Below are 50,435 nucleotides of genomic sequence, written 5' to 3'. Positions count from 1 at the left end.
GAAAGGCGCTTCACAACGAGAGTGATTGAAAATGTTGCTGTAAATCCTTGTTGCTTGTCATCCTGTGACCGACTAAGCTTGAGAGAAGCTATTCTCTTTCGCCGCCGTGGCAACTTGGATAACTTAGCACATCCGCAGGCCGTGTCAAATCCGGCTTCTTCGCCATGTCTTAGCGCCGAGAGGCGCTCCGAAGCGTCCCGATCCGGACCGAAGTCCTTCGCGGGCGGCGAAGCTGCTGGACCCGAGGATCCTGCGGAGGCTTTACATCCTCTGCATGGAGCCTGTTCCGAGGAGCAGCTGTCTGAGTGGATGGTCCCGATTGAGGCCGGGACGTAGGAGAGGCTCTTGCGAGCCGGTCTCTTCCGTTTCCCTGCGGCCTATGTGGCGACTCGGAATAAGTTACGCAGCGATCGGGAGCGTGTCAAACGGCGGGGTGGAATCGATCATCCCGGGCGTGTCGAGGGCACCGCCCTCCCCAGGGCGGCGGCCGGCGGAAGCCTCCCCAGCCGGGCGGCCTCGCCCCCCTCTCGACTGCTCGCGTCACGAGAATGGGCGCATGCCTCCTGTCGACGGTCCCCCCTCGTCCCGCACCGGCCCTCCGGTGCTCACCTCGCTGCCCGAGGCGCTTCGGCTCGTCGCGTCGGCGCGGGTCGGCCGAGCGCTGCTGCTCGTCGGGCTCTCGGGCTCCCCCGGGTCGGGCAAGTCCACCCTCGCCGAGCAACTGCGTGCGCAGGTCCCCGGTGCAGCGGTGCTCCCCCTCGACGGCTACCACCTCTCGCAGGAGCGTCTCCGCGAGCTCGGTCGCCGGGAGCGGATGGGTGCTCCCGACACCTTCGACACGAGCGCCTTCGTCGACGCGCTCCACCGGCTGCGCGACGCGGCGCCCGGGTCCGTCGTGCGCGTCTCGTCGTTCGATCGCTCGATCGAGGAGCCGGTGCCCGACTCGCTCCCCCTTCCCGTCGAGGAGGGGACGGTCGTGTTCGTCGAAGGCAACCATCTGCTGCTCGAGCAGGACGGCTGGGCGGACGTCGCTCCGCTCCTCGACCTGCGTCTGCACCTCGCACTCGCGCCCCGGATCCGGCGCAGTCGCCTCGCGGCCCGGCACCTCCGCTACGGGAAGACGCTCGAGGAGGCTCTCGCCTGGACCGACGGTCCGGACGAGGCGAACGCGCGACTGATCGAGGAGGCCGCCTCCCGGGCGGACGCGATCCTCGAGATCGCGGCACCCCGGCCGCTCCGACTCCTGCACCTCTCGGACACCCACCTGCTCGCCGACCCGGACGCGCGGTACAACCGGGTCGTGGACACGAGGGCGAGCCTCGACGCGGTGCTCGAGGCGCACGAGGCGGTCGAGGGGATCGACGCCGTGGTGGTCTCGGGGGATCTGGCCGACGACGGCGACCCGGCGTCGTACTCCGCGCTCCGGGAGCGCCTCTCGGCCTGGTGCTCTGCCCGGGCCGCCGAGCTCGTGCTCGCGCTCGGCAACCACGACGATCGGGAGGGCTTCGGATCCACCGGCCCCGGCAACGCCGCGACCGAGGTGCGGGGAGTCCGGATCCTGACGCTGGACTCCTCCGTGCCGGGCGGCGCCTCGTGGGGACTGCTGACCGAGCCGACCCTCGCGTGGCTCCGGGAGCGGATCGCCGAGGACCCCGGCGCCCCGGTGGTCCTCGTCCTGCACCATCCGCCGATCGCCGCGGTGGCGCCGCTGCACACGGTGATGGGACTCGTGAATCCGCACGACCTCTGGGAGGCGGTCTCGGGCGCCACCGTCCTGGCCGTGCTCTCCGGGCACTGGCACCACGCGTTCGTCGACACGAGCGGGCCGGCTCCTGTCGTCGTCGCCCCGGGTGCCGCCAATCGGACGGACGTCCTCGCGGGGCCGTCGCACGAGAGGTCGGTCGCGGCGTCGGGAGCGGCGATCGTCGACGTCCTGCCGAGCGGGGTCCGGGTGACGAGCACCGAGATCGAGGCGCCGCACCGCGGAACGGAGCTCTTCGATGTGAGCGGGGAGGTCCTCGACGAGTGGAAGCGCCGGCTCGGGTTCCCGGGGTTTTTGGATAGCTAGTTCTCCTACTAGTCAGTAGGCTGACTAATTCCTCGATCCCGCCGGAAGTGAACCATGACACCGCTCGTCCTCCTCGTCCGCACCCGCCGCCGCGCGTGGCTGACCCTGCTCGCCGCGCTCCTCGCGGTCGGCGCGCTGTTCGCCCTCCTGCCGCAGAGCTCGGAGTCGGGGTTCCCGCAGTCCGGGCTGCCGGACTCGGCGCAGTCCTCCGAGGTCGCCGCGCTGCTCGACGAGTTCCCCTCGGCCGACACGACGGCCGGCATCCTGCTCTGGAACCGGACGGACGGGCTCACCGAGGAGGACCGGGCCGCGATCGCCGAACGGGCCGTCGCCCTCGCGGATCTGTCCACCGCTCCGGAGGCGGTGCGACCGCAGTTCAGCGACGACGGCGCGGCGGCACTGGTCGCGGTGCCGCTCGCGCAGTCCTCGGTGGTGGACGACGTCGAGTCGGTCGCGACGGAGCTGCGCGCCGCCGGATCCGACGGGCTGCCGGCGGGCCTGGACAGCTACCTCACCGGAGCGGTGGGATTCCAGGCCGACATCTCGAACGCCTTCGCGGGAGCGGACTTCCGGCTGCTGCTGATCACGGTGCTGGTCGTGGCGGTCCTGCTGATCGCGACCTATCGGAGTCCCGTGCTGTGGATCGTGCCCCTCGTGGTGGTCGGCATCGCCGACGGCCTCGCGCGGGTCGTCGTCGCGGCCCTCGCCGACGCGGCCGGGGTGCCGCTGGACGCCTCCATCAGCGGGATCCTCTCGGTCCTCGTCTTCGGTGCCGGCACGAACTACGCACTGCTGCTCGTGGCGCGCTACCGGGAGGAGCTGCTCCACGAGCCGGACCGGCACCGGGCGATGTCGACCGCCGTCCGCAGCGCCGGCCCCGCGATCGCGGCCAGTGGCGGCACCGTCGCGCTGAGTCTGCTGACCCTGCTGCTCGCCGAACTCGCCGGCAACCGCGCCCTCGGCTTCGCCTGCGCGATCGGCGTCGCGATCGCGATCCTGTTCGCCCTGGCGGTGCTCCCCTCCGCTCTCGTGCTCTGCGGCCGAGGCCTGTTCTGGCCGTTCGTCCCCCGCCCCGACGCCGAGCGCGACGAGAAGCACGTGCACCGCGAGCGGACTCCGGGGCTCTGGACCCGGCTCGGCCGCGGGGTCGCGCGCCGACCGGACCGCATCGCCGTCGTCGCGACCCTGGGCGTGGCCCTCCTCTCGCTCGGCCTGATCGGCGCGAAGGTCGGGCTGTCGCAGACGGACCAGCTGCTCGGCGATCCGGAGTCGGTGCGGGCGCAGGTCGTGATCGACGAGTCCTTCGGCGCGGGGCTCACCGCGCAGACGACGGTCCTCGCTCCGGACGACGCCGTGGGCGACGCGGTCGCGATCGCCGAGGCGACCGACGGCGTCGACTCCGTGCGCCCCGGCGAGAGCGCGAACGGGAGGACCGCCCTCAGCCTCACCCTGGCCGGCGAGCCCGAGAGCGCCGAGGCGTTCGAGACGATCACCGCGCTCCGCGACGCCTACGCGGACGCGGACGGCGACGCCTCCGAGAGCCTCGTCGGCGGGAGCGACGCGACCGCGCTCGACACGCAGACCGCCTCGGAGCGGGACCAGGCGCTGATCATCCCGATCATCCTCGCGATCGTGTTCCTGATCCTCGCGCTGCTGCTGCGCTCGCTCGTCGCTCCGGTGCTGCTGATCGCGAGCGTGCTCGCGACCTTCTTCGCCAGCCTCGGCGCCGCGAACCTGCTGTTCCGCGGGGTGCTCGGCTTCCCGGCCTTCGACGCGAACGTGGTGCTCTTCGCGTTCCTGTTCCTCGTGGCGCTGGGCGTCGACTACAACATCTTCCTCGTCACACGGGCCAGGGAGGAGCGGGCGGCCCACGGCACGCGCGAGGGCATGGTGCGCGCGCTCGCCTCGACCGGCGGCGTCATCACCAGCGCCGGGATCCTCCTCGCCGCGGTGTTCGCGGTGCTCGGAGTGCTGCCGGTGGTCGCGCTGACCCAGATCGGCGTGATCGTCTGCATCGGAGTGCTGCTGGACACCCTGGTGGTGCGCACGGTGCTGGTGCCGGCGCTCGTGTTCCTCACCGGGGACGCGTTCTGGTGGCCGGGAGTGCGCCGCGGGAGCACGGGCGCTCGCGAGGCCGCCCTCCAGCACTGAGCGGAAGGCCGCCCAGCGGGAGGCCGCCGCACAGGGAAGCGGACGGTGCGGGGCCGCACGCGACAGCCCGCACCGTCCGCTGATCGTGGTCCGCGGAGGCGGAGGTCAGGTCGACGGCAGCGCGACGGCGCCGGTCACAGCGGCCGCGTACTCCCTCGACCGGCGGGGCCGGGCGGGCTCGACATCGGTGTACCGGCCGACGAACGCGGCGTTCGCCGATCCGCTCGACACGTAGGAGCCCCACAGGGGCGCGGGCACGTACTCTGAAGATCGTTCGGTGGTCATCTCTCGTCTTTCACGGTCGGGGATCTCATCGGACTCGCGCGGTGCCGGGGTCCAGCCCGGCACCGCGCACTCGTTCGGGCGGCGGGGTCAGGCCCCGATGCCCACTTCCTCCGGGGCCACATCGGCACCCGGCGCGGACGGCTCGAGCGCCTCGGCGACGCGCTGCGACAGCGAGCTGTCGACGTTCGCCCAGTACTGCAGCACCCGCTGGCGGAGCTCGGGGCGCGTGACCTTCGACACGTGCCCGGCGATGTTCGCGACGAGACGCGCACGGGCGGCGTCGTCGAGGACCTCGCGGTAGAGCGTGCCCGCCTGGCCGAAGTCGTCGTCCTCCGGGTGCAGGGTCGCCGCCGCGCGCGTCAGCTCGCCGTCGCTCTCCCAGCCGGTGGACTCCGCCGCACGAGCGGGGTCGGCGTGCGCGCCGCCCATCGTGTTGGGCGCGTAGACCGGGACCTCGGACTTCTGGAAGTCGAAGCGCATGGCCCCGTCCTTCGAGTACGAGTGCACCGGCGACTTCGGAGCGTTGACCGGGAGCTGCGCGTGGTTCGCTCCCACGCGGTACCGGTGCGCGTCGGCATAGCTGAAGATGCGCGCGAGCAGCATCTTGTCGGGGCTCGCCGCGATGCCGGGCACGAAGTTCGACGGGGCGAACGCGGCCTGCTCGATCTGCGCGAAGTAGTTCTCGGGGTTGCGGTCGAGGATCATCGTGCCGACCTCGATCAGCGGGTAGTCCGCGTGCGGCCAGACCTTGGTGAGGTCGAACGGGTTGAACCGGTACGACTTCGCGTCCTCGTAGGGCATGACCTGCACGGACAGGGTCCAGGTCGGGAAGTCGCCGCTGTCGATCGCGGTGGACAGGTCGCGGATGTGGAAGTCGGCGTCTTCTCCGGCGATCTGGTCGGCCTGCTCCTGGCTGAGGATCTCGACGCCCTGGTCGGTCTTGAAGTGGTACTTCACCCAGAAGCGCTCGCCGGCCGCGTTGATCCACTGGTAGGTGTGCGATCCGAAGCCGTCCATGTGGCGCCACGAGCTCGGCAGACCGCGGTCGCCCATGAGCCACGTGACCTGGTGGGCCGACTCCGGGGACAGCGTCCAGAAGTCCCACTGCATGTCGTGATCGCGCAGGTGCGTGCCGGGGAGGCGCTTCTGCGAGCGGATGAAGTCGGGGAACTTGATGCCGTCGCGGAGGAAGAACACCGGGGTGTTGTTGCCCACGAGGTCGTAGTTGCCCTCGCTCGTGTAGAACTTCAGCGCGAAGCCGCGCGGGTCGCGCCACGTGTCGGGCGAGCCCTGCTCACCGGCGACGGCGGAGAAGCGCGCGAGCATCTCGGTCTCGACGCCGGGCTGGAAGAGCGCGGCACGGGTGTAGGCGCTCACGTCGCCGGTCGTGACGAAGCGGCCGAACGCTCCGCCGCCCTTGGCGTGGACGACGCGCTCCGGGATGCGCTCGCGGTTGAACTGCGCGAGCTTCTCGAGGAGGTAGTGGTCGTGGAGCGCGAGGGGGCCGTCGGCCCCGACGCTCAGCGAGTGCTGGTCGCTGGCGACCGGCGCCCCGGAGTTCGTGGTCGTGAATCGTTCCTCGGTCATGTTCCTCCTGTCGGCGGCGTGCCTTCCGGCCCGCCGCTGCGGTGATGGTGTCGGGTCAGTTCGCTGATGCCCGGAGGCAGTCGGGGCAGGTGCCCCAGAACGTGACCTCGGCCGTGTCGACGGTGAAGCCGCTCGACGTGGACGGGTGCAGGCACGGGGCCGCTCCGACGACGCAGTCCACGTCGGCGACGGCTCCGCACGCGCGGCAGACGACGTGGTGGTGGTTGTCGCCGACGCGCAGCTCGAAGCGGCGCGGATGCCCCTCGGGCTCGATGCGGCGGGTGAGGCCGGCGTCGGTGAAGGCCGACAGCACTCCGTAGACCGCCTGCGCGGACGTGTCGGGGAGCTCGGCACGCACTCGCGCCAGCACCTCGTCGACCCCGGAGTGCGGATGCTCCTCGAGTGCGTGCAGGACGGCCCGCCGCGTGGCGGTGGCCTTGAGCCCGGAGGCTCGGAGGCGGTCGTCCGGTGTCGTCATGCCGGTGACACTACCGGAGTTGTGTTGAGTGAGTCAAAACAACGCGGCGGGTCGAGCGGGGCGGATGTGCGATCTGCAGGTGATCCGGCCGGGAATGCCCCTTCCGCCGCAAGCTCGGATCGCGTGCGGGCCGGATCCCCTGCAGATCGCACAAGTGCCTGCAGATCGTGCGGATGCACGAGCGTGCCGGAAGGACGGACGGCCTCCCGCGGAGGTCAGGCGACGGGGCCCTCGGTGAGGATGACGGGGGCGGAGTGGGCGGTGCCGGAGGCGTCGGTCCAGGAGAGGGTGACGGACTCGCCGGGCTCGCGTTCGGCCAGCGCCGCCGAGAGCGCGTCGGCCGAGGCGATCGGAGTGCCGTCGACGGCCGTGACCACGTCGCCGGCGGCGAGGCCGGCCGACGCGGCCGGGGTGCCCTCGATCACTCCGCCGATCACGGCGCCCGCGGCATCGGACGCGTACGGGCTCGCGCCCGACGAGAGCGAGACTCCGAGGAACGCCGGGTAGCCGATCTCGATGGTGGCGGTGTCGGCTCCGGCCTCGATCTGCGCGACGATGTCGAGCGCGGTGGCGATCGGGATCGCGAAGCCGGTGATGTCCGCCGATCCGCTCGACGCCGCGGTGTCGATCCCGACGACCGCGCCGGAGGCGTCCACCAGGGGTCCGCCGGAGTCGCCCGAGACGATGTCGGCGTCGACCTGGATCAGCCCTGCGAGGGTCTCCCCCGCGATGCCGGTCTCGGACTGCGTCGTGATGCTCTGGCCGAGAGCGGTCACGGTGCCGGCGGCGGCGACGAGGTCGCCGGTCCCCTCCGCGTTGCCGACCGCGGTCACGGCGTCGCCGATCGCGACGCCGTCGGTGTCGAGGGTCGCGGGAGTGAGGCCGGAGGCGTCCTCCAGCTGCAGCACGGCGACGTCGTTCGCCGCGTCGGTGCCCACCACCCGGGCGGTGTAGGTCTCGCCGGTCGACTCGACGGTGACGGCGATGCTCGTCGAGCCCTCGACGACGTGGTTGTTGGTCAGGATCATGCCGTCCGAGGTGAGGATCACGCCGGTACCGGCCGAGCGCGCTCCCTCGTAGGTCAGGTCGGACACGATCGTGACGACTCCCGCCGTCTGCGCGGTCGAGGCGGGGACGGCGTCGGTCGAGGTGGCCGCGCCGGCGCTCGACGAGGACCCGGACCCGTAGCCCGACCCGCTGCCGTACGGGGAGATCGAGGAGCCGCCGCCGAAGGACCCGCGCGAGCCGCCCGGGTAGACGATCGTCGCCGTGCTCGAGGAGGACGACGACGCGGCCTCGGCGGTGCCGGCGTACGAGACCCCGCCCGCCGCGACTGCGATCAGCACGGCGAGCCCGGCGCCGCCGGCGATCAGCGCGCGACGGCGGCGGCGCCGGTCGTCGAGGCGGAGCGCGGTGCGGTCCTCGACCGGCTCCGGTGCCGGCGCCGTCTCGGGCCCGTGCTCTGCTCCATCGGGTGCGTGCGTCTCGTTCATGGTTCGTCCTCCAGCCGGTGCCGCCCTTCTCGGCGGCAGGACCCAGTGGACGCCCGCGCGTTCGGGGCGGGCTGGACGGATCCGATGAGCCGCCTATGAGACAGACGTCGCGTCGGGGAAATAGTTGTGGCTACAACTGAGTTGGGTCTAGCGTGAACACGATGGACACCGTCTCCCCCGACCTGCTCGCTCCCGACACCACGATGGGCGCGGTCACGCTGCGCGTCGCCGACCTCGACGGCATGGTCGCGTACTACCGCGACGCCGTGACCCTCGACGTCCTCTCGCAGGACGGCTCCGTCGCCGTGCTCGGCCGCGGAGGCACCGCCGCCGTGATCCTGCAGCACGCCCCGGAGCTGCGCCACGCGGGCCCCCGAACCGCCGGGCTCTTCCACACCGCGATCCTCTTCGAGTCGGAGGCGGCACTCGCGGCCGCGGTCTACAGCGTCGCCACCCGCCACCCCGGCTCGTTCACCGGCAGCTCCGACCACCTGGTCAGCAAGGCCTTCTACTTCGACGACCCCGAGCACAACGGCGTCGAGCTCTACTGGGACCGCGACCGCACCCAGTGGTCGTGGATGCACGGACGGATCGAGATGGGCACCGTGTTCCTCGACCCGAACACGTTCCTCCAGGAGCACCTCACCGAGCAGTCGATCGCGCAGCCGCGCCTGGGCGGCGCCTCGGTGGGCCACGTGCACCTCAGCGTCGGCGACGTGGCGACGGCGAAGGAGTTCTACGTCGACCGGCTCGGCTTCGAGACGACGATCGCGTACGGCGGTCAGGCGCTCTTCGTCTCGGCCGGCGGCTACCACCACCACATGGCCATGAACACGTGGAACTCGCTCGGCGCGGGCCGGCGGCAGCTCGCGCTCGGACTCGGGCAGGTCGAGATCGTGGTGCCGGGAGCCGACGACGTCGGAGCGCTCGAGGAGCGGCTCCGTCACGCGCGCATCGCGACGCAGGACGACGGGCGGACGCTGGGGTTCGAGGACCCGTGGGCGAACGCGATCCGGGTGACGGCCGCTGGTCGCTGACGGCACCGCCTCCGGGATTCGACGGGCGGTACCATGGGCGCGCGGACTCCCGCACACTCCCCCGACACTCCGGAGAGACACGATGCCCACGATCGTCGTTGAGGTCATGCCCAAGGCAGAGCTGCTCGACCCCCAGGGGAAGGCCGTCGCCGGCGCCCTCTCGCGCCTCGGCCACTCGTCGGTGAGCGGCGTCCGCGTCGGCAAGCGCTTCGAGATCACGGTCGACGAGGTCACCGACGAGGTGCGCACCTCGATCGCCCGCATCGCCGACGAGATGCTCTCGAACTCGGTCATCGAGGACGTCGTCGGCATCCACTACCCGGAGGTCTGACCGACATGCGGATCGGCGTCATCACGTTCCCCGGCTCCCTCGACGACCGCGACGCGCAGCGCGCGATCCGGTTCGCCGATGCCGAGCCCGTCGCGCTCTGGCACGGCGACCACGACCTGCAGGGCGTCGACGCGATCGTGCTGCCCGGCGGGTTCTCGTACGGCGACTACCTGCGCTGCGGAGCGATCGCCTCGCACTCGCCGATCATGCGCGAGGTCATCGATGCGGCGAACGCCGGCACCCCGGTGCTCGGCATCTGCAACGGCTTCCAGATGCTGACCGAGGCGCACCTGCTGCCCGGCGGCCTCATCCGCAACGACGCCGGATCCTTCGTCTGCCGCGACCAGCGCCTGATGGTCGCGAGCACCGCGACCGCCTGGACCAACGGTTTCGAGCCCGGTCAGGAGATCACGATCCCGCTGAAGAACGGCGAGGGCGGCTACATCGCCTCGGCCGACACGCTGCTGCGGCTCGAGGCGGAGGGGCGCGTCGTCGTCCGCTACCTCGGCGAGAACCCGAACGGCTCGATGAACAACATCGCCGGCATCAGCAACGCCCGCGGCAACGTCGTCGGCCTGATGCCGCACCCCGAGCACGCGGTCGAGGCGGGCTTCGGTCCGGACACCCGCGCCGCGATGCGCTCGGGCGTGGACGGGTTGACGTTCTTCACGTCGGCGGTCCGCGCGCTGGTCGCGGCGGCGTAGCGCTCGACGCTCCACCGGAACGGCCGGGATCCTTCGGGGTCCCGGCCGTTCGTCGTTCCCCGGGGGCGCTGCTGGCCGACGGGGATCTCGATACGCCCGCTGCGCGGGCTACTCGATCAGCAGGAAGGAGCCCTCTCCGAGGGCTGCTCGATCAGCGGAGGCCTACGGGCCGGTCAGGACCTCGGGCTCCGGGGTCATCGAGATGGTGGGGATGGACGCCGTGATGACCGTGCCGTCCGAGCGGCGGGTGCCCTCGATGTCGGACGTGGTCGGCGCTCCCGTGAGGCGCGGGCCCTGGTGCCCCAGGGCGACGCGGACGGGGTTGCCGGCCTCGACGTGCACGCGCTCGTCGCGGACGGTGATCGCCGCGGCGTCGCCCTCCTCGACCGTGAGCAGCACCGCGTCCTGCGTGACCTCGACCCGCACGCGCGTGCCGTGCAGCGTGATGCGGAAGGTCAGCCGCTCCCAGTCGCCGGGCAGTCGCGGGTCGAACGTGATCCGTCCGCCGTGGTCGCGCATGCCGCCGAAGCCGTAGACGAGGGCGCTCCAGACGCCGCCGGTCGAGGCGACGTGGATGCCGTCGGCGGTGTTGCGGTGCAGATCGGCCAGGTCGACGAACAGGGCCGACAGGAAGTAGTGCTTCGAGAGCTCGTGGTAGCCGACCTCGGCCGCGATGATCGACTGCACGACCGCCGACAGCGTCGAGTCGCCCGTGGTGAGCGCGTCGTAGTACTCGAAGTCGGCGCGCTTCTGCTCGGCGGTGAACTCGTTGCCCTGCAGGAGGAGCGCCAGCACGACGTCGGCCTGCTTGAGGACCTGGAAGCGGTAGATCACCAGCGGGTGGAAGTGCAGCAGCAGCGGCCGCTTGCTCGCCGGCGTGTTCTCGAGGTCCCACAGCTCCTTCTCGAGGAACGCGGCGTCCTGCGGGTGGATCCCGGCGCGCTGGTCGAACGGGATGTGCATCTTGTCGGCCGCGCGGGCCCACTCGAGGACCTCGTCCTCGTCGAGGGCGAGACGCGACGCCATCCGCTCGAACGCGGCGGGCTCGACCGCCTTGAGCAGCTCCACCGCACGGGCCGCGGCACGCAGGTTCGAGCGCGCCATGACGTTCGTGTAGAGGTTGTCGTTGACGACCGTCGTGTACTCGTCCGGCCCCGTCACTCCGTGGATGTGGAAGTGGTCGTCGCCGTTGCTGCGCCAGAAGCCGAGATCGGCCCACATGCGCGCGGTCTCGACGAGGATGTCGATGGCCCCCCGGGCGAGGAAGTCGTCGTCGCCCGTCGCGGCCACGTACTGCATCAGGGCGTACGAGATGTCGGCGTCGATGTGGTACTGCGCGGTCCCGGCGGCGTAGTACGCCGACGACTCCTGCCCGTTGATGGTGCGCCACGGGAAGAGCGCACCGCGCTGGTTGAGCTCGGCCGCGCGGGAGCGGGCCGCCTCGAGCATGTTCTGCCGGAAGCGCAGGGCGTTCCGCGCCACCAGCGGGGCGGTGTAGCTGAGGAACGGGAGGACGTAGACCTCGGTGTCCCAGAAGTAGTGGCCGCCGTAGCCCGACCCCGAGACGCCCTTGGCCGCGACTCCGCCGCCGTCGGTGCGCGCGGTGGACTGCGCGAGCTGGAAGAGGTTCCAGCGGGTGGCCTGCTGGATCGCGGCCTGACCGTCGATCTGCACGTCGGAGCGGGCCCAGTAGTCGTCGAGCCACTCGCGCTGCTTGACGAACTGCTCCTCGACCGGGGTCTCGCGGGCGCGGTCGAGCGTGCGGTCGCAGCGGTCGGCGAGCTCGCGCACCGGCACGCCGCGGGACGTGTGATAGGTCAGGGTCTTGACCAGGCGGATCGGACGGCCGGCCTTCGCCTTGACGCGGTAGACGTGCTTGGCCAGGTCGTCGTCGATCTGGGAGGTCTGGTCCCACTCGTTCTCGGTCTCGAGGACGTGCTCGGCGCCGCACGCGACCGTCATCTGCGAGTTGGTGGTGCGGTAGCCCAGCAGGTAGCGGGTGCCGTTCACGCGCTTGAGGCGCGGCTGGAGCACGCGGTCCTCGAAGGACTCGGCCTTGCGCGGGTCGAAGCCGGCCGCCTCGCTGCCGGAGGGCGCGTGGTACTCGTCCACGCCGTCCTGACGGTTGAGGATCTGGCTCGAGATGAGCACGGACGCGTCGCCGTCGAGCAGCTCGACCTCGTAGTCGAGGATCGCGAGGTGGCGGTCGGTGAACGACACGAGCCGACGCGAGCGGATGAGCACTCGCTTGCCCGAGGGCGTGCGCCACTCGAGTTCGCGGTGCAGCACGCCGTTCGCGAAGTCGAGGCGCCGCGAGTACGAGAGGATGTCGGCCTCGCTGAGCACGAACGGCTCGTCGTCGACGTAGAGGCGGATGATCTTGGCGTCCGGCACGTTGACGATCGTCTGGCCGACGCGGGCGAAGCCGAACGCCTCCTCGGCGTGGCGGATCGGCCAGGTCTCGTGGAAGCCGTTGATGAAGGAGCCGTAGGCGTAGCCGTCGCGGCCCTCCTCGACGTTCCCGCGGAGGCCGAGGTAGCCGTTGCCGGTCGCGAAGAGCGTCTCGGTGCGGCCCTGCAGCTCGCTCGCGAACTCGGTCTCGACGAGGGCCCACTCGTCGACCGGGAAGCGGTTGCGGTCGAGCGGGTCGGAGGTGATGGGGTTCATGCGGCGTCCTCGGGGGTGGAGACGGGGAGGAAGGGGAGGAGCTCGGCGAGGTCGTCGACGACGATGTCGGCTCCGTGCTCGAGGAGGGTCTCGGCGCCGACTCCGCGGTCGACGCCCACGACCAGGCCGAAGGCGCCCGCGCGGCCGGCGGCGACTCCGGAGTGGGCGTCCTCGACGACGGCGCACTCGGCCGCGGTGAGGCCCAGCAGCTCGGCCGCGTAGAGGTAGGTGTCGGGGGCGGGCTTGCCGGCGATGGAGCGCTCGGCGGCGAGGAGTCCGTCGACGACGATCTCGAAGCGGTCGCGGATGCCGGCCGCGACGAGCACGGGCACGCCGTTGCGCGAGGAGGTCACGACGGCGACCTCGACGCCCGCCGCGATGGCGGCGTCGAGGAACGCGAGCGAGCCCGGGTACGGTGCCACTCCGTCGGCCGCGAGCACGGCGTTGAAGGCGTCGTTCTTGCGGTTGCCGAGACCGCACACGGTCTCGAGCGCGGGATCGTCGCTCGGATCGCCGTCGGGCAGGACGATGCCGCGCGACGCCAGCAGCGCCCGGACGCCGTCGTAGCGCGGGCGGCCGTCGATGTAGCGGAAGTAGTCGGCGTCGGTGTAGCCCTCGGTGATGCCCTTCGACTCCAGGTACGGAGTGAAGAGCCGCGCCCAGGCGTGCATGTGCACGTCGGCGGTCGGCGTCAGCACGCCGTCGAGGTCGAACAGGAGCGCACGGAGCCCGCGGAGAGCTGAGGCGTCGGGGCGCGCGGAGGGAGCAGACACGGCGGGGGACCTCTGGTCGGGGGCAGGCTGGCGGGGGCGTCGACCGACGACGGCCATCCGACGCGGACTGGAAAGAATCGTATACGCCGCCCGGGCGCCGTGTGGAACCGTTTACACGTCCGTCATGTGCGCGCCGTCCGGAACGGCGTTCTGCACCGGGACCGGCGCGAATCGCCGAGCTCGCGTCACGCGATCCGTCGTCATCGCACCCGGCACCCGTCCGCCGTCCCGAGGCGCACCGCAGGAGAAAGGCCGGATCGCTCCCCGAGGCGGTTCTCGGCGCTTCGGGCCGACGGGCCTTACTTCTGCGGGACCGAGGCGTCCTCCCCGTGCGGAGCGAGCCGGTGCCGCCCGAGCGGCAGCATCAGCGGCGTGCCGGAGGTGGGGTCGGTGATGATGCGGCTGTCGAGGCCGAACACGGCGCGCACCGTGTCCTCGGTGAGCACGTCCACCGGGGCGCCCGAGGCGTGCACCGTGCCGCCGGCCAGGGCGACCAGGTGGTCGGCGTAGCGCGCGGCGAGGTTGAGGTCGTGCAGCACCATGACGACGGTCGTGCCGCGCGTGCGGTTGAGGTCGACGAGGAGGTCGAGCACCTCGACCTGGTGGCTGACGTCGAGGAACGTGGTCGGCTCGTCCAGCAGCAGCAGGTCGGTCTCCTGCGCGAGGGCCATCGCGATCCAGACCCGCTGGCGCTGCCCGCCCGAGAGCTCGTCGACGGCGCGGTCGGCGAGGGCGGCGGTGTCGGTCGCGTCCAGCGCCGTCGCGACGGCCTCGTCGTCGTGCGCGTTCCAGCGGCTCAGGATGCCCTGGTGCGGATGGCGTCCACGGCCGACGAGATCGGCGACGGTGATCCCCTCCGGTGCGATCGGCGACTGCGGGAGGAGGCCGAGCGTGCGCGCGAGCTGCTTCGCGGGCATCCGGTGCACGGCCTTGCCGTCGAGCAGCACGGTGCCGGCGCGCGGGGCGAGCAGGCGCGACATCGAGCGCAGGAGCGTCGACTTGCCGCAGGCGTTCGCGCCGACGATCGCGGTGATGCGGCCGGGCGGGACGACGAGGTCGAGGCCGTCGACGACGGTGCGGTCGCCGTAGCCGAGCGTCAGGTGCTCGACGGTCAGGGTGTGCTCGGCGCTCACAGGGAGCCTCCCGATCGGTTGCTGCGGACGATGAGGTAGATCAGGTACGGGGCGCCGAGGACCCCGGTCACGACTCCGACCGGGTAGCGCAGCCCCAGCGCGTACTGGCCGACCAGATCGGCGACGAGCACGAGCAGGGCTCCGACCAGGGCCGACGGCACCAGGAGGGAGGCGCCCGGGCCGATCAGGCGCGCGGCGATGGGTCCGGAGAGGAACGCGACGAAGGCGATCGGCCCGGCGGCCGCGGTGGCGAAGGCGATGAGACCGACGGCCGCCACGATCACCACGAGGCGCGTTCGGTTCACCCGGATGCCCAGGGCCGAGGCGGTGTCGTCGCCGAGCTGCGTGCCGGCGAGGTCGCGGGAGCTGAGCAGCAGCACCGGGGTCAGCACGACCACGGCGACGAGGACCGGGACGACCTCCTCCCAGCGGGCGCCGTTGAGGCTGCCGGTGAGCCAGCGGCTCGCCTCCTGGAAGTCGAAGGCGGCGGCGCGGGACAGGACGTAGGCGGTGACGCTGTCGAGCATGGCGGCGACGCCGATGCCGATGAGGATGAGCCGGGTGCCCGCGACTCCGCTGCGGTACGCGAGCGCGTAGACGACCAGGGCGACCGCGAGGCCGGCGGTGATCGCGAGGACGGACACCTGTGTGGATCCCAGCGACAGCGTCACGATGGCGAACGCCGCGGCGGCCGAGGCGCCCGCGCTGATGCCGATGATGTCGGGGCTCGCGAGGGGGTTCCGCAGCATGGTCTGGAAGCTGACGCCGCCGAGGCCGAAGCAGAGGCCGACGAGCACGGCGAGCACCGCGCGCGGGAGGCGGAGGCGCCCGACGGTGAAGGAGGCGCCGGGCACCTGCTCCCCGAGGATCACGCGCAGCACCTCGTCGGGGGTGTAGACGGTCTGGCCGAAGACGAGCGAGAGCGCGAAGGCGAGGACGACCGAGACGGCGAGCACGGCGACGACCGTGCGGCGGCGGGCCCCGCGGCGACGGCGGCCGGACGCGACGGCGGCGGCGGTGGCGGAGTGGCTCCGCTCGAGCACGGCGGTCACAGCTCGCGCACCTTCTGGCGGCGGACGATCGCGATGAAGACGGGAGCGCCGATCAGCGCGGTGATGATGCCGACGTCGATCTCGCTCGGGCGGGCGACGATGCGGCCCACGACATCGGCGCCGGTGAGCAGGATCGCGCCGGTGACCGCGGAGAAGGGGAGCAGCCAGCGGTGGTCGACGCCGACGATCAGGCGGCAGGCGTGCGGGACGACCAGGCCGACGAAGCCGATCGGTCCGGTGATCGCGGTGGTCGCTCCGCAGAGGATCACGGCGCCCAGGGCGGCCGCACCGCGCGCCACCGCCACGCGCTCGCCGAGGCCCGCGGCCAGCTCGTCGCCGAGCGCGAGGGTGTTGAGGCTCTTCGCCGACAGCACGCAGATCGCGAGTCCCGCGGCGAGGAACGGCAGCACCTGGCCCAGGCTCGCGAAGGTGGCGCCGCCCACTCCGCCGATCTGCCACGAGCGGATGCCGCCCGACAGGTCGGCGCGCGGCAGGACGATCGCGCTGATCACCGAGACGAGGGCGGCCGACGTCGCGGCCCCGGCGAGCGCGAGTTTGAGCGGAGTCGCTCCCCCGCGGCCGAGGGATCCGACGACGTAGACGAAGACGGCCGCGACGGCGGCGCCTCCGATCGCGACCCAGATGAAGCCGGTGGCGGTGCTCAGGCCGAAGAAGACGATGCCGGTGACGACGGCGAGCGAGGCGCCGGTGTTGACGCCGAGGATGCCCGGGTCGGCGAGCGGATTGCGGGTGACGCCCTGCATGAGCACGCCGGCGACGCCCAGGGCGGCCCCGGCGATCATCGCGAGCACGGTGCGCGGGAGGCGCTTGGCCACCGCGGCCTGCTCGAAGCCGTCGGTCGATCCTCCGAACGCCGCGACCACGTCGCTCCAGGCCACGTCGCGCGAGCCGATCATGACCGAGAGCACGCCCGCGCCGACGAGCGCCGCGATCGCGACGAGCAGCCAGAGCGCGCGAAGACGCCTCGGACGTCGCACGGCGGCGACGCCCGAGGCGGCAGGAGGGGCGGTGAGGGTCACTTCGCCTTGTCGGCGGCCTCGGCCAGGAGGCCCAGGTAGTCGTCGAGGACGTACGAGATCGACAGCGGGGTCGGGTTCGCGGCGGTGCCCAGCGGGGTGGAGGGGAGGCGGACGATGGCGTCGTTCGCGACGGCCGGGATCTGCGAGAGCAGCGGGTCGGCCTTGAGGGTGTTCACGAGCTCGTCGTCGCCGTAGGTCACGATGACGTCGACGTCGTCGAACGCATCGGCCTGCTCGGCGCTCTGCGTGAGCGAGAACGCGTCGGTGGTCGCCGAGGCGGTCTCGATGCTGCCGGGAGTGGTGAGGCCGAGGTCCGCGAAGAACGCGGGACGGGTGTCATGGGTCGTGTAGAAGCTGACCTGGCTGAGATCGGTCGGGTCGACGTGCGTGAGGAACATCGCCGAGGTGCCCTCCAGCTGCGGGTAGGCGGCGGCGGCCTCCTCGATCTCGCCCTCGAGCTCGGTGACGAGCTCCTCGCCCTCGGCGGCCATGCCCATGGCCTCGCTGTTGAAGGTGATGGTGTCGCGCCAGGAGGTGCCCCACGCGGTCTCGGGGTAGGCGACGACGGGAGCGATCTCGCTCAGGGTGTCGTAGTCCTCCTGCGTGAGGCCGGAGTAGGCGGCGAGGATCACGTCGGGCTGCGTGTCGGCCACGGCCTCGAAGTCGATGCCGTCGGTCTCGTCGAAGAGGACGGGGGTCTCGCCGCCGAGCTCCTCGAGCTTCTCGGAGACCCACGGGAGCAGCCCGTCGCCGTCGTCGTCGCCGAAGTTCGCGGCGGCCATGCCCACGGGGACGACGCCCAGCGCGAGCGGGACCTCGTGGTTGGCCCAGTTGACCGTGGCGACGCGCTCGGGCTGCGACTCGATGGTCGTCGTGCCGAGGGCGTGCTCGATGGTGATGGGCGTGAAGTCGCTGTCAGCGCCCTCGGACCCGGTCGCGGCCGACGAGCAGCCGGCGAGGCCGACGGTGAGCAGTGCGGTCGCGAGCAGGGCGATCGGCTGGGTGACGCGGGGCATTGTTCCCTTTCGGAAGACGGATCCTGGAGTGTCGGTCGGAAGGACCGAGAGTAAGGATAGCCTAACCAATATGTGAGGGATTCTTCAGGCGGAGGCGAGCTTCTCGACGGTGCGCAGATTCCGGGTGGTCGTGGTGGAGCGGTAGGCGGCGCGGGCCAGGATCCTCGCGGCGGGGGTATCGGTCGACGAGCCGCGCGGGCAGCGCCAGTAGAGGACTCCGGCGCCGCGCTGCAGGAGGTCGACGGGGCTCTCGCCGACCGCCTCGAGCACGGCGTCGAGGGCGGCGTCGCTCGAGCCGAAGACGACGTACGGATGCGCGACCGCGTCGATCCGCTCGAACGGGTACGCGCGGGCCACCGCGGCGAGCGCCTCCTGCTCGACCAGCACGATCCATGCGTCGTAGCCGAAGCGCCCGCCGAGGGCGGCCTCGAGCGCCGGCTTCAGCTCGGCGGGGGCGCGATCGGAGTCGAAGGCGGCGTTGCCGCTCGCGAGCACGGTCCGGACCCGGGCGCCCCCGACGCTCTCGACGACCGCGGCGAGATCCGCGCTGCGGACGGTGCGGCCGTTGACGTTCACTCCGCGCAGCAGCGCCAGGTAGCGGGACATGCCGCGACGGTAGCGTGACGGCATGGTGCTGGGAAGCGGACGACGACGCGCGGAGCCGACTCTCGAGGACGCGATCCTGCAGGCGAGCACGCGCGGGCCGGGAGCGCGCACCCGCGCGGGGCTCACTCCTCCCTCGGGTCGCCATCTCGTGATGCCGCCCGAGGTCTCGGGAACGGTGCTCGCGATCGACGTCGACGCGCTCGTCGCGCTCGCGGCGCGGGAGGACCTGTTCGTCGCGCTGGAGCGGCGGGCGGGCGAGTTCGCCGTGGCCGCGACTCCGCTGCTCTCGTGGTGGTCGGCCGTCGGGACGGTGCCCGACGAGGCACAGGAGCGGCGGATCGACGCGGCGGCGCTCGCCGCGGTCGCGCTCGGACCGGGGCCCGGTCCGGACATCGACACCCGGTTGAGGGCGCTCGCTGCGGCCGGGGATCTCGACGCGCTGGCCTCGGCCCTCGCGCTGCTCGCGCGGGTGCCGGATCCGCCGGCGGCGTTCCAGGATCCGGAGGGGTTCCTCCGGGTGATCGCGCCGGAGTCGCCGTTCGAGCGGCGCCTGTCGGTGCTCTCGCGCGTCGCGGCGCCGGCGGAGGAGCTGCTGCTGGTGCTGCGGGACTGCGCGTTCACGGCGACGCTTCCCCGGCGGCGCACGGCGATCGCGGCGGCGGCGGAGCGGATCCGGGCGGCGGACGGATCGGCGCGCGTGGAGGAGCTGGCCGCCGCGGTGGACGCGGCGCTGGAGAAGCGGTGGGGCGTGCTCTGAGGCGTGGTCGTCGCGCGCCCGCCGAGCGGACCCGCAGGCCGGGTGAATAGGCTGGACGGATGTCCCTCCCCGGTCTCGAGTTCCGCCACTTCCCCGCCGCCCTGACCGCCGAGGGCGGCCCCGACGCCGCCACGGCCGCCTGGGGCGCCGCGATCAACGCGGGGTTCCACGAGAAGGAGTACACGCCCGCTCAGTGGCGCGACTGGGCCGAGCACATGGTCGCCGATCAGCGCTTCCTGACGGCGGTGCACGACTCCTCCTCCCCCGAGGGCCTCGACGGAGCGGCGGTGCCCGTCGCCACGTACGCCGCGTTCCCCGGCACCCTGCAGGTCGGCCGCGGGCGAACGCTCGACGCTCACCTCGTCTCGCAGGTCACCGTGCGGGCGACCCACCGGCGCCGCGGGATCCTGCGCGCCATGATCACCGACGACCTCGATCGCGCCCGCGAGTCGGGAGCCGCCGTCGCGCTGCTCACCGCGAGCGAGGCCTCGATCTACCGCCGCTTCGGCTTCGGCCGCTCGGCGTTCACGCGCTCGATCCGCGTCGACACCGGGCCGCGCTTCGCCCTGCAGGCCGAGCCGTCCGGTCGCGTCGAGGTCGTCACGACCTCGTGGCTGCAGTCCCACGCGGAGGAGGTCTTCGCGGCCTTCCACGCGCGCACCCCCGGCTCGATCACGCGGCAGTCGCGCGCGGCGGGCAACGCCGTGGGCAGGGAGACGGGCGAGACCGAGCCCGGACGCTCCGTCCGCTCGGCGGTGCACCTCGACTCCGACGGCGTGCTCGACGGCTACGTCACCTACCGCGCGACCGGTCCGGACGACGACGACCGCACGCTCGCGGTCGTCGACCTCGTCGCCGCGACCGAGGACGCGTACCTCGGGCTCTGGGGCTTCCTCGGCGCCGTCGACCTCGCCTCGACCGTGACGTGGGACATGGCTCCGCTGGACGACCCGCTGACCTGGGCGCTGCGCGACGCGCGCGTGGTGCAGGTCACCACCGTCGGCGACCTCATCTGGACCCGCGTGCTGGACGTGGCCGCGGCGTTCGGCGCTCGGCCGTGGACGAGCGACGGCGAGCTGGTGATCGCGGTCCGCGATGCGCTCGGACTCGTCGACGGCGGCTACCGCATCACGGTCGAGGGCGGGGAGGGGCGCGTCGAGCGCACCGAGGACGCCCCGGTGCTCGAGCTCGACGTGGCCGATCTCGGCACCCTGCTGCTCGGCTCGGCCCGCCCGTCGACGCTCGCCCGCGCGGGCGCCGTCGTCCTGGCTCCCGAGGACCGCGAGCGGGTCGACCGCTTCTTCGCGCCGGTCGCGGAGCCGTACTGCATCTCGTTCTTCTGATCCGGAGAGTCGTTCCACCGGAGAGTCGTCTCTCCGGAGGGCGCCTCCGCGCCAGGAGGATCGCCTCCGCGCCCGCAGAAGTGCGGCTGACAGCCCGAACGGGTCGCGATCCGCTCGATCCGCTCGCTGAGCCTTCGTTCCGCGGGCCTCGCGACTCGCAGGCTCCTCCGGGCGTCCGCGCATGCGGCGTCGGTCATGCTGGAGGACCCCCAACCTGGAGGTCCGTGTGGGCGCATCCGTGATCGTCGACGTCATCGTCGTGCTGAGCCTGATCGGCGCGCTCGTCGACGGGCTGCGCCGCGGGTTCCTCCGCACCGCAGGAGGGCTCGCGGGCATCGTCGCCGGCGCGATCGGCGCCTCCTTCGCCGTGCCCGCCGTCTCGAGCTGGGCTGCGGGGAGCGAGTGGCGCCTGCTGGCCGTCATCGGCACCGCGGTGCTGTGCCTGGGCCTCGGCTACGCGATCGGCGCGTCGATCGGCGCCGCGTTCAGCCGCGGAGCCGACAAGGTGAAGCTCGGCCTGCTCGACCGCCTGGCCGGAGGAGTCGCCGGAGTGGCGATCTCGGCCCTCGTCTGGATCGCGATCACCTCGGCCGTCTCGCTGCTGGGCGTGCCGCTCGTGACCACCTCCGTCGCGGGCTCCACCGTCATCCGCACCATCGACGACCTGACCCCCAGCCCGGTCCGCGGGTTCCTCGCGCAGCTGCAGTCGACCGTGGTCGACGAGGGCACGTCGTGGATCGTCGAGGCCATCGACGGGCCGACGCAGGCGCCGAGCATCCCGGACGTGGCGACCGACGACCCCGAGGTCGCGACGGCGTCCGACTCCGTCGTGCGGGTCTCGGGCACGGCCTGGGCCTGCGATGTGGGAGTGACCGGCAGCGGCTTCGTCGTCGCGGACGACCGCGTGATCACCAACGCGCACGTGGTCGCGGGAGTGACGGAGCCGGTCGTCGAGGCTCCCGGAGAGCCCCCGCGCACCGGCCGGGTCGTCTACGTCGACGCCGCCGCCGATCTGGCGGTCGTCGCGGTCGACGGGCTCTCGGCCGCTCCGCTCCCGCTCGACGACGCGGTCGCCGCGGGCGACGCCGCGGTGGTCGCCGGCTACCCCTTCGGCGGGCCGCTGACTCTGGGATCCGCGCAGGTCTCCTCCGACTCCACCGTCTCGCTGATGGTCGACGGCGCGCCGACCTCGCGCGAGGTGCTCACGCTCGCCGCCGTCGTCAACCAGGGCAACTCGGGCGGCCCGCTGCTGTCGCTCGAGGGCTCGGTCTCGGGAGTGGTGTTCGGCAAGGCGGCCTCGGTCGACAACGTCGGCTACGCGATCCCGCTCTCGGTGCTGTCTCCGGTCGCGGCGCAGGCGCCGTCCCTGACCGCGGCGGTCGACCCGGGGGCCTGCGTCTCGCGCTGAGGTCGGCGAGTCCCGGAGCGCGGGCAGGATCGAGGCACGGCCTCCCGCCCGATCGGAGCGACCTCTCGAGGCGCCGCCTCCCGGCCGGAGCCCGGCGGGCGGCGGCCGGTAGGATCGTCGCGCATCCCCCGCCCCCTCTCCAGGAGCCTCGAGCACATGGCACAGAGCCGCATCGCCGTCCCCGACACCACCGCGAACGCGGAGGCGACTCCCGAGAAGGAGCAGCCGTACGCGGCCCTCGGCCTCAAGCCCGACGAGTACGCGAGCATCCGCGAGATCCTCGGCCGGCGCCCCACGAGCGGCGAGCTGGCGATGTACTCGGTGATGTGGAGCGAGCACTGCTCGTACAAGTCGTCGAAGATGTACCTCCGCCAGTTCGGGCAGAAGGTCTCCCCCGCCATGAAGAAGAACCTCATGGTCGGCATGGGCGAGAACGCCGGAGTGGTCGACGTCGGCGAGGGCTGGGCCGTCACCTTCAAGATCGAGAGCCACAACCACCCGAGCTACATCGAGCCGTTCCAGGGCGCGGCGACCGGAGTGGGCGGCATCGTCCGCGACATCATCTCGATGGGCGCGCGGCCCGTCGCGGTCATGGACGCGCTGCGCTTCGGAGCGATCGACGACCCCGACACCGCCCGCGTCGTGCACGGCGTGGTCGCCGGCATCTCCTTCTACGGCAACTGCCTCGGCCTGCCGAACATCGGCGGCGAGACCTACTTCGACTCCGTCTACCAGGGCAACCCGCTCGTGAACGCCCTCGCGGTCGGAGTGCTGCGCCACGAGGACCTGCACCTCGCGAACGCCCGCGGAGTCGGCAACAAGGTCGTGCTCTTCGGGGCACGCACGGGCGGCGACGGCATCGGCGGCGCGTCGATCCTCGCCTCCGACACCTTCGCCGACGGCGGCCCGACCAAGCGCCCGGCCGTCCAGGTCGGCGACCCGTTCGCCGAGAAGGTGCTCATCGAGTGCTGCCTCGAGCTGTTCCGCGGCGACCTCGTCGAGGGCATCCAGGACCTCGGCGCGGCCGGCATCTCGTGCGCGACCTCCGAGCTCGCGTCCAACGGCGACGGCGGCATGTTCATCGAGCTCGACTCCGTGCTGCTGCGCGACCCCTCGCTCACAGCCGAGGAGATCCTCATGTCGGAGTCGCAGGAGCGCATGATGGCGGTCGTGAAGCCCGAGAAGCTCGACGCGTTCCTCGAGGTCGTCGGCAAATGGGACGTCGAGACCAGCGTGCTCGGCGAGGTCACCGACTCCGGCCGCCTGATCATCAACTGGCACGGCGAGGAGATCGTCAACGTCGACCCGCGCACCGTCGCGGTCGACGGACCGGTCTACGAGCGGCCCCTCGAGTACCCCGCGTGGCTCGACGCCCTGCAGGCCGACTCCTCCTCGCGCCTGCCGCGCAAGTCGTCCGGAGACGGGCTGCGCGCCGAGACGCTCGCGCTGCTGGGCTCGGCCAACCTCGCCGACAAGAGCTGGATCACCTCCCAGTACGACCGCTACGTGCTCGGCAACACGGCCCTCAGCTACCCCGACGACGGCGGAATGGTCCGCGTCGACGAGGAGTCGGGCCTCGGCTTCGCCGTCGCGACCGACGCCAACGGCCGCTGGTGCCAGCTCGACCCGGCGCAGGGCGCCCGTCTCGCGCTGGCGGAGGCGTACCGCAACGTCGCCGTCACCGGCGCCTCCCCCGTCGCCGTCTCCGACTGCCTCAACTTCGGCAGCCCCGAGAACCCCGAGGTCATGTGGCAGTTCCGCGAGGCGGTCACCGCCCTCGCCGACGCGTGCCTCGAGCTCGAGATCCCCGTCACGGGCGGCAACGTCTCGTTCTACAACCAGACCGGCGACGTGCCGATCTTCCCGACTCCGGTCGTCGGCGTGCTCGGCGTGATCGACGACGTCGCGCGCCGCATCCCGTCGGGCTGGCAGGACGAGGGCGACAACGTCTACCTCCTCGGCACGACCCGCGACGAGCTCGACGGCTCGGCCTGGGCCGGCACCGTGCACGACCACCTCGGCGGCCTTCCGCCCGAGCTGAACCTCGGCCAGGAGAAGGCTCTCGCCGAGTTGATCGCGGCGGGCGCTCGGGAGTCGCTCATCGCCTCCGCCCACGACCTCGCCGACGGCGGACTCGTGGTCGCCGTCGCCGAGTCGGCGCTGCGCTTCGGCGTGGGCGTGCGGATCTGGCTCGACGAGCTGATGGAGCGCGACGGGGTCGACGCGACCGCGGCGCTCTTCTCGGAGTCGACCGGCCGCGTGCTGGTGTCGGTGCCCCGCGAGGACGACGTGAAGTTCCGCGGTCTGTGCGAGGGGCGCGGCTACCCCGTGCTGCGCATCGGCGTGACGGATGCGGCGACTCCGGCCGTCGAGGTGCAGGGCCTGTTCTCGCTGCCGCTCGAGGAGCTGCGCGCGGTGAACGGCGCGGTGCTGCCGAAGCACTTCGGCTGAGGCCGCGCGCTTGCGCAGAAGTCGCGGTAACGGCGCGCGCTTCCCGCAACTTCTGGAGAGTGGCTTGCCGCCAGGGCCGCCGCGCCCGTCGACCGACCAGAAGTCGAGGGTCGCCGCCCGGCAAGCGGGTTTCAGCGCGCACGCTGTACCAGAAGTTGCGGTAACGGCTCGCGCTTCCCGCAGCTTGTGGCGAATGGATCCGCCCACATGGCCGTCGCGCCCGTCGACTGTTCAGAAGTTGTCGTACTGGGGCTCGAGTACGACGAATCATGCGGACTAGGGGTCGCCGCCCGGCAAGCGGGTTTCAGCGCGCACGCTGTGCCAGAAGTTGCGGCAACGGCTCGCGCTTCCCGCAGCTTGTGGAGAGTGCAGCCGCCGACGGCGCCGTCGCGCCCGTCGAGTGTCCAGAAGTTGTCGTGCTCGGGCTCGAGTACGACGACTTCTGCGGACTCGAGGCGCGCGGCGCGAGTGGGAGCGTGCAGGCTCGCGCGGTTCACCGGAAGCTGCGGGAAGGGCTCGCGGTCACCGCGCTTTCCGGAGGAGGGAGGGGCGGAGGCGGCGAGACCGGGTTTCGTCATTACGGAATTCTTGCAATAGTGGAGGCATGACTTCCCGCGATCTCGCCGCCGAGCTCGACGAGCTCCGCGCTCGCCTCGATCTGCTCGAAGCGAGCGGAGCCGTCGCGGCTGATCCGGAAGCGGCCCGCGACGACCCCTTCTGGGCCCTCACCGCACTCCGCGAGCGGCTCTCCCCACCGGGCGGAGTCGTCTTCGCCGGCTCCGTCGGCACCCCCGCCGGCCCGGTGGAATGGCAGTACGGCCTCACCACCGACGCGTTCTTCGAGCGCGACTGGGGCGCGAGCCCCGGCCCCACCGCCCTGGCCGCGCTCGGCAGCCCGGTGCGCCTGCGCTTCCTCCAGGCGATCGCCGGCGGAGTCGAGACCGTCGCGCAGCTCGCCGAGAGCGAGGGCGCCGGGACGACCGGGCAGGTCTACCACCACGTCAACCAGCTCGTCGCGGCGGGCTGGCTCGAGGCCCGCGGGCGAGGCCGCTACGGCATCCCGCCCGAGCGCCTCGTCCCCCTGCTCGTGATCCTGCTCGCCTCCGGAGGCCCCCGATGACCCGTACGAGCACCGCACGCACCCGTACCCGCACTCGCACCCGGACTCGCACCCTCGTCGTCGCCGCCTCCGCGGCCGTCGCCGTCCTCACCGCCGGCGTGCTCCTGCGCCCGCCGACGCCGTCCCTCTCACCCCAGACCACGGGAGACGCCGAGCTCACGACCTGGATCGCCGATCACCTCGGCGACGGCGCCCGCGACCAGCTCGTCGCCGCGGTCGTCACTCCCGACGACGTGCGCTTCGCCGGCTTCGGGGCCGACGAGAGCACCGAGGTCGAGATCGGCTCCGTCACCAAGACCATGACCGCGCTGCTGCTCGCGCAGAGCGCCGCCTCCGGCACCGTCTCCCTCGAGGACCGCGCCGCCGATCATGCCGATGTCGGCGGCCTCCCCGCGACGCTCGAGGAGCTCGCGACCCACCGCTCGGGCCTGCCGCGGCTGCCGGGAGACGCCGGCGTGCTCGTGCGGTCGGTGCTGTCGCAGCTGCGCGGCACCGATCCGTACGCGGGCTACTCCGCTGACGACGTCCTGCGCCACGCGGCCGATGCCACGCGCGGAGACGGCACCGTCCTCTACTCCAACCTCGGGCCGGCCGTGCTCGGGCAGGTGCTCGCCCGGGCCGAGGGCGCCGCGTACGCCGATCTCGTGCAGGAGCGGATCCTCGCCCCGCTCGGCATGACCGCCAGCCGCGTCCCCACGACTGCGGACGGCCTCGGACCCGACGCTCCCACCGGATACTCCGCGACCGGCCGCGCGGTCGACGCGTGGGCGATGGAGGGCTACGCGCCGGCGGGAGGCGTCCGCTCGACCGCCGCCGACATGGCCCGCTACGCGCAGGCGCTGCTCACCGACGATCCGGCGCTCGGAGTCCCGGCCGCCGAGGTGCTCGCACCGCGGCACGAGGCAGGCGATCTGGGCCGCATCGGCCTCGCCTGGCTCATCGCAGAGCGCGAGGACGGCGGCGAGACGACCTGGCACAACGGCGGGACCGGGGGCTACTCCACGATGCTCGCCCTGGACCGCGAGCGCGGCGTCGCCGTCTTCGTCACCGGGAACACCGCCGCCTCCGTCGACGAGCTCGGCATGCGGCTGCTCGCCCATGTGCTGGAGGAGGAGTCGTGATCGTCCCCACACTCGTCGCGCTCGCGATCGGAGTCTGGGTCGTCGGGCGCACCGCTCTCGCCCTGCTCCCGGTGCGCGGGTCCGCGAAGCTGCTCGCCCGCGATCGGCTCCGCGTGCTGTCGCACCTGATCGACTCCGTCGCCGTGCTGGCCCTCGTGCGCGTCTTCGCCGACTGGGGCGCCGTGACGCTCGCGCCCTGGTTCCTGCTGGTCGCGGTCACGGCGGCGGCCGCGGCGGGGGCCGCCCTCCGGTGGGAGTCGCTGCCCTGGCTCGAGGAGGGCGCCCGGGTCGGTCGTCGCAGCGCGGGGCTCGCGGCCGCCGCGGCGGTCACCGCGGCCCTGATCGGCCTCGTCGCGGTCTGAACCGGAGCGCGCGGCCCGCTACTCCGCCTGCTCGGGCAGGGGATCGGGCTCGGGGTTGTCGAGCACCGCGCCGTTCTGATCGCCGACGCTCAGGACGGTCGACGGGGCGAGGTTGAGGGTGTCGCCGCCGAAGAGGCTGTCGATGCTCACGCCGTCGCGGCGCACCGAGTTCAGCGCGTCGAGGAAGTCGGTGCTGATGCAGAAGCGGTCGGCGATCTGCGCGGTGATGTCGCCCGCGGCGACGAGATAGGAGGCGGGGGTGCCGTCGTCCGCGGTCGTCACGGATCCCGTGGCACCGGTGCGCGATCCGCGGTCGCGCGCGAACTCGATGTCGACGCCGCCGATCGTGCCGGCCTCGGCCGCATCGACGTAGGCGATCTCGCACGGTCCCGTCGAGGGCAGGGGAGTGGATCCGCCCGGGACGACCGACACGGGAGCCGGGGTGAGGACGGCGCTCGGGACGGGGCGCGGGCCCTCCGTCTCGGAAGCGGACTCAGAGGCGGGAGCGGAGGCGGACTCGGAGCTCGACTCGACCGGTGCGCTCGCGACGGGCTCCGCCGCGGTGCAGCCCGACAGCCCCGCCACCAGGAGGGTCGAGGAGAGGGCGATCAGGATGCGCTGGGTCGTCGTCTGCCGTGCCACTCGGCGACTCTAACCCGCGGGGGCCGGAGCACCGCGTCCCCGCACCGGGGCGCATTGACCTCCGCCGTCGATGGGACCCATGACGAGCCCCTGTTGGACACCGCGGCTCGCGAGGCGTTGGCTGGGAGCATGAAGTACACGCATCTCGGCCGCACCGGCCTGTCCGTCTCCCGCGCCGTCCTCGGCACCATGAACTTCGGCCCCGAGACCAGCGAGCCCGACTCGTTCGCGATCATGGACCGCGCGCAGGAGCTGGGCGTGAACTTCTTCGACACGGCGAACGTCTACGGGGGCGAGGCGAACCGCGGCGGCACCGAGGAGATCGTCGGCCGCTGGTTCGCCCAGGGCGGCGAGCGCCGCGAGCGCACGGTCCTGGCGACGAAGGTCTACGGAGACATGGAGCAGTACGCGGCGCCCGGCGCCGAGCGCGGCCGCGACTCCTGGCCCAACGGCGGCCGCCTCTCGGCGCTCAGCATCCGCCGGGCCCTCGACGACAGCCTGCGCCGCCTGCAGACCGACCACATCGACCTGTACCAGTTCCACCACGTCGACCGCACGACGCCGTGGGACGAGATCTGGCAGGCGATGGAGGTCGCCGTGCAGCAGGGCAAGGTGCTCTACGTCGGCTCCAGCAACTTCGCGGGCTGGCACATCGCCCAGGCGCAGGAGGCGGCCCGGTCGCGGCACTTCACCGGTCTCGCGTCGGAGCAGTCGATCTACAACCTGCTCACCCGCGACATCGAGCGCGAGGTGCTGCCCGCCGCGCTGCACTACGGACTCGGCGTGATCCCCTGGTCGCCGCTGCAGGGCGGCCTGCTGGGCGGAGTGATCGAGAAGACGGAGTCGGGCAGCCGGCGCAACGCCGGTCGCGCCGCGGAGGCGATCGAGAAGAACCGCCCCGCGCTCGAGCAGTACGAGGCCTTCGCCCGCGAGCGCGGTGTGGCGCCCGGCGAGCTCGCGCTCGCGTGGCTCCTGCACCAGCCCGCGGTGACCGGGCCGATCACCGGCCCGCGCACGATGGAGCAGCTCGAGAGCGCGGTCGCGGCCGTCGACGTGACGCTCGACTCCGACGACCTGGCCCGCCTCGACGAGATCTTCCCCGGGCACCGCACGGCGCCCGAGGACTACGCCTGGTGACCCCCGTCCCCCCACTCCCCCACGAACGAAGAGGACCCATGAAGCAGCGCACTCTCGGCGACGTCTCCGTCGGCGCGATCGGCCTCGGCGGCATGCCGATGTCGATCGAGGGCCGACCCGACCGCGAGCGGTCGATCGCCACCCTCCACGCCGCGCTCGATGCCGGCGTCACCCTGATCGACACCGCCGACGCCTATCACCAGGGCGGCGACGGCGACCTCGGCCACAACGAGCTGCTGATCGCCGAGGCGCTGCGGAGCTACGGGGGCGACACCTCCGGAGTGCTCGTCGCCACCAAGGGCGGGCACCTGCGCCCCGAGCCCGGCGTCTGGACGCAGGACGGACGTCCCGAGTACCTGAAGGAGGCGGCCCGCGCCTCTGCGCAGCGCCTCGGGGTCGAAGCGATCGACCTGTACCAGTACCACCGGCCCGACCCGGAGGTGCCCTACGCCGACTCCCTCGGCGCGCTCGTCGAGCTGCTCGACGAGGGGGTCATCCTGCGCGCCGGCATCTCGAACGCCGATCCGGCGCAGATCCGGGAGGCGCACGGGATCCTGGGCGACCGCCTCGTCTCGGTGCAGAACCAGTTCTCGCCGTCGTTCCGCTCGAGCGAGCCGGAGCTCGAGCTCTGCGCGGAGCTGGGCATCGCGTTCCTGCCGTGGAGCCCGCTCGGCGGCATCTCGTCGGCGGCCGACCTGGGCTCGCGCTACTCCGCGTTCGCCACCGTCGCCGAGGCGCACGGAGTCTCGCCGCAGGTGGTCTGCCTCGCGTGGGAGCTGGCCAAGGCCCCCGTCGTGCTGCCGATCCCGGGCGCCTCGCGTCCCGAGAGCATCCGAGATTCGGCCACGGCGGCCGATCTGGAGCTGACCCCGGAGGAGCTCGCGTCGCTCGACTGAGCGCCGGGCGGTCTCGATACGCCCCTCCGGGGCTACTCGACCCGCAGGGATCGGGACACGCGACCTGCAGCAGCTCCTGCTGATCGAGTAGCCCGCGCAGCGGGCGTATCGAGATCCACCAGCGCCGGGCGGTCTCGATACGCCCCTCCGGGGCTACTCGACCCGCAGCAGGACGGCGCTACTCGACCGGCACCGCCGACGGCGACGGCAGTGCGGCCACGAACGCGCGGGCCGCCGACGTCGCCCGCTCCGGCAGCGCCACCATCGTGCGCCAGACGAGCAGCGGATCCTCGAGCGGCACCGCCGTCAGCGCACCCGGCCGCTTCTCGGCGAAGTGCGCCGGCACCACCGCGACGCCCATCCCGTACTCGACCAGGTCGAGCAGCGTGTGCACGTCGTTCACCTCGAGCTCGACCTCGAACGGCAGCCCGTGCTCCGCGAAGGCCCGCGCGGCCAGATGGCTCGCACCCCAGTGGTCCTGCAGCCCCACGATCGTCTCGCCGACGAGGTCGGGAACGCGGCACGAGACGCGGTCGGCGAGCGGATGATCGGGGTGCGTCAGGACCGCGAAGCCCTCGCTCGCGAGCGGGAGCGTCCGCACGCCCGCAGGCGTCGCTCCGATGTCGGCGACCAGCGCCAGGTCGAGCCGACCGGCGGCCACCGCCTCGAGCAGCGCGCCGGATCCGTCGTGCGTCAGCCGCAGCGCCACTCCGGGATGCTCCCCGCGGAAGGTCGCGAGCTCACGCGGCAGGTGCACGCCGCCCAGGCACTCCTCAGTGCCCACCGTGAGGCTCCCCCGCAGCACGCCCTGCACCGCGCGCACGGCGTCGCGGGCGGCGAGCGCGCTGGCGACCGAGCGCTCCGACTCCTCGAGCATCGCGTGACCGGCGGGCGTCAGCTCCACGCGCCGGGTGCTGCGGGTGAACAGCGGGCTGCCGAGCTCGCTCTCGAGCGCGCGGATGGAGGCCGACAGGCCCGACTGCGAGATCTGCAGCGCGCTCGCGGCGCGGGTGAAGTGCTGCTCCTTCGCCACGGCGAGGAAGTGTTCGAGCTGACGCAGTTCCATGGGTCCATCTTCGCCGCGCGCGGGCGCCGTCGGGGACCCGGGGCTCAGACGGGCGTCGAGACCGCGATCACGACTCCTGTGAGGGACGACCGGAGCCGCTCCAGCGCGTCGCCGTCGGAGTCGCCGTCGAGGATCGACTGCTTCACCGCGTCCTCGTAGCTCGCCAGCACCAGCCGCACGGCCGCGGTCGGCTCGAGGGCGAACGTCCGGCCCACCTCCTGCAGCGCCGATCCGATGATCTCGACGAGGGAGGCGTCGAAGCGCCCCCGGAAGCCGCTGTACCGCGGCGCGATCGCGGGATCGCGCAGGGCGAGCAGCTCGAACTCGGACTGCACCAGGCACCACCGGCGGTCGTCGTCGAAGGGGCCGTGCAGGAAGTCGAGGACGACCGCGCCGAGCGCCTCCCCGGTCAGCGGCTCGCCGCCGAGCTTGGGGATCGTGCGGCCCATCTGCTCGACGAGGCCGGCGAGCCGGAGGCCGTTCTCGCGCTCCATCAGGGCGAAGAACAGCTCCTCCTTGCTCGAGAAGTTCGAGTAGAACGCCCCGCGCGTGAAGCCGGCCCGCTCCGACACCTGCTCCACCGAGGCGGTGTGCACCCCGGTCTCGGCGAACACGTCGTACGCGGCGTCGAGGAGGCGCTCGCGGGTGCGGCCGCGTCGCGACGACTGCTCGGGTGAGTCGACCACCGTCATAGCTGGGTCCCCTCCCGGAAACGTCAAGAGCATTGAGCGGGATCACTGTATCGGATACGTTCCTGTATCGGATACATTCGTGTATCGGGTACACCGTCGTATCGTCCTCCTCCCCCTCGATCATCAGGAGACCGCGTGTCGTCGCTGCTCTACCGACTCGGGCGATGGGTCTACCAGGCCCACCGTCTCGTCGCCGTCCTCTGGCTCGCCGTCGTCGTGCTCGCGGGAGGCGGCGCCGTGCTGCTGAACCAGGGCACCGACAACAGCTTCTCGATCCCGGGCACCGAGTCGCAGACCGCGCTCGACCAGCTCGAGCGCACGTTCCCGCAGGTCAGCGGCACGTCCGCGCGCTACGTGGTCGTCGCGCCCGACGGCGGCAGCGTCGTCGACGCGGACATCACCGGACCCGTGGCCGACGCGGTCGCCGCACTCACCGACATCGAGGGCGTGGCCGCGGTCACCGACCCCTACTCCGACACCGTCGAGGGCACGATCTCGGACGAGGGGAACGCCCTCGTCATCACCGCGCAGATGGACGGCTCCGCCACCACGACCTCGGTCGAGTCGCGCGACGCGCTGAAGGCCGAGGCCACGACGCTCGAGGACGCGCTGCCCGCCGGCTCCGTCGTCTCGCTCGGCGGCGACCTCTTCTCGCAGAACCTGCCCGGAGTGACGATCACCGAGGCCATCGGCCTCATCGTCGCCCTCGTGGTCCTCGTGCTGACCTTCGGCTCCTTCCTGGCCGCCGGCATGCCGCTGGTGACCGCCCTGCTCGGCGTCGCCCTCTCGATGTCCGCCATCTTCATCGCGACCCGGTTCGCGTCGATCTCGTCGACGACTCCGCTGCTCGCCCTGATGCTCGGACTCGCGGTCGGCATCGACTACGCCCTCTTCATCATCAGCCGCCACCAGGACCAGCTGAAGCAGGGCATGCACCCGGAGGAGTCGACCGCCCGCTCGGTCGCGACGGCCGGCTCCGCGGTCGTGTTCGCCGGCCTGACCGTCATCATCGCCCTCGTCGGACTCTCGGTCGCCAACATCCCGTTCCTGACGACCATGGGCATCGCGGCGGCGGGCGGAGTCGCGATCGCGGTGGTCATCGCGCTCACCCTCACTCCGGCGCTGCTCGGCTTCGCCGGCGAGCGACTGCGCCCGAAGGAGCGCCGCGCGAAGAAGAAGGCGGCGACCGCGAAGCAGGTCGCCGGCGCCCACGCCGACCCCGAGGTCGAGCCCGACACCGCGCCCGCCTCGCCGGGCACCCATGTTCACGCCGAGGTCCCGCGCGGCTTCTTCCGCGGCTGGGTCCGCGCCGTCACCCGGTTCCCGATCGTCACGATCATCGCCGTGGTCGGCGTGCTTGGAGTCGCGAGCATCCCCGCGCTGAGCCTGCGCCTCGCACTGCCTGACGCCGGCTACCAGGCCGAGGGCACCCCCGCCCGCGACACCTACGACCTCCTCGCCGAGAACTTCGGCGAGGGGTACAACGGCCCGCTCATCGTCACGGGCACGATCATCGGCTCGACCGATCCGCTCGGCCTCATGGCCGATCTCAAGACCGAGATCGAGGGACTGGACGGCGTCGCCTCGGTGCCGCTCGCCACTCCGAACGAGACCGCCGACACCGGCATCATCCAGGTGATCCCGGAGGGCGGCCCGGACTCGGAGGAGACCAAGGCGCTGGTCGCCGAGATCCGCGACAAGCACGACTACTTCCAGGAGGAGTACGGCGTCGACCTCGCCGTGACCGGCCAGACCGCGGTCGGCATCGACATCTCGGACACGCTGGCGAACGCCCTGCTGCCGTTCGGCGTCCTGGTCGTCGGCCTCTCCCTGGTCCTGCTGACGATGGTGTTCCGCTCGCTCTGGGTGCCGCTGAAGGCGACGCTGGGCTACCTGCTGTCGGTCGGCGCCTCGTTCGGCGCGGTCGCCGCGGTCTTCGAGTGGGGCTGGTTCGCCGACGCCCTGCACGTCGACAAGACGGGCCCGATCATCAGCTTCATGCCGATCATCCTGATGGGCGTGCTGTTCGGCCTCGCGATGGACTACGAGGTCTTCCTCGTCTCGCGGATGCGCGAGGACTACGTGCACGGCCGGTCGGCGCGCGCGGCGGTCGAGTCGGGCTTCGTGGGCTCGGCGAAGGTCGTCACTGCGGCCGCAGTCATCATGTTCTCGGTCTTCGCCGCGTTCGTCCCCGAGGGCGACACCAACATCAAGCCGATCGCGCTGGGCCTCGCCGTGGGCGTGTTCGTCGACGCGTTCATCGTGCGGATGACGCTGGTCCCGGCGGTCCTGCACCTGCTCGGCGACCGCGCCTGGCACATGCCCCGCTGGCTCGACCGCATCCTCCCGTCGTTCGACGTGGAGGGCGAGGGCCTGACGAAGGAGCTCGCGCTCGCCGACTGGCCGGAGCCCGGGGCGACCGACGCGATCGCCGCCGACGGCCTCTCGCTCGACGGGCCCGACGGACCGCTCTACCGCGACGTCGCCGTGCGGGTTCCCGCCGGCGCCGCGCTCGTCGTGCACGGCCCGCACCGCTCGGGCCGCACCGCCCTGCTGCTGACCCTCGCGGGCCGGCTGGCGCCCGACTCCGGACGCCTCAAGGTCGACGGACTCGTGGTGCCGATCCGCTCCTCCGCGGTGCGCGGCCGGGTCGGGCTCGTGCGCCTGGCCGGTGCCGCCGATCCGGTCGAGGAGGTGCGCGCGGCGCTCTCGACGCACCCGGCGCTCCTGGTGCTCGACGACGTCGACACGGTCACCGATCCGCGGCTGCGCGACGACCTGCGAGTCGAGCTCGACGGTGCCCGAGCGCACTCACTCGAGCACGAGCGCGCGTTCACCGTCGTCGCCTCCGCCGTCGAGCCCGACGCGCTCGACGACCTCCTCCCCTCCGACCGCGACGTGCGCGCGGTCCCGACTGCGGCCGCCGGCCGCGCGATCGCAAAGGTCCTCTGACAGATGGCTCTCTTCTCCCTCGAGCGCCCCCGCGGCGCCAAGAAGGTGTCCTGGTTCACCCTCCTCGGGATCGTCCTGGTCCCCCTCGCCATCGGCGGGCTGCTCGTCTGGGCCCTCTGGGACCCGACCCAGCGCCTCGACCAGGTCACGGCCGCGGTCGTGAACGAGGACACCCCGGTCGAGCTCGACGGCCAGACCGTGCCGCTCGGGCGCCAGCTCGCGGCGGGGCTCGTGACCGGAGGGACGGAGGAGTCGACTCCCTCGCCCTCCGCGAGCGCGACGCCCGCCCCCAACGTCTCCGGCTCCGACTCCACCTCGAACTTCACCTGGGTGCTCACCGACAAGGACGACGCGGCCGAGGGCCTGGCCGACGGCTCGTACGCGACCGTCGTCACCATCCCCTCGAACTTCTCGGCCGCGGCCACGTCGTACGCGGGCGACGCCGCCGAGGCGACCAAGGCCACGATCGACATCGCCACCAGCGACAAGGCCAAGCTCGTCGACGACGCCATCTCGGCCACCGTCACGAGCACCGCGACCTCGCTCCTGAACACGCAGCTGACCACCTCGTACCTCGAGAACGTCTACGTCGGCTTCAACACGCTCAACGAGCAGATCGGGCAGGCGGCCGAGGGCGCCGGCACCCTCGCCGACGGAGCGACCGAGCTCGGCACCGGTGCGTCCTCGCTCGCCGACGGCACCAGCTCCCTCGCCGACGGCATCGACGAGCTGGCCACCGGTGCGTCGTCGCTGTCGGACGGAGTCGCGCAGCTCGGCACCGGCGCGTCCTCCCTCTCCAGCGGCGTGGCGCAGCTGGGCACGGGCGCCTCCGATCTGTCGGGCGGAGTCGCGCAACTCGCCACGGGCGCGCGCGACTCGGCGACCGGTGCGGCCCAGCTCGGAACCGGAGCGACCGCCGTCGCCGACGGACTCGACCAGCTGAGCGCCAGCACCGTCACGATCGGCGAGAGCACGCAGCAGATCGCGACGCTCTCGGGCGGCGCCGCGCAGTCGACCGCGGGCACCTTCGCGGCTCTGCAGCAGGCGCTGGTCGGCTGCGAGACTCCGCAGTGCCTGGCCGCGAGCGGCATCGTCGCGAACGCGCTGACCGCTCCCGACGGCCCCGTCGTGCTGACCGCGACCGCCGCCGGAGCGACGCAGGCGCTCGACGCGGGCATCCGCGTCGGCAGCCCGGAGGCGCCCTCGCTCATCGACGGCACGCAGCAGGCCGCGGGCGGCGCCCGCCAGGTCGCGACCGGAGTGACGTCGCTCTCGACCGGACTCGGGCAGCTCGCCGACGGGGCCGACTCGGCCGCCGCCGGCGCCGCCCAGCTCTCGACCGGAGCGGGATCCGCCGCCGACGGAGCCGCGCAGCTCGCCGCCGGCGCGACCTCGGCCGCCGACGGCGCCGAGCAGCTCTCGACCGGAGCGTCCTCCGCCGCCGACGGGGCGGACCAGCTCGCCGAGGGCGCGACCGGCGTCTCGGACGGAGCCCTCCAGCTCGCCGACGGCACGCGCACTCTGGCGACGGGCCTCGACGCGGCGGTCGCCCAGCTGCCGACCTACACCGAGTCGGAGTCGCAGAACCTGGCCGACGTGGTCGCGGACCCGGTCGAGAACGCGAGCAGCGAGACCTCGCTGTTCGGCGCCTCCTCCGTGCCGTTCTTCACGACGATCGCCCTCTGGCTCGGCGCCCTGGCGACGTTCCTGGTGCTCGCCGCGTTCTCGCACCGCGCGCTGTCCTCGACCCGCTCCTCCGCGGCGCTCGCGCTCTCGTCGTACGCACCCGCGCTCGTGATCGGGCTCGTGCAGGGCCTCGCCGTCGCGATCGTGATGCAGTTCGTCGCCGACCTCGACGCCGGCTCCTTCATCGGATTCGCGCTGCTCTCGATGCTCGTCGGCGCGTCCTTCGCCTCCGTCAACCAGGGCCTCGTGGCGCTGCTGGGCGGAGTGGGGCGCTTCCTCGCGATGCTGGCCGCGGTCATCGGACTCGGCGCCGGCATCATCTCGACGGTGCCCGGGATCTTCGAGGACGCCCTCGGCTTCCTGCCGCTGTCGGCCGCGCAGAACGCGCTGTCGGGAGTCGTGGAGAGCACGGGAGGCGTCGGCGGCGCGGTCGTCGGCCTCGTGATCTGGCTGCTGTTCGGCCTGCTGCTGACGGTCGCCGCGATCGCCCGCCGCCGCGTCACCTCGGTGCGCGCGCTGGGCCGCCCCGCGGCGGCGTAGGCCGGGCGGGCTCGCCGTACGATCTGCAGGGGATCCGCGTGGGAACGCGCTTCCCACCGCATCGCAGGACGCCGATCAGGCCGGATCACCTGCAGATCGCACGAACACCTGCAGAACGCACGAGCACCTGCAGACCGCACGAACACCTGCAGATCGTGCAGGCGCCGCTCAGGCGCTCAGCCCTCCGCGCCGCTCGCGATCTGCTCGTGGTGGTGGATGACCTCGGCGACGATGAAGCCGAGGAACTTCTCGGCGAACGCCGGATCCAGGTGCGACTCCTCCGCGAGCGACCGCAGGCGAGCGATCTGGCGCGCCTCGCGGTCGAGGTCGGCGGCCGGAAGTCCGTGCGCCGCCTTCAGCCGTCCGACCTTCTGCGTGAACTTGAAGCGCTCCGCGAGCAGGTGGATCAGGGCGGCGTCGATGTTGTCGATGCTCTGCCGGATCTGCTCGAGCTCGGCCCGGGCCTCCGACTCCTCGAGCGACGGGTTCTCGGTCATGCGTCCGACCCTAACGGACCCGGTTCGACGACGAAGGCCCCCGCTCCGCGAGGAGCAGGGGCCGGTCGTCAGGAGACGATCGTCAGCTCCACGGGGATGTTGCCGCGGGTCGCGTTCGAGTACGGGCACAGCGTGTGCGCCTTGTCGGCGACGGCCTGCGCCTGCTCCGGGCTCGCGTTCGGCACGTGGATGTCGAGCTCGACCGCGAGGCCGAATCCGCCCTCGTCGTTCTTGCCGATCGAGACGCTCGCCGAGACGGCGGCGTCGGTCGTGTCGATCTTCAGCTCGCGTCCGGCGCCGTGCAGCGCGCCGAGGAAGCAGGCCGAGTACCCCGCCGCGAAGAGCTGCTCGGGGTTGGTGCCGTCCCCGGAGCCGCCGAGCTCCTGGGGCGGGCGGGTGTCGAGGTCGAGGCGGTCGTCCTCGGTGCGGACGTGGCCGTCGCGTCCTCCACCGGAGGCGTGGGCGATAGCGGTGTAGAGAGCTTCCATCCCCCCATCACACCACTCGGCGCCCGTGTGGAGGGTGAACGCCGGATGCACGTGTGCTCAGCGCCGCCCGTTCGCCGTCCGGGGACATCCGCTCCGGCAGGGCGTCAACCCCGTGACAGCTCCCGCCCCCGCGGTGTGGCCTGGAGGGGCACGACCGGCGAGCGCCGGTCAGAACGGAGCAAGCATGCGCGCACTCACGTGGCAGGGCATCGAGAAGGTCTCGGTCGAGACCGTTCCCGACCCCCGCATCCAGCAGCCCACGGACGCGATCGTCCGGATCACCTCGACCGCGATCTGCGGCTCGGACCTGCACCTCTACCGCCTTCTGGGCCCGTACCTCGACAAGGGCGACATCCTCGGCCACGAGCCGATGGGCGTCGTCGAGGAGGTGGGCGCCGGAGTGACCTCGCTGTCGGTCGGCGACCGCGTCGTCGTCCCCTTCAACATCGCCTGCGGCGAGTGCTTCATGTGCCGCCGCGGACTGCAGTCGCAGTGCGAGACGACGCAGGTCACCGAGTACCAGTCGGGCGCCGCGCTCTTCGGCTACACGAAGATGTACGGCCAGGTCCCGGGCGGCCAGGCGGAGTTCCTCCGCGTGCCGCTCGCCGACTACAACACCGTCAAGGTCGGCACCGACCTGCCCGACGACCGCTACCTCTTCCTCAGCGACATCGTGCCGACCGCCTGGCAGGGCGTCGACTACGCGCAGGTCCCGGAGGGAGGCACGCTGGCCGTCTACGGGCTCGGTCCGGTGGGTCAGTTCGCCGCCCGCATCGGGGTGCACAAGGGCTTCCGAGTGCTCGCGATCGACCCGGTCGCCGAGCGCCGCGCCATGGCGGCGCGCCACGGGGTCGAGGTGTTCGACCTCACGGACGACGTGGTCGCCGAGCTGCGCGACCTGACCGAGGGCCGCGGCCCCGACTCCGTCGTCGACGCGGTCGGCATGGAGGCGCACGGCTCGCCGGTCGGCTCGCTCGCGCAGTCGATGGCCGGGCTGCTGCCCGACCCGCTCGCGCGGAAGGCGATGGACACGGTCGGAGTGGACCGGCTCGCCGCTATCCAGGGCGGACTCGAGCTGGTGCGGCGCGGTGGGACCGTGTCACTGAGCGGCGTGTACGGCGGCGAGGCCGACCCGCTGCCGCTGAAGTCGATGTTCGACAAGCAGGTCACGCTCAAGATGGGCCAGTGCAACGTCAAGCGCTGGATCGACGAGCTGCTGCCGCTGGTCGAGGACCCGAGCGACCCGCTGGGCGTCATGGACCTCGTCACGCACCACGCGCCGCTCGAGGACGCCCCGGGTCTCTACGAGACGTTCCAGAAGAAGGAGGACGGCTGCATCAAGGTCGTGCTGCAGCCGTAGGGACTCCCCTCCCGCGTTCGGAACGTCGGCCAGGAGCAGGGCTCAGCCACCATCGTGGCTGACGGGCACTCCTGGCCGACGTTCTGCCCGACTGAGGCCTCCGGGCCCGTTGACGCACGAAGGCGGCGCCCCCGCGAGGGGAGCGCCGCCGACGTGAGCGACTGCCTACTTGAAGACGTCCTTGACGTCCTCGCCGACCTTCTTGGTCGATGCGGCGGTCTGGTCCTTCTGGCCTTCGGCCTTCAGGTCCCTGTCGTTGTTGTGGTCGCCGACGGCTTCCTTCGCCTTTCCGGCGATGTCCTGAGCGGCGTTCTTGATCTTGTCATCGAGCCCCATAGGTGGTGCCTCCTTCACTGATCGTTGAGCACGACGTTAGGCAACGAAGCTCTCGGCTACCTGAACAGGGGGAGGGGGTTGCGTCCCGCCATCCGGAGGGCCAAGCTCCTCCCCCGCTCGCGTCACGTGGCCGGTGTCGCCGTCTCGGATGCCGGAGTGTCCGACGGCGGATTCGTCGGCGTCTGCGTCGAGCCGTCGTCGGCGCTGGTGGGCACCGCGCTGCCCGACTGGTTCGGCGTCTGCGCGTCCCCGGTGCAGCCGGCGAGGAGTCCCAGCATCAGCGCGGAGGCGCCGAGCGCCCCGGCCATCCGTCGGGCGCTCACTTCTTGCTCACCGCGTCCTTCACGGCGCCGGTGACCTTCTCGACGATGTTCGGCTTGGGGTCGGTGCCGTAGAAGCGCGGGTCCGGCTGCGTGGCCGGCGGCATCGGCGCGCTGGTGGTCGGCCCGTCGTGATAGGTGAACTCGCCCTTGCCGTCGGGCGTGGGGCCCGAGGCCCAGGTGCCCTCCTTGGCGGCCTGCCCGTCCGAGAAGTTGAGGTACTGGTACGAAACCGAGCGCTCCTCGTTCGCGAGCGGGAAGTTCGAGGGCACCGGCAGGTCCTCCTTGCCCTCGGCGCGCAGCTCGGCGGCAGCCGCCATCCACTGGTTCTGGTGCATGGTGTCGCGGGCCAGGAGGAACGACATCAGGTCGCGCACGCCGTGGTCGTCGGTCATGTGGTACAGCCGCGCCACCTGCAGGCGGCCCTGCATCTCGGCGTTCGCGTTGGCGGTGAAGTCGGCGAGCAGGTTGCCGCTCGCGGTGATGTAGGAGCCCTGCCACGGGTTGCCCATGCTGTCGACCGGGCGGGCGCCGGCGCCGGCGACGATCGCGTGCTGGATGTCGGTGCCTCCGATGACCGCCGCGAGGACCGGGTCCTTCTTCATCGCGTCCTCGGACTGCTCGATCGGAGCCTTCTCGAGCAGCTGCGCGATCATCACGGCGATCATCTCGACGTGGCCGAACTCCTCCGCGCCGATGCCGAACAAGAGGTCGCGGTACTTGCCGGGCTCGTGCGAGTTCCACGCCTGGAAGCCGTACTGCATCGCCACGCTGATCTCACCGTACTGGCCGCCGAGCACCTCCTGGAACCTCCTCGCGAAGACCGCGTCGGGCTTGGACGGCGACGACTTGAACTGCAATTCCTGCTTGTGGAAGAACATGCTGATGGTTCCCTTTCCTCACAGATACGGGCGGGTGCGACCCCGGTGTCCCTTCGACCGTAGGCAGCCCTGTTCGTGGGCCAGAAGGGGCTTGACGGGGCCGCGCGGCCGGACAGGACCGACACGTTCCACAGGCGTTTCACGGCCTCGTCGCAGTCTGTTCCGAGGCGGCGCGACCCCGACCCTCGAACCGCCGTCGTGCCGCGGGCGGGGGCGCGATGGTAGCCCCGTTCGAGCCTCGAGCGCTACGCCCTTCCCGCCGCTCCCGCCCCCTGCCCAGACTGGCCACTGCCGCACGAACCGGTCCCACCCGATCGGCGAGGGCGGCGCACCCACCATCCCCCGACTCGATCCTGGAAGGGACTGACGATGTCCACCATCGATCCCGATTCACCTCCGTTCGGCAACGGCGCGGCCAACTACGGCGCGACCGAGGCGAGCTACGACACCACGACGACCACCGGGACCACCTCCGGGAGCACCAGCGGCTCCGGAACCTCCGGGGCGGTCGACACCGCCAAGCAGGCCGCGGGCACCGCGAAGGAGCAGGCCGGCTCCGTCGCCGGCGACGCCAAGCAGGCTGCCGGAGACGTCCTCTCCACCGGCAAGGACGAGGCGGCCAACGTCGCCCACGAGGCGAAGGTCCAGGTCAAGGACCTGCTCGACCAGAGCCGCGGCCAGCTGACCGAGCAGGCGCACGCCCAGAAGGACAACGCCGCCAAGGGCGTCCGCGCCTTCAGCCAGGACCTCACGTCGCTCGCCAACGGCGAGGGCGGGAGCAACGCCGCCACGAACCTCGTCTCGCAGCTCGCCGACCGCGCCCAGGGCGTCGCGTCCTGGCTCGAGGACCGCGAGCCCGCCGAGCTGCTCGAGGACGTCAAGTCCTTCGCGCGCCGCCGCCCGGGAGCCTTCATCCTGATCGCCGCGGCCACCGGGCTCGTCGGCGGGCGCCTCATCCGCGCTCTCACCTCCGAGGCCAAGGACGAGAAGGAGGCCGCCGCCTCCACGTCCGGCCCCGAGTTCGCAGCGCCGAGCGCGTCGACCCTCGACACGACCTACCCGGGCAGCACCTACACCGGCACCACCGGTGGCAGCTCGCTCGAGCGCGACCACCTGCCGACCGAGCCGATCGCCGACCCGCTCAGCGTGCCGCCGACCTCGACCGGCGGCACCTACTCGAGTGGTGACACCTTCCCGGGCGGAGGCCGGCTGTGAGCGATCCGACCGGAGCGCATCGCGCCGGGTTTGGCGAGCCGACCCCCGACGAACGCGCAGCCACCACGTCGCTGGGCGATCTGCTCGGCGAGGTCTCCCGCGACCTCTCCACCCTGATCCGTCAGGAGATGGCCCTCGCCAAGGCCGAGATCAAGGAATCCGCCGGCAAGGCGGGCAAGGGGGCAGGCCTCCTCGGCGGCGCCGGGTACGCCGGCGCGATGGCCGTGCTGTTCCTCTCGATCGCCCTCTGGTGGGGCCTGGGCCATCTGATCGACAACGGCTGGTCCGCCGTCGTCGTCGCGGTGATCTGGGGCATCATCGCCGCGGTCCTCTACTCCATCGGGCGCAAGAGCCTGAAGCAGGTGGAGGGCGCTCCCGAGACGGTCGACTCCCTCAAGAAGATTCCCGAATCACTCAAGCCGAACGGGGCAGGACGATGACGTACGACGCAGCACAGAACAAGACCGCGGACGAGATCCGCGCCGACATCGAGCGCACCCGCGGAGAGCTGGGCACCGACGTGGACGCGCTGGCCGAGAAGGTCAGCCCCCACGCCATCGCGCAGCGCCAGACCGACAAGGTGAAGAACGCCGTCGGCTCGGTCCGCGACCGGGTCATGGGCAGCGTCCACGACGCGACCGACTCCGTGTCGGGCAGCGTCTCGGGCGCGGGCGACTCCGTCAAGGGCGCCGCCGGCTCGGTCAAGGGCAAGGCCGAGGGCAACCCGCTCGCGGTCGGGCTGATCGCGCTCGGCGCCGGCCTCCTCGTCGCCTCCCTCATCCCGGCGTCCAGCGCCGAGAAGCAGGCGGCCTCGAAGGTCAAGGAGTCGGCCCAGCCGGTCGTCGACAAGGTGACCGACGCCGCGAAGGAGGCCGCGAGCGAGCTCCAGGAGCCCGCCAAGCAGGCCTTCGCCTCCGTCAAGGAGACCGCGACCGACGCCGCCGCGAACGTCAAGGACGCCGGCACCTCGGCGACCGAGGACGTGAAGGACTCGGCCCGTGAGGCCAAGCACGCGGTGCAGGAGAACGGACAGGCGTAGCCTCTCCCTCCCACGCCGGAAGGGCGGCGGATCCTCGGATCCGCCGCCCTTCCGTGTTCCCGTCAGCCCCGCAGCGGCGCTGATCCGGCTTTCGTGGTGCGGTCGCCGAGCCCGTCGAGCAGCTCGCGGAACGCGTCCTCGGCCGAGCGCGTCGGCTCCCAGCCGAGCACCTCGCGCGCCCGGTCCGTCGACATCACCGGCACGTTGGTCGCGATGTCGATCCATCCGGCGTCCGTCCGCTGGATGCGCAGGTGCCAGGTGGCGGTGACGAGCGAGCGGATCAGGCCGGTCGGCGCCGGGATCCACCGCGCGCCGACGAGGTCCGCGATCCGCTTCGGCGTGAGCACCGGCTCCGCCGCGATGTTGAACGCCCCGCCTGCCCGCCGGTCGATCGCCCGCCAGAAGGCGTCGGCGACGTCGTCCGCGTGCACGGCCTGGAAGATCATCGTGCGCGGCAGCGGCAGCACCGGCGGCCGGATCGCTCCGAGCCACCGCGTCGGGTAGCGGGGTCCCGCGAAGAGACCGGCGATCTCGGTGGCCGCGGCCTTCTGGAACACGATGCCCGGCCGCAGCCGCGTGACGACGATCTCCGGATGCTCCGCCTCGAACACGTCGAGCGCGCGCTCGTTCGCCGCTTTGTGCATGCTGTACGTCGACGTGTGCAGCCCGCCGGTGGGCCAGCTCTCGTCGACCCGCTCCGACTTGGGCGCCGCGCTGTAGGCGCCGACCGAGGAGGCGACCAGCACCTGGCCCACCCCGCTGTCGGCCGCCGCCTCGAGCACCTTCGCGGTGCCTCCCACGTCGACGAGCCGCTGGAACGCCGGGTCGTGGCTGGGCTGGATCGCCCAGGCGAGGTGCACCACCGCGTCGACGCCCGCGAACGCCTCGCGCAGCTGCCGCGGCGCCGCACTCGAGGCGACGTCGATCTCCTTCCACGTCGCTCCCCGGTACTCGGAGGAGTCGGGGCGGGGCGCTCGGCGCGCGATGCCGACGACCTCGACCGACTCCTCCCCCTCGAGCCTGCGCAGCAGCGCCGTGCCCAGATTGCCCGTCGCTCCGACGATCGCGATCCGCATGTCGATGTCCTTCCCCGGGCGGCAGGCGCCGCCGTGGTTCGAGGCTAGGCAGTGGTGCTGGAGGGACGCGGCGGCTTGACAGGTCGCATGCCGTCGATGCGCTCTGACTACTGCTCTCTCCGCGTGAGGAGCTGGTTCATCGACTCGATTCGCACTCTTCTTGGCGATCATCCCTCCCTCGAACTGGGAGAACGTGGCGCGCCGCTCGAGACCAGGGCGTCCAGCCGGCGCGGGGCGACCGCCGAAGGGATCGGCTCAGCCGGTGATCGTTGGCCCTTGCACACCGGCTGAGCCGCCGTCAGCCGCTCAAGAGCAGGTGCTTCCCGTGGTGTAGGCGAGGTAGTGCGCGTTGCCGGTCCCCGGATTCTCGAAGTCGCCCTGGGTGGCCGTGACGTCGGTGGCGACCACGGCGCCGTTGATGTTGTAGAGGGTGCCGTTGAGGAGCCAGCCGGAGGTGCCGACCGGCTGTGCACCTGCGGGGACCGCAATCGCCGTGGTCGCACTTCCGCCCGTGTTGGTCCGGAAGTAGCGGAAGGTACCTTCGGAGGAGGTGGAGTACGCGAGGTAGTCCGCATTGCCGGTACCGGAGTTCTCGAACTCACCGCTGGCCGCGGTGACGTCGGTCGCGACCACCTCGCCGAACTTGTTGTAGAGCGTCCCGTTGAGGAGCCACCCCGACACGCCGACGGGCTCCGCACCGGAAGGGACTGGGATCGCCGTCGTGGCGGTTCCTCCCGTGTTCGTGAGGAAGTACAGGAAGGCCGTGCCTGTGCTCGTCGTATAGGCGAGGTAATGCGCATTGCCAGTTCCGGCGGAGGAGTTCTCGAAGTCTCCTTCGGCTGCGGTGACGTCGGTCGCCACGACGGCGCCGTTGATGTTGTAGAGAGTCCGGTTGAGGAGCCAACCGGACGTGCCGACGGGCTTCGCGCCCGTGGGAACCGGAATAGCTGTAGTGGCGCTTCCTCCCGTGTTGGTTCGGAAGTAGCGGAAGGTGCCTCCGGAGGAGGTGGAGTAGGCGAGGTAGTCGGCGTTGCCGGTGCCTGCGTTCTCGAATTCGCCGTTCGCCTCGGTGATGTCGGTCGCGACCACCTCGCCGAACTTGTTGTAGAGAGTGCCGTTGAGGAGCCACCCCGAGACTCCGACCGGCTGGGCCCCGGCCGGGACCGGAACAGCCGTCGTGGCGGTTCCCCCGGTGTTGGTGAGGAAGTACAGGAAGGCCGCTCCGCCGGTGACCGCCACCGGCGCACTGGCCGACGAGGTACCCGGCCCGGACGCCGTGATCGTCGCGGTCCGAGGAGTCCCGTCCGCCTCGACGCCGACGAGAACGACCTCGCCGTTCGCATCCGTCGAGAAGGGGCGCGAGCCGGTCTCTCCGTTCGACCAGGTGAGTCCTGCCGGGAGCGTGACGGTGACAGTCGTGTTGGCGGGCGGCGCGGTCGTGCCGTCCGTGGTCGCCTTGATGACGACGTCCTTCAGCGTGCCGCATGCGGCAACCGTGTAGGGCCCGTTCGTGAAGGCGAGCGTCGGCTTCTCGCCCGACGCCGCTGCGAGCGGGGCGCCGATGGCGGAGGCGACGACCGGGACCGTCCAGGCCGCGCCCGCGACGATCGTGCGGCGCTGGACGCCGTCCGCTCCGGTGAAGGTCGCACCCGCGTGCGGTGCAGAGGAACTGTCGTTCTTGGTCATTCGGATTCCTTACGTCGATGAGAAGAGATGACGTGAGTGATCTTCGACAGAAAGCGACGGAACATCAGCTCTGAATGGAAGACACGCGCGTTCGACGTCCGACCGCGCGCGTCTGACGTACGCCCCTTTGTCGAGGCGCCGAGAGCGGTCGAGTGTGGTCCTATGTCTCAGGGGTGACGGCGCACGGACACCTGGGGGATCGACCGTCCGAATCCGATCAAGGTGGTTCCGTGAGCACCTCCTCCTCCGAGAGGCGTATAGCCCTGACGGGCCCTCCCGCTCGGGACTGGCTGCGTCGACGAGGATGGAGCTTCTCGGACGAGGAAGGCCCGCACCAGCTCTACGCCGATGAGATCCGTCAGCGCGATTTCGTCATCCGACGGCAGTGGACGTCGACTATCTCGGGCCGATGGACAGTGCTCGAACCCGACGTCACTCAGGTCACCCTGGTCATCGAAGGGGACGCCCGAGTCGCGATCGGCGAGAAGGAGAGTCGCCTCCACGGCGGCTTCGCGATCTGGCGAGACGGGGGAGCCGGCGTGGCGCTCCAGTCGCCGACACCTCTCGCACTCATGCAGATCGAGACTGCGAGCATCCCTCGCGACTTCGTCTCGGCCGACCGAGCTGCCGGAGCCGTCTTCGAGGCGCATCCCGCCGTGCGGGAGATGCTCGCCGGCCAGATCTCCGCCACATTGAACTCCGAGATCGAACCGTCGATGAACCAGTTCTCCTATCTGCAGGGATCGATCGAGTACGCGACCATGGCGCTCCTGCTCGGCGTCGACGACACGAGCAGGGGGCGACACCTCCACCAGCGCGCAGTCGACATCATGATCACCCGCGCCGGCGATTCCGGTCTGACTCTCGATGAGATCACCGACGAATTGCGGATCTCGAAATCGCAGTTGCAGCGGGTGTTCAGAAGGGCGGGAACGACGCCTCTCGCCTTTCTGGAAAGACGGAGGATCCTCCTCGCTCGCGCGCTGCTAGAGGAAGGCCGGACCCCGGTGAGCGACGAGATCGATTCGATCGCTCGCCGCTCCGGATTCTCGTCCACTCGGATGATGAAGGACGCGTTCCGGCGGGACGCGGCTCGCGCGCGGAAGGAGTAGCCACCCGACGGGCCCCTCGGCCGGGTCCGCGGGGAGGGCAGCCCTCGCCGCCGCACCGGGAGGGATCGATACCACGTCCGACAGGGGCGCCCGTCGACCGACCGAGCACCCCCCAGGCGCCGCAGCCCCTGCGCCGACGCGCCGTCAGCAACCGCCGGTCCTGTCGGCGGCGATGGGTGCACCGCCGGGGTGCACGTACGACTTCGCCTCGAGCGCGCTCGTGCCCCCCCTGTCCGCGATCCTTGCGGCGCGCGTCCGCCTCGCTCCGATGCGCCTCGACCTGCAGTCGAGGGTCGAGCGGGGATCCCCGCGACGCTCCGGATTCCGCTCCGCCCGGTCGATGAACGAAGCTCTCCGCAGCGGCTCGTGACGCTCAGCCCGCCGAGTGGAGCCCGCGAGCTCGACAGGACGACCGGCTTGCGGGGATGCCACTTCGCAGCGGGACGGAGGACGGAGGCGTGCGCGCTCGCGCAGCGCACGCCTCCGTCGATCAGCTCGGCTTGACCGCCGCGCTCGTCTTGACGAGGGTCGTGTAGCCGACCTTCGTGCCGGTGACCTTGACGGTGATCGACGCGGCCTTGTCGGCGGTGACGAGCTTGTAGGTCGCCGCCGTCGCTCCGGTGATCGCGGTCGTGCCGCGGTACCACTGGTAGCTCAGGGTGACGGGTGACGGCGTCCATGCGGCCGGGGCCGCGGTGAGGGTGTAGCCGACCCTCGCGGTGCCCGAGATCGTCGGGGTCGCGCCGGTCAGCGTTCCCTTCGCGACCGTCGCCGTGGCGGCGCTCGTCTTCGTCGCCGGCGCGAAGCCGGGCTTGGTCGAGGTGACCGAGACGGTGATCGTGGCGCCTGCGTCGGTTCCCTTGAGGACGTAGGTCTTCGAGGTGGCGCCGGTGATGTAAGTGCCGCCGTTCTTCTTCCACTGGTACGTGAGCGTGGTCCCCGCGTCCCAGGTGCCGGGATTCGCGGTGAGGGTTGCGCCGACGGTCTTGGTGCCGGTGATGGTCGGGGTGGGCATGAGGGTCTGCAGCGCGGCCTTGACCGTGGTCGCGGTGCTGGTCTTCGTCAGAGCGGAGTAGCCGGTCTTGGTCCCGGTGACGCTCACCGTGATCGCCGCACCCGCATCGGCGGCGACGAGCGTGTAGGTGGACGCAGTGGCTCCGCTGATCGCGACTCCAGCGCGCTTCCACTGGTACGCGAGGGTCACCGGCGCGGGAGCCCAGGTTCCGGGAACAGCGGTCAGCTTCTGCCCCACGGTCGCCGTGCCGGTGATCGTCGGGATGGGCCCGGTGAGCACGGCGCCGTTCGCGACGGCCGCGGTCGTGGCGCTCGTCTTCGTGGCGGGCGAGAACCCGGGCTTGGTGCCGGTGACGGACACGGTGAGCGTCGCCCCGGCGTCGGCCGCCTTCAGGACGTAGGTCTTCGCGGTGGCTCCCGAGAGGTAGACCCCGCCGTTCTTCTTCCACTGATACGTGAGCACGGTGCCCGCATCCCAGGTGCCCGGGTTGGCCGTGAGGGTCGAGCCGACGATGGTCGAGCCCGAGATCGTCGGAGTGGGCATCAGCGTCATCAGCGGCAGGCCGACCTGCACCGCGGCACTGGTCCGGGTGGCCGTCGTGTAGCCCTGCTTCGTTCCCGTCACGCTGACGGTGAGCGCGGTGCCGGAGTCGGCCGACGCGACGACGTAGGTGCTCCTGGTGGCACCGGTGATCGCGGTGCCGTTGCGCTTCCACTGGTACGAGAGGGTGACCGGCGCCGGGCCCCAGTTGCCCGGGTTCGCCGTCAGGGTGCCGCCGACCGAGGAGGAACCGGTGACGGTCGGCACGGAGTTGGTGAGCGAGCCGAGGGTGACGGCGACGGCGGCGCTGGTGCGTGTCGCCTCCGCGTAGCCGGCCTTCGTGCCGGTGACCTCGACGCTCAAGGTGCCGCTGGAGTAGTCGGGGACGACGTACTGCGAGCCGGTCGCACCCTCGATCGGGTAGCCGTTGTTCAGCCACTGGTAGCTCAGCGCGACGGGCTGAGGGCCCCAGGCGCCGGGCACGGCGGTCAGAGTGTCACCGACAGCACCGGAGCCGGTGATGCTCGGAGTCGGAGAGGTGAGGGTGCCGACGTTCGTCAGCTCCAACTCGAAGTCACCCTCGTAGAAGTCGAAGTTGGCCACCTGAAGGAAGTAGGTCTTGCCTGCTGCCACGGCGAATTCGACGTTGGCGCGCGCGTCCGAGTAGTCGGAGTACCCGGGCTCGGCGGACTGCTCGCTGCAGTCGAGCATGCGACCCGGAGTCACCCCGTCGGAGTCGAAGACGGCGACGTTCATCGGAGAGAAGCTGTCGCCGAGATCCGCCCTGACGCTTCCATTGGACGCTGCTCGGTACTTGTACCAGACCGAGCCCATGAAGGGATTGAGATCGCATCCGGCGTAAGGCTCGTACCAGTTGTTGTCGATCGTGAGGGTGGTACCCGCGATCGTCGTCGGCAGTGTCGTGACCGCGGTGGCCGACGAGTAGGTGGTGTTCAGGATCGGGGCGCTGGCGGAGAGGAAGAACTGAGCGTCCGCGGGGCCCTCGGTCTCGGTCGAGTAGTGATCGACGCTGACCTGGAAGTAGTAGGTCTGCCCGGCCACTGCTTGGACGTGGTTCTGGTCGCGGTACCCCGTTTCGGAGCAGCTGAGACGAGCACCGTCCACGATCGGCCCGTCGATGAAGGCGCTGACGATCGTCGCCGACCGAGGGGCCGAACCACCGAAGGTCAGGGTCTGCCTCTTCGTCGAGACGAACTTGTACCAGGTCGAGCCGTACCCCTGGGTGAAGAACTCCGAGTAGTCCGGATCCGTCGTCCTGCAGGTCGAGTCCTCACCCTCGGACAAGGTCGCGCCCGCGTACGGGGCGTAAGTCGAGAACGGCAGGCTCGCGACGACCGTCGCGTTCTCGCGCAGGTCGTTCGCAGGAGGCGCGACTGCGGCGAGCGCCTGGGGAGCGGCGGCCTCCGGCCCGGCGAGGCGCGCGGCAGGCTCCTCGGTGTGCCAGGCACCCGCGACCGCGGTCGGCGGCTCGGCGGCCGCCGCGACGGCGGCCGGAGCCACGAGGACGCCGAAGCCGACCGCGAGGGCGGTGGCGAGGGCGAGGACCCGCGAGCGGGCAGGACGGAACGAGGGCATGTCGGGACTCCAGGGCGTGCGATCGGGTGGTGGTGCTGCGCCTGCAGAGTCCGAGTGCGTCGAGACCGCGTCCATCGGGGGAGGCGTCTCATCTTGGTGGATTCACAGGCAGCCCGAGGGACCCGTTCGGGGGGGTCCGGTGCACAGCCGACCCGCCTCGAGCCCGCCGCGGCGGCGGTGTGCACGATCCGACGGCGTCGTCGACGGCCGCCGCACACCGCCGCGGTGAGTGGAACCACCTACCACCGAGTCTCCGGATGGGCCCGCGACCTGCACCACGCCCTCGCCCTCGTGATGTCCCGGCGGGACGATCCCGGAGAGCTCACGTCGAGAACGCGGGCGAGGCCTCCGCTCCCGAGTCGGCGGTGTCCGGGCTGCGCGATGCACCGCAGTGTCGCGAGCACGCCCTCGCGCCTCCGGCTGCGAACGTGTGCGCGGTGGAGAGGACGATTCCACGGGCGGCGCCGGTGAGGAGAGTGCTCCGCCTGTCGCTCACCGGTGCGCCCTCGGCTGCGCAGCCGCTCCGGCCGGTCAGAACGTCCGAGCCGCGACGTCCGCTCGGTGGGAAGCGGCGATGAGCTCGCGGAGCCGGTCCGCCGACACGGGCGCCCCCCGGTCCGCCAGGTAGTCCTTCGCCAAGCCCTCGGGGTCGGCGGCGTAGAGGGGCGTGTAGGCGCCGG

The 50,435-nt window shown here is 71.8% G+C and carries 44 protein-coding genes (1 of these 44 cut by a window edge); 21 read left to right on the top strand and 23 right to left on the bottom strand.

From position 1 onward, the window contains the following. The first annotated feature begins 556 nt into the window (after positions 1-556). Both IOC53_RS05925 and IOC53_RS05920 read left to right on the top strand, forming a co-directional pair. Positions 557-2,068, top strand: a complete 1,512-nt coding sequence (locus IOC53_RS05925) for a metallophosphoesterase (RefSeq protein WP_207403439.1) — start codon at positions 557-559, stop codon at positions 2,066-2,068. A gap of 54 nt (positions 2,069-2,122) precedes the next feature. Further along, a complete protein-coding gene (locus IOC53_RS05920) occupies positions 2,123-4,219 on the top strand; it encodes an MMPL family transporter (protein ID WP_207403438.1) in 2,097 nt (698 codons plus the stop codon). A gap of 105 nt (positions 4,220-4,324) precedes the next feature. Here IOC53_RS05920 and IOC53_RS05915 read toward each other — a convergent pair whose 3' ends face one another. The 4 genes from IOC53_RS05915 to IOC53_RS05900 form a co-directional block, all read right to left on the bottom strand. Further along, the gene (locus IOC53_RS05915; RefSeq protein WP_207403437.1) at positions 4,325-4,504 is read right to left on the bottom strand and encodes a hypothetical protein; all 180 of its coding nucleotides are present in this window, start codon (positions 4,502-4,504) and stop codon (positions 4,325-4,327) included. Positions 4,505-4,591: 87 nt separating this feature from the next. Beyond that, a complete protein-coding gene (locus tag IOC53_RS05910; protein ID WP_207403436.1) occupies positions 4,592-6,091 on the bottom strand; it encodes a catalase in 1,500 nt (499 codons plus the stop codon). 55 nt (positions 6,092-6,146) lie between these two features. Further along, positions 6,147-6,569 carry a Fur family transcriptional regulator gene (locus IOC53_RS05905; RefSeq protein ID WP_207403435.1) on the bottom strand — a complete coding sequence of 141 codons (423 nt, stop codon included), beginning with the start codon at positions 6,567-6,569 and terminating at the stop codon, positions 6,147-6,149. 215 nt (positions 6,570-6,784) lie between these two features. Then, positions 6,785-8,062, bottom strand: a complete 1,278-nt coding sequence (locus IOC53_RS05900) for a S1C family serine protease (RefSeq protein WP_207403434.1) — start codon at positions 8,060-8,062, stop codon at positions 6,785-6,787. Between the two features lie 161 nt (positions 8,063-8,223). Here IOC53_RS05900 and IOC53_RS05895 point away from each other — a divergent pair, with 161 nt between their 5' ends. The 3 genes from IOC53_RS05895 (at position 8,224) to purQ (ending at position 10,134) form a co-directional block, all read left to right on the top strand. Continuing rightward, positions 8,224-9,099 carry a VOC family protein gene (locus IOC53_RS05895; RefSeq protein WP_207403433.1) on the top strand — a complete coding sequence of 292 codons (876 nt, stop codon included), beginning with the start codon at positions 8,224-8,226 and terminating at the stop codon, positions 9,097-9,099. Between the two features lie 82 nt (positions 9,100-9,181). Beyond that, positions 9,182-9,430 carry a phosphoribosylformylglycinamidine synthase subunit PurS gene (purS, locus tag IOC53_RS05890; RefSeq protein ID WP_207403432.1) on the top strand — a complete coding sequence of 83 codons (249 nt, stop codon included), beginning with the start codon at positions 9,182-9,184 and terminating at the stop codon, positions 9,428-9,430. A gap of 5 nt (positions 9,431-9,435) precedes the next feature. Next, entirely contained in the window at positions 9,436-10,134 is a 699-nt protein-coding gene (gene purQ / locus IOC53_RS05885) for a phosphoribosylformylglycinamidine synthase subunit PurQ (protein ID WP_207403431.1), read from the top strand. A gap of 162 nt (positions 10,135-10,296) precedes the next feature. On the opposite strand, the gene IOC53_RS05880 is transcribed toward purQ, so the two are convergent. From IOC53_RS05880 to IOC53_RS05850, 7 genes are all read right to left on the bottom strand, one after another. Continuing rightward, entirely contained in the window at positions 10,297-12,801 is a 2,505-nt protein-coding gene (locus tag IOC53_RS05880) for a glycoside hydrolase family 65 protein (RefSeq protein WP_207403430.1), read from the bottom strand. After that, the gene (locus tag IOC53_RS05875; RefSeq protein ID WP_307786080.1) at positions 12,798-13,574 is read right to left on the bottom strand and encodes an HAD-IA family hydrolase; all 777 of its coding nucleotides are present in this window, start codon (positions 13,572-13,574) and stop codon (positions 12,798-12,800) included. The genes IOC53_RS05880 and IOC53_RS05875 overlap by 4 nt, the downstream gene beginning before the upstream one ends. 299 nt (positions 13,575-13,873) lie before the next feature. Beyond that, positions 13,874-14,707 carry an ABC transporter ATP-binding protein gene (locus IOC53_RS05870; RefSeq protein WP_207403428.1) on the bottom strand — a complete coding sequence of 278 codons (834 nt, stop codon included), beginning with the start codon at positions 14,705-14,707 and terminating at the stop codon, positions 13,874-13,876. Then, entirely contained in the window at positions 14,704-15,759 is a 1,056-nt protein-coding gene (locus IOC53_RS05865; protein ID WP_207403427.1) for an iron chelate uptake ABC transporter family permease subunit, read from the bottom strand. Before IOC53_RS05865 ends, IOC53_RS05870 begins: the two co-directional genes overlap by 4 nt. Continuing rightward, positions 15,756-16,799, bottom strand: a complete 1,044-nt coding sequence (locus IOC53_RS05860; RefSeq protein ID WP_207403426.1) for an iron ABC transporter permease — start codon at positions 16,797-16,799, stop codon at positions 15,756-15,758. Before IOC53_RS05860 ends, IOC53_RS05865 begins: the two co-directional genes overlap by 4 nt. Continuing rightward, positions 16,796-17,815 (bottom strand): iron-siderophore ABC transporter substrate-binding protein, encoded by a 1,020-nt coding sequence (locus IOC53_RS05855; protein WP_207403425.1) that lies wholly within the window; start codon positions 17,813-17,815, stop codon positions 16,796-16,798. The genes IOC53_RS05860 and IOC53_RS05855 overlap by 4 nt, the downstream gene beginning before the upstream one ends. Positions 17,816-17,899: 84 nt before the next feature. Then, on the bottom strand, positions 17,900-18,421 hold the full coding sequence (locus tag IOC53_RS05850) for a DUF1697 domain-containing protein (RefSeq protein ID WP_207403424.1): 522 nt from the start codon (positions 18,419-18,421) through the stop codon (positions 17,900-17,902). A 22-nt stretch (positions 18,422-18,443) separates the two neighbouring features. Here IOC53_RS05850 and IOC53_RS05845 point away from each other — a divergent pair, with 22 nt between their 5' ends. The 7 genes from IOC53_RS05845 (at position 18,444) to IOC53_RS05815 (ending at position 26,983) form a co-directional block, all read left to right on the top strand. Continuing rightward, positions 18,444-19,178: a DUF2254 family protein gene (locus tag IOC53_RS05845; protein WP_207403423.1), complete on the top strand. Its 735-nt coding sequence runs from the start codon at positions 18,444-18,446 to the stop codon at positions 19,176-19,178. Positions 19,179-19,237: 59 nt separating this feature from the next. Beyond that, positions 19,238-20,521, top strand: a complete 1,284-nt coding sequence (locus IOC53_RS05840) for a GNAT family N-acetyltransferase (RefSeq protein WP_207403422.1) — start codon at positions 19,238-19,240, stop codon at positions 20,519-20,521. 226 nt (positions 20,522-20,747) lie between these two features. Further along, positions 20,748-21,929 carry a MarP family serine protease gene (locus IOC53_RS05835; protein WP_307786079.1) on the top strand — a complete coding sequence of 394 codons (1,182 nt, stop codon included), beginning with the start codon at positions 20,748-20,750 and terminating at the stop codon, positions 21,927-21,929. 156 nt (positions 21,930-22,085) lie between these two features. Then, on the top strand, positions 22,086-24,380 hold the full coding sequence (purL, locus tag IOC53_RS05830; RefSeq protein ID WP_207403420.1) for a phosphoribosylformylglycinamidine synthase subunit PurL: 2,295 nt from the start codon (positions 22,086-22,088) through the stop codon (positions 24,378-24,380). Between the two features lie 604 nt (positions 24,381-24,984). Beyond that, a complete protein-coding gene (locus IOC53_RS05825; protein WP_207403419.1) occupies positions 24,985-25,500 on the top strand; it encodes a winged helix-turn-helix domain-containing protein in 516 nt (171 codons plus the stop codon). Next, positions 25,497-26,621 (top strand): serine hydrolase, encoded by a 1,125-nt coding sequence (locus tag IOC53_RS05820; protein ID WP_207403418.1) that lies wholly within the window; start codon positions 25,497-25,499, stop codon positions 26,619-26,621. The genes IOC53_RS05825 and IOC53_RS05820 overlap by 4 nt, the downstream gene beginning before the upstream one ends. Next, the gene (locus IOC53_RS05815) at positions 26,618-26,983 is read left to right on the top strand and encodes a hypothetical protein (RefSeq protein ID WP_207403417.1); all 366 of its coding nucleotides are present in this window, start codon (positions 26,618-26,620) and stop codon (positions 26,981-26,983) included. The genes IOC53_RS05820 and IOC53_RS05815 overlap by 4 nt, the downstream gene beginning before the upstream one ends. A gap of 18 nt (positions 26,984-27,001) precedes the next feature. Here IOC53_RS05815 and IOC53_RS05810 read toward each other — a convergent pair whose 3' ends face one another. Continuing rightward, positions 27,002-27,625: a hypothetical protein gene (locus tag IOC53_RS05810; protein ID WP_207403416.1), complete on the bottom strand. Its 624-nt coding sequence runs from the start codon at positions 27,623-27,625 to the stop codon at positions 27,002-27,004. Between the two features lie 129 nt (positions 27,626-27,754). Here IOC53_RS05810 and IOC53_RS05805 point away from each other — a divergent pair, with 129 nt between their 5' ends. Together IOC53_RS05805 and IOC53_RS05800 are read left to right on the top strand one after the other, a co-directional pair. Further along, on the top strand, positions 27,755-28,762 hold the full coding sequence (locus IOC53_RS05805) for an aldo/keto reductase (protein WP_207403415.1): 1,008 nt from the start codon (positions 27,755-27,757) through the stop codon (positions 28,760-28,762). 38 nt (positions 28,763-28,800) lie between these two features. Next, positions 28,801-29,658, top strand: a complete 858-nt coding sequence (locus IOC53_RS05800; RefSeq protein WP_207403414.1) for an aldo/keto reductase — start codon at positions 28,801-28,803, stop codon at positions 29,656-29,658. Positions 29,659-29,836: 178 nt separating this feature from the next. Here the strand turns inward: IOC53_RS05800 and IOC53_RS05795 are convergent, their stop codons facing one another. Together IOC53_RS05795 and IOC53_RS05790 are read right to left on the bottom strand one after the other, a co-directional pair. After that, positions 29,837-30,724, bottom strand: coding sequence for a LysR family transcriptional regulator (locus IOC53_RS05795; RefSeq protein WP_207403413.1), 888 nt, complete (start codon positions 30,722-30,724; stop codon positions 29,837-29,839). 44 nt (positions 30,725-30,768) lie between these two features. Further along, positions 30,769-31,416 (bottom strand): TetR/AcrR family transcriptional regulator, encoded by a 648-nt coding sequence (locus tag IOC53_RS05790; protein WP_207403412.1) that lies wholly within the window; start codon positions 31,414-31,416, stop codon positions 30,769-30,771. A 135-nt stretch (positions 31,417-31,551) separates the two neighbouring features. Between IOC53_RS05790 and IOC53_RS05785 the strand changes: the two genes are divergently transcribed. Beyond that, entirely contained in the window at positions 31,552-34,368 is a 2,817-nt protein-coding gene (locus IOC53_RS05785) for an MMPL family transporter (protein WP_207403411.1), read from the top strand. 3 nt (positions 34,369-34,371) lie between these two features. Then, the gene (locus IOC53_RS05780; protein ID WP_207403410.1) at positions 34,372-36,594 is read left to right on the top strand and encodes a YhgE/Pip domain-containing protein; all 2,223 of its coding nucleotides are present in this window, start codon (positions 34,372-34,374) and stop codon (positions 36,592-36,594) included. Between the two features lie 176 nt (positions 36,595-36,770). Here IOC53_RS05780 and IOC53_RS05775 read toward each other — a convergent pair whose 3' ends face one another. Then, positions 36,771-37,091, bottom strand: a complete 321-nt coding sequence (locus tag IOC53_RS05775; RefSeq protein WP_207403409.1) for a chorismate mutase — start codon at positions 37,089-37,091, stop codon at positions 36,771-36,773. Between the two features lie 68 nt (positions 37,092-37,159). Further along, positions 37,160-37,579, bottom strand: coding sequence for an organic hydroperoxide resistance protein (locus tag IOC53_RS05770; protein WP_207403408.1), 420 nt, complete (start codon positions 37,577-37,579; stop codon positions 37,160-37,162). Between the two features lie 184 nt (positions 37,580-37,763). Between IOC53_RS05770 and IOC53_RS05765 the strand changes: the two genes are divergently transcribed. Further along, the gene (locus tag IOC53_RS05765) at positions 37,764-38,939 is read left to right on the top strand and encodes a zinc-dependent alcohol dehydrogenase (protein ID WP_056868687.1); all 1,176 of its coding nucleotides are present in this window, start codon (positions 37,764-37,766) and stop codon (positions 38,937-38,939) included. Positions 38,940-39,104: 165 nt separating this feature from the next. Here IOC53_RS05765 and IOC53_RS05760 read toward each other — a convergent pair whose 3' ends face one another. The 3 genes from IOC53_RS05760 to IOC53_RS05750 form a co-directional block, all read right to left on the bottom strand. Further along, positions 39,105-39,275 carry a CsbD family protein gene (locus tag IOC53_RS05760; RefSeq protein ID WP_077222734.1) on the bottom strand — a complete coding sequence of 57 codons (171 nt, stop codon included), beginning with the start codon at positions 39,273-39,275 and terminating at the stop codon, positions 39,105-39,107. Positions 39,276-39,397: 122 nt separating this feature from the next. After that, entirely contained in the window at positions 39,398-39,598 is a 201-nt protein-coding gene (locus IOC53_RS05755) for a hypothetical protein (RefSeq protein ID WP_207403407.1), read from the bottom strand. Next, the gene (locus IOC53_RS05750; protein WP_207403406.1) at positions 39,595-40,476 is read right to left on the bottom strand and encodes a manganese catalase family protein; all 882 of its coding nucleotides are present in this window, start codon (positions 40,474-40,476) and stop codon (positions 39,595-39,597) included. The genes IOC53_RS05755 and IOC53_RS05750 overlap by 4 nt, the downstream gene beginning before the upstream one ends. Before the next feature lie 369 nt (positions 40,477-40,845). Here IOC53_RS05750 and IOC53_RS05745 point away from each other — a divergent pair, with 369 nt between their 5' ends. The 3 genes from IOC53_RS05745 to IOC53_RS05735 are packed head-to-tail and all read left to right on the top strand — an operon-like array spanning position 40,846 to position 42,730. Continuing rightward, positions 40,846-41,691 carry a hypothetical protein gene (locus IOC53_RS05745; RefSeq protein WP_207403405.1) on the top strand — a complete coding sequence of 282 codons (846 nt, stop codon included), beginning with the start codon at positions 40,846-40,848 and terminating at the stop codon, positions 41,689-41,691. After that, positions 41,688-42,131 carry a phage holin family protein gene (locus IOC53_RS05740; RefSeq protein ID WP_207403404.1) on the top strand — a complete coding sequence of 148 codons (444 nt, stop codon included), beginning with the start codon at positions 41,688-41,690 and terminating at the stop codon, positions 42,129-42,131. Before IOC53_RS05745 ends, IOC53_RS05740 begins: the two co-directional genes overlap by 4 nt. Continuing rightward, a complete protein-coding gene (locus IOC53_RS05735; RefSeq protein WP_207403403.1) occupies positions 42,128-42,730 on the top strand; it encodes a DUF3618 domain-containing protein in 603 nt (200 codons plus the stop codon). The genes IOC53_RS05740 and IOC53_RS05735 overlap by 4 nt, the downstream gene beginning before the upstream one ends. A 62-nt stretch (positions 42,731-42,792) precedes the next feature. Here IOC53_RS05735 and IOC53_RS05730 read toward each other — a convergent pair whose 3' ends face one another. Both IOC53_RS05730 and IOC53_RS05725 read right to left on the bottom strand, forming a co-directional pair. Continuing rightward, the gene (locus tag IOC53_RS05730) at positions 42,793-43,806 is read right to left on the bottom strand and encodes an NAD-dependent epimerase/dehydratase family protein (RefSeq protein ID WP_207403402.1); all 1,014 of its coding nucleotides are present in this window, start codon (positions 43,804-43,806) and stop codon (positions 42,793-42,795) included. A gap of 306 nt (positions 43,807-44,112) precedes the next feature. Further along, complete coding sequence (locus IOC53_RS05725) at positions 44,113-45,492, bottom strand: hypothetical protein (RefSeq protein ID WP_207403401.1); 1,380 nt, start codon at positions 45,490-45,492, stop codon at positions 44,113-44,115. Between the two features lie 665 nt (positions 45,493-46,157). Between IOC53_RS05725 and IOC53_RS05720 the strand changes: the two genes are divergently transcribed. Continuing rightward, complete coding sequence (locus IOC53_RS05720; protein ID WP_242682983.1) at positions 46,158-46,604, top strand: helix-turn-helix domain-containing protein; 447 nt, start codon at positions 46,158-46,160, stop codon at positions 46,602-46,604. Positions 46,605-47,094: 490 nt separating this feature from the next. Here the strand turns inward: IOC53_RS05720 and IOC53_RS05715 are convergent, their stop codons facing one another. Next, positions 47,095-49,755: a hypothetical protein gene (locus IOC53_RS05715; RefSeq protein WP_207403399.1), complete on the bottom strand. Its 2,661-nt coding sequence runs from the start codon at positions 49,753-49,755 to the stop codon at positions 47,095-47,097. Positions 49,756-50,286: 531 nt separating this feature from the next. Then, on the bottom strand, positions 50,287-50,435 hold the final stretch of the coding sequence (locus IOC53_RS05710; protein ID WP_207403398.1) for an NADPH-dependent F420 reductase. The gene runs 559 nt beyond the window's last position; 149 of the gene's 708 nt are visible here — the last part of the coding sequence; its start codon lies off the right edge, out of view — the gene reads right to left on this strand; the stop codon is at positions 50,287-50,289.

Origin of the sequence: Rathayibacter sp. SD072 (assembly GCF_017355185.1) — a bacterium.
Taxonomy (GTDB): Bacteria; Actinomycetota; Actinomycetes; order Actinomycetales; family Microbacteriaceae; genus Rathayibacter.
This window is presented reverse-complemented; position numbering and strand designations above follow the sequence as displayed.

What these genes read in the sequence shown, in the direction of transcription:
- IOC53_RS05760 (WP_077222734.1), bottom strand. Translation starts at nt 39,275, where the DNA reads ATGGGGCTCGATGACAAGATCAAGAACGCCGCTCAGGACATCGCCGGA.
- IOC53_RS05720 (WP_242682983.1), top strand. Translation starts at nt 46,158, where the DNA reads ATGCTCGCCGGCCAGATCTCCGCCACATTGAACTCCGAGATCGAACCG.
- IOC53_RS05795 (WP_207403413.1), bottom strand. Translation starts at nt 30,724, where the DNA reads ATGGAACTGCGTCAGCTCGAACACTTCCTCGCCGTGGCGAAGGAGCAG.
- IOC53_RS05910 (WP_207403436.1), bottom strand. Translation starts at nt 6,091, where the DNA reads ATGACCGAGGAACGATTCACGACCACGAACTCCGGGGCGCCGGTCGCC.
- IOC53_RS05855 (WP_207403425.1), bottom strand. Translation starts at nt 17,815, where the DNA reads ATGCCCCGCGTCACCCAGCCGATCGCCCTGCTCGCGACCGCACTGCTC.
- IOC53_RS05850 (WP_207403424.1), bottom strand. Translation starts at nt 18,421, where the DNA reads ATGTCCCGCTACCTGGCGCTGCTGCGCGGAGTGAACGTCAACGGCCGC.
- IOC53_RS05925 (WP_207403439.1), top strand. Translation starts at nt 557, where the DNA reads ATGCCTCCTGTCGACGGTCCCCCCTCGTCCCGCACCGGCCCTCCGGTG.
- IOC53_RS05745 (WP_207403405.1), top strand. Translation starts at nt 40,846, where the DNA reads ATGTCCACCATCGATCCCGATTCACCTCCGTTCGGCAACGGCGCGGCC.
- IOC53_RS05845 (WP_207403423.1), top strand. Translation starts at nt 18,444, where the DNA reads ATGGTGCTGGGAAGCGGACGACGACGCGCGGAGCCGACTCTCGAGGAC.
- IOC53_RS05800 (WP_207403414.1), top strand. Translation starts at nt 28,801, where the DNA reads ATGAAGCAGCGCACTCTCGGCGACGTCTCCGTCGGCGCGATCGGCCTC.
- IOC53_RS05880 (WP_207403430.1), bottom strand. Translation starts at nt 12,801, where the DNA reads ATGAACCCCATCACCTCCGACCCGCTCGACCGCAACCGCTTCCCGGTC.
- IOC53_RS05915 (WP_207403437.1), bottom strand. Translation starts at nt 4,504, where the DNA reads ATGACCACCGAACGATCTTCAGAGTACGTGCCCGCGCCCCTGTGGGGC.
- IOC53_RS05735 (WP_207403403.1), top strand. Translation starts at nt 42,128, where the DNA reads ATGACGTACGACGCAGCACAGAACAAGACCGCGGACGAGATCCGCGCC.
- IOC53_RS05765 (WP_056868687.1), top strand. Translation starts at nt 37,764, where the DNA reads ATGCGCGCACTCACGTGGCAGGGCATCGAGAAGGTCTCGGTCGAGACC.
- IOC53_RS05725 (WP_207403401.1), bottom strand. Translation starts at nt 45,492, where the DNA reads ATGACCAAGAACGACAGTTCCTCTGCACCGCACGCGGGTGCGACCTTC.
- purQ (WP_207403431.1), top strand. Translation starts at nt 9,436, where the DNA reads ATGCGGATCGGCGTCATCACGTTCCCCGGCTCCCTCGACGACCGCGAC.
- IOC53_RS05780 (WP_207403410.1), top strand. Translation starts at nt 34,372, where the DNA reads ATGGCTCTCTTCTCCCTCGAGCGCCCCCGCGGCGCCAAGAAGGTGTCC.
- IOC53_RS05820 (WP_207403418.1), top strand. Translation starts at nt 25,497, where the DNA reads ATGACCCGTACGAGCACCGCACGCACCCGTACCCGCACTCGCACCCGG.
- IOC53_RS05715 (WP_207403399.1), bottom strand. Translation starts at nt 49,755, where the DNA reads ATGCCCTCGTTCCGTCCTGCCCGCTCGCGGGTCCTCGCCCTCGCCACC.
- IOC53_RS05805 (WP_207403415.1), top strand. Translation starts at nt 27,755, where the DNA reads ATGAAGTACACGCATCTCGGCCGCACCGGCCTGTCCGTCTCCCGCGCC.
- IOC53_RS05895 (WP_207403433.1), top strand. Translation starts at nt 8,224, where the DNA reads ATGGACACCGTCTCCCCCGACCTGCTCGCTCCCGACACCACGATGGGC.
- purS (WP_207403432.1), top strand. Translation starts at nt 9,182, where the DNA reads ATGCCCACGATCGTCGTTGAGGTCATGCCCAAGGCAGAGCTGCTCGAC.
- IOC53_RS05730 (WP_207403402.1), bottom strand. Translation starts at nt 43,806, where the DNA reads ATGCGGATCGCGATCGTCGGAGCGACGGGCAATCTGGGCACGGCGCTG.
- IOC53_RS05775 (WP_207403409.1), bottom strand. Translation starts at nt 37,091, where the DNA reads ATGACCGAGAACCCGTCGCTCGAGGAGTCGGAGGCCCGGGCCGAGCTC.
- IOC53_RS05905 (WP_207403435.1), bottom strand. Translation starts at nt 6,569, where the DNA reads ATGACGACACCGGACGACCGCCTCCGAGCCTCCGGGCTCAAGGCCACC.
- IOC53_RS05840 (WP_207403422.1), top strand. Translation starts at nt 19,238, where the DNA reads ATGTCCCTCCCCGGTCTCGAGTTCCGCCACTTCCCCGCCGCCCTGACC.
- IOC53_RS05770 (WP_207403408.1), bottom strand. Translation starts at nt 37,579, where the DNA reads ATGGAAGCTCTCTACACCGCTATCGCCCACGCCTCCGGTGGAGGACGC.
- IOC53_RS05790 (WP_207403412.1), bottom strand. Translation starts at nt 31,416, where the DNA reads ATGACGGTGGTCGACTCACCCGAGCAGTCGTCGCGACGCGGCCGCACC.
- IOC53_RS05920 (WP_207403438.1), top strand. Translation starts at nt 2,123, where the DNA reads ATGACACCGCTCGTCCTCCTCGTCCGCACCCGCCGCCGCGCGTGGCTG.
- IOC53_RS05900 (WP_207403434.1), bottom strand. Translation starts at nt 8,062, where the DNA reads ATGAACGAGACGCACGCACCCGATGGAGCAGAGCACGGGCCCGAGACG.
- IOC53_RS05750 (WP_207403406.1), bottom strand. Translation starts at nt 40,476, where the DNA reads ATGTTCTTCCACAAGCAGGAATTGCAGTTCAAGTCGTCGCCGTCCAAG.
- IOC53_RS05825 (WP_207403419.1), top strand. Translation starts at nt 24,985, where the DNA reads ATGACTTCCCGCGATCTCGCCGCCGAGCTCGACGAGCTCCGCGCTCGC.
- purL (WP_207403420.1), top strand. Translation starts at nt 22,086, where the DNA reads ATGGCACAGAGCCGCATCGCCGTCCCCGACACCACCGCGAACGCGGAG.